Annotated in this window: 53 protein-coding genes (1 of these 53 running past the window's edge); 12 read left to right on the forward strand and 41 right to left on the reverse strand. The window is 56.9% G+C overall.

Going from position 1 to position 57,671, the window contains the following annotated elements; translation table 11 throughout:
• Positions 1-328: 328 nt before the first annotated feature.
• The 6 genes from J122_RS10900 to J122_RS10925 form a co-directional block, all read right to left on the reverse strand.
• Complete coding sequence (locus J122_RS10900; RefSeq protein WP_061332340.1) at positions 329-952, reverse strand: sulfite oxidase heme-binding subunit YedZ; 624 nt, start codon at positions 950-952, stop codon at positions 329-331.
• Positions 952-1,923 (reverse strand): protein-methionine-sulfoxide reductase catalytic subunit MsrP, encoded by a 972-nt coding sequence (gene msrP / locus J122_RS10905; RefSeq protein ID WP_061332341.1) that lies wholly within the window; start codon positions 1,921-1,923, stop codon positions 952-954. Before msrP ends, J122_RS10900 begins: the two co-directional genes overlap by 1 nt.
• 92 nt (positions 1,924-2,015) lie before the next feature.
• Complete coding sequence (pssA, locus tag J122_RS10910; protein WP_061332342.1) at positions 2,016-2,828, reverse strand: CDP-diacylglycerol--serine O-phosphatidyltransferase; 813 nt, start codon at positions 2,826-2,828, stop codon at positions 2,016-2,018.
• A gap of 90 nt (positions 2,829-2,918) precedes the next feature.
• Positions 2,919-3,935, reverse strand: coding sequence for a ketol-acid reductoisomerase (gene ilvC / locus J122_RS10915; protein ID WP_061332343.1), 1,017 nt, complete (start codon positions 3,933-3,935; stop codon positions 2,919-2,921).
• 63 nt (positions 3,936-3,998) lie between these two features.
• Complete coding sequence (gene ilvN, locus J122_RS10920; protein WP_061332344.1) at positions 3,999-4,490, reverse strand: acetolactate synthase small subunit; 492 nt, start codon at positions 4,488-4,490, stop codon at positions 3,999-4,001.
• A gap of 2 nt (positions 4,491-4,492) precedes the next feature.
• Positions 4,493-6,211: an acetolactate synthase 3 large subunit gene (locus J122_RS10925; protein WP_061332345.1), complete on the reverse strand. Its 1,719-nt coding sequence runs from the start codon at positions 6,209-6,211 to the stop codon at positions 4,493-4,495.
• A gap of 473 nt (positions 6,212-6,684) precedes the next feature.
• Here J122_RS10925 and J122_RS10930 point away from each other — a divergent pair, with 473 nt between their 5' ends.
• Positions 6,685-7,164, forward strand: a complete 480-nt coding sequence (locus tag J122_RS10930) for a DUF4124 domain-containing protein (RefSeq protein ID WP_061332346.1) — start codon at positions 6,685-6,687, stop codon at positions 7,162-7,164.
• 76 nt (positions 7,165-7,240) lie between these two features.
• Here J122_RS10930 and clpB read toward each other — a convergent pair whose 3' ends face one another.
• The 3 genes from clpB to rluD all read right to left on the reverse strand — a co-directional run bounded on the left by clpB (position 7,241) and on the right by rluD (position 11,884).
• Complete coding sequence (gene clpB, locus J122_RS10935) at positions 7,241-9,817, reverse strand: ATP-dependent chaperone ClpB (RefSeq protein ID WP_061332347.1); 2,577 nt, start codon at positions 9,815-9,817, stop codon at positions 7,241-7,243.
• Positions 9,818-10,158: 341 nt separating this feature from the next.
• Positions 10,159-10,917, reverse strand: coding sequence for a peptidoglycan editing factor PgeF (gene pgeF, locus J122_RS10940; RefSeq protein ID WP_061332348.1), 759 nt, complete (start codon positions 10,915-10,917; stop codon positions 10,159-10,161).
• Positions 10,907-11,884, reverse strand: a complete 978-nt coding sequence (rluD, locus tag J122_RS10945; protein ID WP_061332349.1) for a 23S rRNA pseudouridine(1911/1915/1917) synthase RluD — start codon at positions 11,882-11,884, stop codon at positions 10,907-10,909. The genes pgeF and rluD overlap by 11 nt, the downstream gene beginning before the upstream one ends.
• A 63-nt stretch (positions 11,885-11,947) precedes the next feature.
• On the opposite strand from rluD, the gene J122_RS10950 reads away from it, so the two are divergent.
• Positions 11,948-12,781 carry an outer membrane protein assembly factor BamD gene (locus J122_RS10950; RefSeq protein ID WP_061332350.1) on the forward strand — a complete coding sequence of 278 codons (834 nt, stop codon included), beginning with the start codon at positions 11,948-11,950 and terminating at the stop codon, positions 12,779-12,781.
• 66 nt (positions 12,782-12,847) lie between these two features.
• Here the strand turns inward: J122_RS10950 and J122_RS10955 are convergent, their stop codons facing one another.
• Positions 12,848-14,512 carry an NAD+ synthase gene (locus J122_RS10955; protein ID WP_061332351.1) on the reverse strand — a complete coding sequence of 555 codons (1,665 nt, stop codon included), beginning with the start codon at positions 14,510-14,512 and terminating at the stop codon, positions 12,848-12,850.
• Positions 14,513-14,605: 93 nt separating this feature from the next.
• Between J122_RS10955 and J122_RS10960 the strand changes: the two genes are divergently transcribed.
• The 3 genes from J122_RS10960 to J122_RS21155 all read left to right on the forward strand — a co-directional run bounded on the left by J122_RS10960 (position 14,606) and on the right by J122_RS21155 (position 18,363).
• Positions 14,606-16,252, forward strand: a complete 1,647-nt coding sequence (locus tag J122_RS10960; protein ID WP_061332352.1) for a sensor histidine kinase — start codon at positions 14,606-14,608, stop codon at positions 16,250-16,252.
• A gap of 54 nt (positions 16,253-16,306) precedes the next feature.
• Positions 16,307-17,692: a sigma-54-dependent transcriptional regulator gene (locus J122_RS10965; protein WP_061332353.1), complete on the forward strand. Its 1,386-nt coding sequence runs from the start codon at positions 16,307-16,309 to the stop codon at positions 17,690-17,692.
• Positions 17,693-17,790: 98 nt separating this feature from the next.
• Positions 17,791-18,363, forward strand: a complete 573-nt coding sequence (locus tag J122_RS21155) for a GspH/FimT family protein (protein ID WP_197463843.1) — start codon at positions 17,791-17,793, stop codon at positions 18,361-18,363.
• Positions 18,364-18,388: 25 nt separating this feature from the next.
• On the opposite strand, the gene J122_RS10970 is transcribed toward J122_RS21155, so the two are convergent.
• From J122_RS10970 to murJ, 13 genes are all read right to left on the reverse strand, one after another.
• Positions 18,389-18,817, reverse strand: coding sequence for a type IV pilin protein (locus J122_RS10970; RefSeq protein ID WP_061332429.1), 429 nt, complete (start codon positions 18,815-18,817; stop codon positions 18,389-18,391).
• 12 nt (positions 18,818-18,829) lie between these two features.
• A complete protein-coding gene (locus J122_RS10975) occupies positions 18,830-22,132 on the reverse strand; it encodes a pilus assembly protein (protein ID WP_061332354.1) in 3,303 nt (1,100 codons plus the stop codon).
• On the reverse strand, positions 22,122-22,406 hold the full coding sequence (locus J122_RS10980) for a hypothetical protein (protein WP_156471750.1): 285 nt from the start codon (positions 22,404-22,406) through the stop codon (positions 22,122-22,124). Before J122_RS10980 ends, J122_RS10975 begins: the two co-directional genes overlap by 11 nt.
• Positions 22,407-22,572: 166 nt before the next feature.
• Entirely contained in the window at positions 22,573-23,058 is a 486-nt protein-coding gene (locus J122_RS10985; RefSeq protein ID WP_061332356.1) for a PilX N-terminal domain-containing pilus assembly protein, read from the reverse strand.
• An 11-nt stretch (positions 23,059-23,069) separates the two neighbouring features.
• The gene (locus J122_RS10990; protein ID WP_061332357.1) at positions 23,070-24,155 is read right to left on the reverse strand and encodes a PilW family protein; all 1,086 of its coding nucleotides are present in this window, start codon (positions 24,153-24,155) and stop codon (positions 23,070-23,072) included.
• A 9-nt stretch (positions 24,156-24,164) separates the two neighbouring features.
• A complete protein-coding gene (pilV, locus tag J122_RS10995; protein ID WP_061332358.1) occupies positions 24,165-24,728 on the reverse strand; it encodes a type IV pilus modification protein PilV in 564 nt (187 codons plus the stop codon).
• Positions 24,712-25,305, reverse strand: coding sequence for a GspH/FimT family pseudopilin (locus J122_RS21160; protein ID WP_082780566.1), 594 nt, complete (start codon positions 25,303-25,305; stop codon positions 24,712-24,714). The genes pilV and J122_RS21160 overlap by 17 nt, the downstream gene beginning before the upstream one ends.
• Before the next feature lie 211 nt (positions 25,306-25,516).
• Complete coding sequence (ispH, locus tag J122_RS11000) at positions 25,517-26,470, reverse strand: 4-hydroxy-3-methylbut-2-enyl diphosphate reductase (RefSeq protein WP_061332359.1); 954 nt, start codon at positions 26,468-26,470, stop codon at positions 25,517-25,519.
• A gap of 190 nt (positions 26,471-26,660) precedes the next feature.
• Positions 26,661-27,113: an FKBP-type peptidyl-prolyl cis-trans isomerase gene (gene fkpB / locus J122_RS11005; protein ID WP_061332360.1), complete on the reverse strand. Its 453-nt coding sequence runs from the start codon at positions 27,111-27,113 to the stop codon at positions 26,661-26,663.
• A gap of 5 nt (positions 27,114-27,118) precedes the next feature.
• Complete coding sequence (gene lspA / locus J122_RS11010; protein WP_061332361.1) at positions 27,119-27,643, reverse strand: signal peptidase II; 525 nt, start codon at positions 27,641-27,643, stop codon at positions 27,119-27,121.
• The gene (gene ileS, locus J122_RS11015) at positions 27,643-30,462 is read right to left on the reverse strand and encodes an isoleucine--tRNA ligase (RefSeq protein WP_061332362.1); all 2,820 of its coding nucleotides are present in this window, start codon (positions 30,460-30,462) and stop codon (positions 27,643-27,645) included. The genes lspA and ileS overlap by 1 nt, the downstream gene beginning before the upstream one ends.
• A gap of 34 nt (positions 30,463-30,496) precedes the next feature.
• Positions 30,497-31,465, reverse strand: a complete 969-nt coding sequence (gene ribF / locus J122_RS11020; RefSeq protein WP_061332363.1) for a bifunctional riboflavin kinase/FAD synthetase — start codon at positions 31,463-31,465, stop codon at positions 30,497-30,499.
• A gap of 122 nt (positions 31,466-31,587) precedes the next feature.
• The gene (gene murJ, locus J122_RS11025) at positions 31,588-33,177 is read right to left on the reverse strand and encodes a murein biosynthesis integral membrane protein MurJ (RefSeq protein ID WP_082780567.1); all 1,590 of its coding nucleotides are present in this window, start codon (positions 33,175-33,177) and stop codon (positions 31,588-31,590) included.
• 270 nt (positions 33,178-33,447) lie between these two features.
• Here murJ and rpsT point away from each other — a divergent pair, with 270 nt between their 5' ends.
• On the forward strand, positions 33,448-33,717 hold the full coding sequence (gene rpsT, locus J122_RS11030) for a 30S ribosomal protein S20 (RefSeq protein ID WP_058091292.1): 270 nt from the start codon (positions 33,448-33,450) through the stop codon (positions 33,715-33,717).
• Between the two features lie 72 nt (positions 33,718-33,789).
• Here the strand turns inward: rpsT and proB are convergent, their stop codons facing one another.
• The 4 genes from proB to rplU form a co-directional block, all read right to left on the reverse strand.
• Positions 33,790-34,914, reverse strand: a complete 1,125-nt coding sequence (proB, locus tag J122_RS11035) for a glutamate 5-kinase (protein ID WP_061332364.1) — start codon at positions 34,912-34,914, stop codon at positions 33,790-33,792.
• Positions 34,915-34,944: 30 nt separating this feature from the next.
• A complete protein-coding gene (gene cgtA, locus J122_RS11040) occupies positions 34,945-36,138 on the reverse strand; it encodes an Obg family GTPase CgtA (protein WP_061332365.1) in 1,194 nt (397 codons plus the stop codon).
• A gap of 136 nt (positions 36,139-36,274) precedes the next feature.
• The gene (gene rpmA / locus J122_RS11045) at positions 36,275-36,535 is read right to left on the reverse strand and encodes a 50S ribosomal protein L27 (protein WP_022987754.1); all 261 of its coding nucleotides are present in this window, start codon (positions 36,533-36,535) and stop codon (positions 36,275-36,277) included.
• 35 nt (positions 36,536-36,570) lie between these two features.
• Positions 36,571-36,882, reverse strand: coding sequence for a 50S ribosomal protein L21 (gene rplU, locus J122_RS11050; protein ID WP_061332366.1), 312 nt, complete (start codon positions 36,880-36,882; stop codon positions 36,571-36,573).
• A 241-nt stretch (positions 36,883-37,123) separates the two neighbouring features.
• Between rplU and J122_RS11055 the strand changes: the two genes are divergently transcribed.
• Positions 37,124-38,092, forward strand: coding sequence for a polyprenyl synthetase family protein (locus J122_RS11055; protein ID WP_061332367.1), 969 nt, complete (start codon positions 37,124-37,126; stop codon positions 38,090-38,092).
• A gap of 47 nt (positions 38,093-38,139) precedes the next feature.
• Here the strand turns inward: J122_RS11055 and J122_RS11060 are convergent, their stop codons facing one another.
• The gene (locus J122_RS11060) at positions 38,140-39,126 is read right to left on the reverse strand and encodes a glutathione S-transferase family protein (RefSeq protein ID WP_061332368.1); all 987 of its coding nucleotides are present in this window, start codon (positions 39,124-39,126) and stop codon (positions 38,140-38,142) included.
• Between the two features lie 189 nt (positions 39,127-39,315).
• On the opposite strand from J122_RS11060, the gene J122_RS11065 reads away from it, so the two are divergent.
• Together J122_RS11065 and J122_RS11070 are read left to right on the forward strand one after the other, a co-directional pair.
• The gene (locus J122_RS11065; protein WP_061332369.1) at positions 39,316-40,230 is read left to right on the forward strand and encodes a LysR substrate-binding domain-containing protein; all 915 of its coding nucleotides are present in this window, start codon (positions 39,316-39,318) and stop codon (positions 40,228-40,230) included.
• A gap of 93 nt (positions 40,231-40,323) precedes the next feature.
• Positions 40,324-41,850: a WS/DGAT/MGAT family O-acyltransferase gene (locus J122_RS11070; protein WP_061332370.1), complete on the forward strand. Its 1,527-nt coding sequence runs from the start codon at positions 40,324-40,326 to the stop codon at positions 41,848-41,850.
• Between the two features lie 38 nt (positions 41,851-41,888).
• On the opposite strand, the gene J122_RS11075 is transcribed toward J122_RS11070, so the two are convergent.
• Complete coding sequence (locus J122_RS11075) at positions 41,889-42,539, reverse strand: DUF2057 family protein (RefSeq protein ID WP_061332371.1); 651 nt, start codon at positions 42,537-42,539, stop codon at positions 41,889-41,891.
• A gap of 262 nt (positions 42,540-42,801) precedes the next feature.
• On the opposite strand from J122_RS11075, the gene J122_RS11080 reads away from it, so the two are divergent.
• Positions 42,802-43,005: a DUF6316 family protein gene (locus tag J122_RS11080; RefSeq protein ID WP_058091282.1), complete on the forward strand. Its 204-nt coding sequence runs from the start codon at positions 42,802-42,804 to the stop codon at positions 43,003-43,005.
• A gap of 49 nt (positions 43,006-43,054) precedes the next feature.
• Here the strand turns inward: J122_RS11080 and J122_RS11085 are convergent, their stop codons facing one another.
• From J122_RS11085 to glyA, 8 genes are all read right to left on the reverse strand, one after another.
• Positions 43,055-43,564 (reverse strand): phosphatidylglycerophosphatase A, encoded by a 510-nt coding sequence (locus J122_RS11085; RefSeq protein ID WP_061332431.1) that lies wholly within the window; start codon positions 43,562-43,564, stop codon positions 43,055-43,057.
• A gap of 14 nt (positions 43,565-43,578) precedes the next feature.
• Positions 43,579-44,529: a thiamine-phosphate kinase gene (thiL, locus tag J122_RS11090; RefSeq protein ID WP_061332372.1), complete on the reverse strand. Its 951-nt coding sequence runs from the start codon at positions 44,527-44,529 to the stop codon at positions 43,579-43,581.
• A 3-nt stretch (positions 44,530-44,532) separates the two neighbouring features.
• Positions 44,533-45,009, reverse strand: a complete 477-nt coding sequence (gene nusB, locus J122_RS11095) for a transcription antitermination factor NusB (protein ID WP_061332373.1) — start codon at positions 45,007-45,009, stop codon at positions 44,533-44,535.
• On the reverse strand, positions 45,009-45,485 hold the full coding sequence (gene ribE / locus J122_RS11100) for a 6,7-dimethyl-8-ribityllumazine synthase (protein ID WP_061332374.1): 477 nt from the start codon (positions 45,483-45,485) through the stop codon (positions 45,009-45,011). The genes nusB and ribE overlap by 1 nt, the downstream gene beginning before the upstream one ends.
• Before the next feature lie 48 nt (positions 45,486-45,533).
• Positions 45,534-46,649 carry a bifunctional 3,4-dihydroxy-2-butanone-4-phosphate synthase/GTP cyclohydrolase II gene (gene ribBA, locus J122_RS11105; protein ID WP_061332432.1) on the reverse strand — a complete coding sequence of 372 codons (1,116 nt, stop codon included), beginning with the start codon at positions 46,647-46,649 and terminating at the stop codon, positions 45,534-45,536.
• Positions 46,650-46,712: 63 nt separating this feature from the next.
• Complete coding sequence (ribD, locus tag J122_RS11110) at positions 46,713-47,828, reverse strand: bifunctional diaminohydroxyphosphoribosylaminopyrimidine deaminase/5-amino-6-(5-phosphoribosylamino)uracil reductase RibD (RefSeq protein ID WP_061332375.1); 1,116 nt, start codon at positions 47,826-47,828, stop codon at positions 46,713-46,715.
• Positions 47,825-48,343: a transcriptional regulator NrdR gene (nrdR, locus tag J122_RS11115; RefSeq protein ID WP_058091276.1), complete on the reverse strand. Its 519-nt coding sequence runs from the start codon at positions 48,341-48,343 to the stop codon at positions 47,825-47,827. Before nrdR ends, ribD begins: the two co-directional genes overlap by 4 nt.
• Before the next feature lie 73 nt (positions 48,344-48,416).
• Complete coding sequence (gene glyA, locus J122_RS11120) at positions 48,417-49,670, reverse strand: serine hydroxymethyltransferase (RefSeq protein ID WP_061332376.1); 1,254 nt, start codon at positions 49,668-49,670, stop codon at positions 48,417-48,419.
• A gap of 396 nt (positions 49,671-50,066) precedes the next feature.
• On the opposite strand from glyA, the gene ettA reads away from it, so the two are divergent.
• Both ettA and radA read left to right on the forward strand, forming a co-directional pair.
• Positions 50,067-51,728: an energy-dependent translational throttle protein EttA gene (ettA, locus tag J122_RS11125; protein ID WP_061332377.1), complete on the forward strand. Its 1,662-nt coding sequence runs from the start codon at positions 50,067-50,069 to the stop codon at positions 51,726-51,728.
• A complete protein-coding gene (radA, locus tag J122_RS11130) occupies positions 51,728-53,104 on the forward strand; it encodes a DNA repair protein RadA (RefSeq protein WP_061332378.1) in 1,377 nt (458 codons plus the stop codon). The genes ettA and radA overlap by 1 nt, the downstream gene beginning before the upstream one ends.
• A 197-nt stretch (positions 53,105-53,301) precedes the next feature.
• On the opposite strand, the gene J122_RS11135 is transcribed toward radA, so the two are convergent.
• The 4 genes from J122_RS11135 to gltB all read right to left on the reverse strand — a co-directional run.
• Positions 53,302-53,670, reverse strand: coding sequence for a PilZ domain-containing protein (locus tag J122_RS11135; protein ID WP_058091272.1), 369 nt, complete (start codon positions 53,668-53,670; stop codon positions 53,302-53,304).
• A 286-nt stretch (positions 53,671-53,956) separates the two neighbouring features.
• Positions 53,957-55,021, reverse strand: a complete 1,065-nt coding sequence (hemE, locus tag J122_RS11140) for a uroporphyrinogen decarboxylase (RefSeq protein ID WP_061332379.1) — start codon at positions 55,019-55,021, stop codon at positions 53,957-53,959.
• A gap of 125 nt (positions 55,022-55,146) precedes the next feature.
• Complete coding sequence (locus J122_RS11145) at positions 55,147-56,565, reverse strand: FAD-dependent oxidoreductase (protein WP_061332380.1); 1,419 nt, start codon at positions 56,563-56,565, stop codon at positions 55,147-55,149.
• A 78-nt stretch (positions 56,566-56,643) separates the two neighbouring features.
• Positions 56,644-57,671 carry the 3' end of a glutamate synthase large subunit gene (gene gltB / locus J122_RS11150; protein ID WP_061332381.1) on the reverse strand. The gene runs 3,421 nt beyond the window's last position, so 1,028 of the gene's 4,449 nt are visible here — the last part of the coding sequence; its start codon lies off the right edge, out of view — the gene reads right to left on this strand; its stop codon occupies positions 56,644-56,646.

The following is a 57,671-nucleotide window of genomic DNA, read 5'->3' on the forward strand; positions in this document are numbered from 1 at the left end:
CGAAATACCTCGGCCAGCGCCCACACGAATTACTTGGTTAACTTTTTAAAGAGCGTTTGAGCTGTTGCTCAATCAAGGCCGCGTATTCTACATCGTTCCGCCGCCCTGTCAACCGTTTATTTCGAAGAATCTTCAGATCAAATTTTCGAATACTTTCAAACAGTTGCTTTCGTCTGGGAGGTTGCCGTCAGCGGCTTGTCCCTCAGAAGTGGTGCGCATTCTACAGGCGCCACGAAAACTGTCAACGCCCTTTTTCGAAAAACTTTCCCCTCATTCGGTTTCCACCTATGCCACTGGTCAATACGCCACCAAAATGCTTACTTTCCAATCAAGCTCTGGACTTTCGCAAGGGAACCAACGAAGAAACACCAAACCAGTATGCCCTGATAAACAGCAAAGCCAGAAGCAACAGCCCGTATACCACCATTTCGGTCACATCGCTCCTTGCCTGCCACAAAAAATGCAGCCAGGCGAAAATTGCCGACAGGTAGATCAAGCGGTGGACCGGTTTCCATCGACGCCCCATCCGCTTCATCATCGCTTTTGTTGACGTTAATGCGAGAGGAATCATCAGGAGGAAGGCGACTGCACCCAGGGCGATGTAGGGCCGGCGTGTGAAGGTCGCCCATAAATCGCCCCAACCGAGAATCAGCTGCAAGAACGCAAGTACATGCAACACTGCGTAAAAGAAGGCAAACAAACCCAGCATGCGCCGGTGGCGCAACCAACCGGGCCAGCCGGTCATTTTCTTCAAAGGCGTTATCAGAAGCGTCACAAGCAATAACTGAAAGGCCGCAATACCCAGCCGCTCTGTTATCTCCTGGCCAGGATCCGGCCCTATTCGGCCAAGCACAACATCGGTCACCAGCCATATCAGCGGCATCAAGGCGACGCAAAAGACGATAACTTTTGCCACAACGCTCGACACCATTCGTTCGGCTGCAGGCAACATCAGTAGAACTTGGCCAGGTCCATCCCTTTGTAGAGATGCGCAACCTGCTCTTTGTAACCATTAAACATTCGGGTTTCCATCCAATTCGGACGGAGCACACCTGAGGGTAAACGCCGCTCTCTCTTCTGACTCCAGCGCGGATGATCCACCTCAGGGTTTACGTTGGCATAGAATCCGTACTCACTTGGCGCAAGCAATTCCCAGGTCGTTTTAGGCTGCTCTTCCAGAAACCGAATCCGAACTATCGATTTAATACTCTTGAATCCGTACTTCCAGGGAACCACGAGGCGGATCGGAGCGCCATTCTGATTAGGCAGGGTTTCGCCATAAAGACCAATCGCCAGGAAAGAAAGCTCGTTCATTGCCTCATCCATACGTAGCCCCTCCCTGTACGGCCAATCTATGGTACTGAACAGGGAGCGCTGCCCTCGCATCTGTTTTGGGTCATGCAGGGTTTCGAAGTACACGTACTTCGCTCGCGAATTCGGCTCCAGGCGGCTTAATACTGTCGCTAACGGTACGCCAACCCAGGGAATCACCATAGACCAAGCCTCAACACAGCGGAGCCGGTAGATTCGCTCTTCATAGTCGTGGGGCTTCAGCAGATCTTCCAGGGCGTAACGACCTGGCCGGGCACACTCGCCATCAACCTCCACAGACCAGGGGTCCACAGACATCTCGTGGGCATACTTGGCAGGGTCGCCCTTGCCGGTGCCAAACTCATAGAAATTATTGTACTTGGCTACTGCATCAAAGGGCGTTTTCTTCTCGTCGGTCAAGTACTCCGGCGCTTCACGGAAGGTCAACGGTGTGGTTGTCGGGCTGTCACCTGCCCGCAAAAGGCCGGGCGCAGCGAGGGCTGCAGCAGAGGCAATAGCTCCGGTCATGAATTTACGTCGGTTCAGATAGACAGACCGGGGAGTGACTTCGGATTCGGGCAAAGACCAGGAAGGGCGCCGTTTGATGAGCATGGGCTGACTCCAGAGGAAGCGGTTTGAATAAGTGACCGTAGATTCCCGGAGAAATTCCCGCCCGGACTTCCCCGGGCGGGTGCACTATAGCGTCAGGCGCGTTTTGCCTTTTGTCTGAACAAGGCACGCACCGGACCAGACAGTGCGTAGATCAGGAATGCCGTAAACAATACGGTGGCTGGATCAAGAGCGATCACCACCAGAATCAGCACCACCAGCAGAATGGCCGCGAATGGCACCCGCCCCCGCATATCGAGATCCTTGAAACTGCGGTAAAGCACATTGCTGACCATCAACACACCGGCACCGCCAACCACAATGATGGACAGCAGAGTCAGCCAGGTAGCAGGCTCATACTGATGGAAACACCAAACCAGCCCGGCCACACACGCCGCCGCAGCGGGGCTGGGAAGCCCGACAAAATACTTTTTATCGACTGAGCCGATCTGGGTATTGAAGCGAGCAAGGCGCAGGGCCGCTCCAGCTACGTATATGAACGTGATAGCCCAGCCAACCTTGTCGAGGCCATTCAATGCCCAGAAGAAGGCGACCATTCCGGGAGCAACCCCGAAGGCAACCATGTCTGCCAGGCTGTCGTATTCCTCGCCGAACTTGCTTTGCGTATTGGTCATCCGAGCGACCCGGCCATCCAGACCATCGAGAATCATCGAGACAAAGATCGCAATAGCAGCGCTGTCAAAGACGCCATTGGCTGCCGAAACTATGGCATAGAACCCGGAGAACAAAGACGCCGTAGTCAGGGCGTTGGGCAACAGATAGATGCCTTTACGGCGTACTTTGGCACCTTCAATCACTTCTTCCTCAACAACCTCACCAGCCGCAATCTCCGGCTCAGGCGTGCTCTGAGGTTCAGGCTTGTCGACAGATTTCTTATCTTCAGTCATTCCATAAACTCCGGAAAGCATTTGGGCGGAGTATATACGAAAAACGCGGCCACTAGGGCCGCGCTTTCAAGCCGTACCGGAAATTCCGGATCAGTTCTTTTCTTTGTCCACGATCTTGTTCGCAGAGATCCACGGCATCATTGAGCGCAGCTTCTCGCCCACCGTCTCGATCTCGTGAGCCGCATTCTGGCGACGACGCGCGGTCATGGAGGGATAGTTCAGGGCACCTTCAGAGATGAACATCTTGGCATACTCGCCGCTCTGGATGCGCTTCAGTGCGTTACGCATGGCTTCACGGGACTGCTCGTTGATCACCTCAGGGCCGGTTACGTACTCACCGTACTCGGCATTGTTGGAGATGGAGTAGTTCATGTTGGCGATGCCACCTTCGTACATCAGGTCAACAATCAGCTTCAGCTCGTGCAGACACTCGAAGTAGGCCATTTCCGGAGCGTAGCCCGCTTCGGTCAGAGTTTCGAAGCCAGCTTTAACCAGCTCAACCGCGCCACCACACAGAACCGCCTGCTCACCGAACAGGTCGGTTTCGGTTTCGTCTTTGAAGGTGGTTTCGATGATACCGGTGCGGCCGCCGCCTACGCCGCTGGCGTAGGACAGAGCAACGTTCTTGGCGTTGCCGGAAGCGTCCTGGAAGATGGCGATCAGATCAGGAATACCACCGCCCTTGGTGAACTCGGTGCGCACCGTGTGGCCCGGTGCCTTCGGGGCAACCATGATCACGTCCAGATCTTTACGGGGAACGATCTGGTTGTAGTGGATCGCGAAGCCGTGAGCGAAGGCCAGGGTAGCGCCCTGCTTCAGGTTCGGCTCGATTTCCTCGCGGTACAGCTGGGCCTGGAACTCGTCCGGAGTCAGCACCATGACAACGTCGGCGGAAGCAACGGCAGAAGCCACGTCGCTGGTCTTCAGGCCGTAAGCTTCAGCCTTGGCGATGGAGGAAGAGCCGGCGCGCAGGCCAACCACTACGTCAACGCCAGAGTCTTTCAGGTTGCACGCGTGGGCGTGGCCCTGAGAACCGAAACCCAGAATGGCAACTTTCTTGCCCTGGATGATGGAAAGATCACAATCCTTATCGTAATAAACCTGCATGAGAAACCTCTGTTATATGTAATGACCCCGACGGGCCATGATGTTCAAATTTGCAAAACAGCCTCAGAGGCTGAGCACCTTTTCGCCACGGGCAATACCCGACACACCGGTACGCACCACTTCCAGAATTCCGGAGGTACCCACCGCCTGGATAAAGCCATCCAGCTTGTCGCTGTCACCCGCCAACTGCACGGTGTACACCGAACTGGTCACGTCCACGATCTGGCCGCGGAAGATATCCACCGTGCGCTTGATTTCCGCACGCTGGGAACCGGTCGCCTTGAGCTTGACCAGCATCAGCTCTCGCTCAATGTGGGAACCTTCAGTGAGGTCGACCAGCTTGACCACTTCAATCAGCTTGTTCAGCTGTTTGGTGATCTGTTCGATGACCTTATCAGAGCCGGTGGTGGTGACGGTCAGGCGGGACAAGGTTTCGTCTTCTGTCGGCGCAACGGTCAGGGTCTCGATGTTGTAGTTACGCTGCGAGAACAGGCCAACCACCCGAGACAGAGCGCCAGGTTCGTTTTCAAGCAAAACAGAAATGATTCGACGCATGATCACACCCTCTCCGTTTTGCTGAGCCACATGTCTTTCATGGAACCACGAGCAACCTGCATCGGGTACACATGCTCGAAGCGGTCAACGTAGATGTCCACAAACACCAGCTTGTCTTTCATCGCCAGAACTTCCTTGAGCTTGGGCTCAAGATCTTCCTTGCGCTCAATGCGAACACCCACATGACCATAGGCTTCCGCCAGCTTGATGAAATCGGGCAGTGACTCCATGTAGGATTCAGCGTGTCGGGACTCATAATTCATGTCCTGCCACTGCTTGACCATACCCAGTGCCTGGTTGTTCAGGTTGATGATCTTCACCGGCAGATTGTATTGCTTGCAGGTAGACAGTTCCTGAATGTTCATCTGGATACTACCCTCACCGGTGAAGCACAGCACTTCGTCATCCGGGTGAGTCAGCTTGATGCCCATGGCTGCCGGCAAGCCGAAGCCCATGGTGCCAAGGCCACCGGAGTTGATCCAGCGGTTGGGCTTGTCAAACTTGTAGTACTGGGCCGCGAACATCTGGTGCTGGCCAACATCACTGGTCACAAAGGCGTCGCCGTTGGTGAGCTTCCAGAGCATCTCAACCACTTCCTGCGGCTTGATGACGTCCGGGCTGGTCTCGTAACGCATCCCGTGGAATGCTCGCCACTCTTCAATCTGCTTCCACCAGGCCGCCAGCGCATCCGCATCCGGCTTGTCTTTGGACTCTTTGACCAGTGAGAGCATTTCTTTCAGAACCGCATCCACCGGGCCCACAATCGGCACATCGGCATCAATCGTTTTGGAAATAGACGCGGGGTCAATGTCGATATGGATGATGCGAGCGCCAGGGCAGAATTTCTCGGTGGCATTGGTTACCCGGTCATCAAAACGCGCACCGACGCAGAGAATCAGGTCTGAGTGGTGCATCGCCATGTTGGCTTCGTAGGTGCCGTGCATGCCCAGCCAGCCAAGGTGCTGTTTGTCAGTCGCGGGATAACAACCAATGCCCATCAGGGTATTGGTGATCGGGAATCCCAGTGTCTTGGTCAGCTCAGTCAACTGGCTGGAGGCCTTACCCAGAATCACCCCACCACCGGCGTAAATCATCGGGCGCTTGGCTGCCATCAGCATATCCACGGCTTTCTTGATCTGGCCTGCGTGGCCACGAACCGCCGGGTTATAGGAGCGCAGTTTCACTTTCTTGGGATAGGAATACTCATAGCGCTCGTTCGGGGTGGTCATATCCTTGGGGATATCCACCACCACCGGGCCTGGGCGGCCGGTCGCGGCAATGTAGTAAGCCTTGCGAATGACTTCGGGAATCTCTTCCGGATGGCGCACACTGAGGTTGTGCTTAACCACCGGGCGGGAAACACCCATCATATCGGTTTCCTGGAAAGCATCTTCACCAATCAGGGTGGATGCAACCTGGCCGCACAGAACCACCATGGGGATGGAATCCATAAAGGCGGTGGCAATGCCGGTAATAGTGTTGGTGGCTCCAGGACCCGAGGTCACCAGTACGGTACCTGGTTTTCCGGTTGCACGGGCGTAGCCGTCGGCCATGTGGACCGCCGCCTGCTCGTGTCGCACCAGAATATGCTTGACTTTGTCCTGCCTGAACAGCGCATCATAAATATGAAGGGCTGCACCACCCGGATAGCCGTATATGTATTCGATCCCTTCATCTTGCAGGGAGCGGATCAGCATATCGGCGCCAGACAATAACTCCACGATTTTCTACCCTCTTCTACGAGTGAATGAGCCGGGTTTCGCCCCGGTTGCCTGGATTTTCGGTTTCCCTGCTTCTTTTGAAAGCGGAACCGGCGTACTCCTCCACACCATTCAATAAGAGGTTGTCTCCTGGCCAGCCGCCCTCCTGAGGGTTGCGGAGAACGACCAATCAACGGGTTGCACGTAAGCAACAACCAGCGCCCGCCAGCGCGTGGCGAACTCAGTGTGGTGATTAACGGGGGATACTCGCTCGGGATTGCCTGCCGTATTGACCCCAGTCTTCAGGCAATCGGTAATTCTGACAGCGGGAAACTCACTGTCAATAGGCGCTGTGGCTTAATTGCGACCATTTTCCTCTACACTCTGCCATACTGACCGGATATAACGTGCAAGAGATTTGAACCAGGCAAGGGAAAATCCATCGTTTCGGTGGCATGATATCCCCAGGCAGTAGACAAGAAACGGGCAGAGACATGAATCGAAAAATCCTGATGCTGACACTTCTGATGGCGATGACACCGGGCCTTGTGGCCGGCGCTTCAGTGTATAAATGGACCGATGAGAACGGCGTAACCCACTTTGGCGACCGCCAGCCAACGGGCGCGAACTCGGAGCAGGTGAATGTCCGCTCCGGCACGACCAGCAGAAGCCAGTCAGGCCAGCGCCAGAGTGCCCAGGAACAGCTGGGAGAACTGCAGGAGCAGCAGCGCTCCCAGGAACAGCGCCGCCAGGAAACGGCGGTTGAGGAAGCGCGCCGCAAGCAGCGGGAAGCCAATTGCGCCACCGCCCGGTCTAATCTGGACGTGCTGAACAGCAACGCGCGAATCCGGGTTGAGGAGAACGGCGAGATGCGCTATCTGGCGCCGGACGAAATCGAAGAGCAACGTCGCCGGTTCCGGGAGATTATGGAAGAAAACTGCGGGCCGGAAGGCTCTGCACCGGCCCAACGCTAGCTTTCTCACCACAAAAAAGGTCGGGCAACCCACGTTTGGCTGCCCGACCTTTTTTATTGGCTGGCGCCCGGCTTTGTCAGGCCTTCGAGAACACCAACTGGTCGTTCTCTACAGCGGCACGAATAGTGTCGCCGGGCACAAAGCCGCCCTGCAGTAGCTTCTGCGCCAGCGGGTTTTCAATCATCCGCTGAATCGCCCGCTTTAGAGGACGTGCACCGTAGACCGGGTCGTAGCCCACTTCCGCCAGCAGTTGCATAACCGCATCGTCCAGTTCAAGCTTCATATCCTGATCTTTCAATCGCCGCGCCAGATTCTCGATCTGGATACGGGCAATACCTTGAATCTGGCTTTCCGCCAGCGGATGGAACACCACCACTTCGTCTACCCGGTTGATGAACTCAGGGCGGAAGTGCGTTCCAACCTCCTCCATGACTGCCGCCTTCATGGCGTCGTAGTTTTCCTCACCCGCCTTTTCCTGAATGATGTGAGAGCCCAGGTTGGAGGTCATCACGATCACGGTATTCCGGAAGTCGACCGTACGGCCCTGGCCGTCGGTCAGGCGACCATCATCCAGCACCTGCAGCAGGATATTGAAGACATCAGGATGGGCCTTTTCCACCTCATCCAGCAGCAGCACCGAGTACGGCCGGCGGCGCACCGCCTCGGTCAAGTATCCACCCTCTTCATAGCCCACGTAACCGGGAGGCGCACCGATCAGACGAGCGACGGAGTGCTTCTCCATGAACTCGGACATATCGATCCGCACCATGGCCTCTTCGGTATCAAACAGGAACGATGCCAGGGCCTTACACAGCTCGGTCTTGCCCACACCGGTCGGCCCGAGGAACAGGAACGAGCCATTCGGCCGGTTGGGATCAGACAACCCGGCCCGGGACCTACGCACCGCATTGGAGACCGCCTCGACCGCTTCATGCTGGCCGATCACCCGGTCATGGAGGGCGTCTTCCATCCGCATCAGTTTATCCCGCTCGCCCTCAAGCATCTTCGATACCGGAATGCCGGTCCACTTGGAGACAATTTCGGCGATTTCCTCGTCGGTTACCCGGTTACGCAGCAGCTTCATTTCCATCATTTCAGCCTGGCTGGCCATATCCAGCTGGCGCTCCAGTTCCGGAATGGTGCCGTACTGAAGCTCAGACATTTTGCCCAGATCGCCAGCGCGGCGGGCGTTTTCCAGGTCAATCCGGGCCTGCTCCAGCTGGCTCTTTATCTTCTGGGAGCCATGCAGCGCCGCTTTCTCGGTGTTCCAGACTTCTTCCAGATCGGCGTATTCGCGTTCGACATTGCCGATCACCGAGGACAACTCTTCCAACCGCTTTTTGGAAGCAGCATCGGTTTCTTTCTTCAGGGCCTCGCGTTCAATCTTGAGCTGAATCAGGCGCCGCTCCAGGCGATCCAACGCCTCGGGCTTGGAATCCATTTCCATACGAATCTGGCTTGCCGCTTCGTCTACCAGATCGATGGCCTTATCTGGCAGTTGGCGATCGGTGATATAACGATGGGACAGTTTCGCGGCGGCGATGATCGCGCCATCAGTCACTTCCACACCGTGGTGAACTTCGTAGCGCTCTTTGAGGCCACGAAGAATCGCAATGGTGTCTTCCTCACTGGGCTCAGTCACCAGTACTTTCTGGAAACGGCGCTCGAGCGCTGCGTCTTTCTCGATGTTTTCCCGGTACTCGTTCAGGGTGGTGGCGCCTACGCAGTGCAACTCTCCCCGTGCCAGCGCAGGCTTGAGCATATTACCGGCGTCCATGGAGCCTTCGGCTTTACCAGCGCCGACCATGGTATGGATCTCATCGATGAACAGGATGATCTGACCTTCCTGTTTGGCCAGTTCGTTGAGCACGGCTTTCAGGCGCTCTTCGAACTCACCGCGGAACTTGGCGCCGGCGATGAGGGCACCCATGTCCAGAGACAGCACCTTTTTATCTTTGAGGCCGTCCGGCACTTCGCCATTCACGATGCGCTGGGCCAGGCCTTCAACGATGGCCGTTTTACCCACACCCGGCTCACCGATCAGCACAGGGTTGTTCTTGCGGCGGCGCTGGAGTACCTGGATGGTGCGGCGGATTTCGTCATCGCGGCCGATGACCGGGTCCAGTTTGCCGGCTTCGGCGCGCTCGGTGAGGTCGATGGTGTATTTGGACAACGCCTGACGATTTTCTTCGGCACTGGCGTCGTTGACGGTTTCGCCGCCGCGCACCGCATCAATGGCTTTTTCCAGGGCAGCCTTGTCCACGCCCTGTTCTCTCAGCACACGGCCGAGGGAGCCGCGGTCTTCGACGGCTGCCAGCAGAATCAGCTCACTGGAAATGAACTGGTCGCCGCGCTTCTGGGCCAGTTTGTCGGCCATGTTGAACAGCCGGCCCATGTCGTTTGACATGGACACGTCGCCGGCGTTGCCCTGCACTTCCGGCAGGTTTTCAATTTCTTTGGCGATGGCCTGGCGCACGCGGCCGGGCTCTACGCCCACTTGTTTGAGCAGGGATTTGATGGAGCCACCTTGCTGGTCGAGCAGGGCCTGCATGAGGTGGACCGGCTCGATGAAGTTGTGGTCTTTACCGACTGCAATGGACTGGGCATCGGCCAGGGCGCTTTGCAGTTTGCTGGTGAGTTTGTCGATTCTCATGTGTTCGTTTCCCCGAATTTTGTGCGAATACCGGTTGGTGGTTGATGAAGGGTATTCGTGTTGCTTTGACAGTTAATGTAGGGGCAACCTGGGGGACTTCAAGTTGGCTTGGGGCTATTTCGTCAGAAATTTGACGGCGGTCAGTCTTGGCGTGGAGTTTGGTTCCTTACGGGCATGCTATTACGTCGTCGGGGCTGGAACAGGGAGCGCTTTCCAGAACACGCCGTAAATACTTCCCTGTAGGCTTGACTGCAGCATCCCTGCTGCAGACAGTTCTGGAAAGCGCTCCCTGTTCCAGCCCGATGCTTTAGAGTTTTTCGCCTGGAAGGCCTAAAGCTCGGTTATGTCCTCATCCAGATCAACGTCGCCATTCTTCCGGTTTCACCGTCTCTTCGATACGAGAAGAACCAGTCGCTGTCATTAACAGTGCACAAACTGCCACCTGAGATGGACGTAACGCCGGCTGCTTTCAAGCGCTGACTTGCGAGTTGGTAGATGTTGGCCAGGTAGTGACCGGGGCGTTGTTTTGAGGGGGTGAATGCCTGATCGGCTTCGGGGTTGTGGTCGAGGAAGGCCTGTCGGACTTCTGGGCCGACTTCGAAACTGTCAGGGCCTATAGCCGGGCCGAGCCAGGCCTGGAGGTTGGACGGGGGTACGGCCATGGCGGTGATCAGGTTTTCGAGTACGCCACCGCACAGGCTCCGCCAGCCGGCGTGGGCGGCGCCTATGATGGTGCCGTCGGTGTCTGTCAGGATGACAGGCAGGCAGTCAGCGGTGAGGATGGCGCAGGCGATGCCGGGGTGACGGGTGTAGCTGGCATCGGCTTCGGGCATTACACCTACATTGTCTGGCATGAGTTCCACCACGCCGGTGCCGTGTACCTGGTTGAGCCAGCCGATGTTGGTGGCATCCAGGCCGGTGAAGGCCGCCAGGCGACTGCGATTTTCAGCGACGTGGTCCGGGTTGTCGTTGACGTGCCCGCCCAGGTTCAGGGCGTCCCAGGGTGGCTGGCTTACACCGCCTTTTCGGGTGGTGCACAGGGCGCGCACCTGAGCTGGCGCATGCCAGCTCGGAGTCAGGGTATTGTTGTCAGAAATCACTGTTTTCCAGCTCCCGGGCGTGTTTGCGCAGGGCTTCGATGAGCTGGACCATATCTTCCGGCAGCGGTACTTCCCAGCTCAGGGTTTCGCCGGTTGCCGGGTGTTCCAGGGTCAACCTTCTGGCATGGAGGGCCTGGCGACTGAACGCGGCCAAGGCCTGGCGAAGCTCTTCCGTGGTGCCCTTGGGCAGGCGCAGGCGGCCGCCGTAGACTGGGTCGCCCACCAAGGGGTGGCGCACGTGGGTCATGTGTACGCGAATCTGGTGGGTGCGGCCGCTTTCGAGCTTGCACTGGATATGTGTGTGGGCAGCAAAACGCTCAAGCAATCGGTAGTGGGTGACCGCCGGTTTGCCAGAGGAAACCACCGCCATACGCTTGCGGTCCTGGGGGTGCCGGCCAATCGGTGCGTCTACAGTGGCGCCACCGGTCAGAGAACCGACAACCACAGCTTCGTACTCCCGCCCCATGGTTCGCGTTTGCAGCTGGTCTACCAGCGAGGTGTGAGCAATCAGGCTGCGGGCCACCACCATGATACCGGAGGTGTCTTTATCCAGGCGGTGAACAATGCCAGCTCGGGGCAGGTTTTCCACTTCCGGCGCGTGATTGAGCAGTGCGTTAACCAGGGTACCATCAGCATGACCCGCAGCCGGGTGAACCACCAAGCCCGCCGGCTTGTTGATCACCAGCAGGTGCTCGTCTTCGTAGACGATGTCCAGGCTGATGGGCTCGGCTTCCCAGGTCACCTGTACTTCGGGTTCAGCGTCCAGGTCGAGAACGTCATCCAGCATCACCTTGTCTCTGGGCTTTCGAACGTCGCCGTTAACGGTCAAGGCGCCGCTTTTGATCCAGGACTGCAGGCGCGAGCGGGAATGCTCGGGCATCAACTCGGCGGCGGCCTGGTCCAGTCGCTTGTCGCTGAGCTGCGGGGGTACTATGTAATGTCCGGTAATCCGGTTATTGGAAGACATTCAGCCTCTTTTTGCTACAATGCGAAATTCATTCAAGTTGTGACCATTATACGGGATTCCGGCATGAGATCAGTTGTCCGATTACTGCTACTTTCCACAATGATAGCGCTAGCAACCGGCTGCGCCTCCAAAAAAGATGTGGAAGTGCTGCCGGAGAAGACGTATTACGACAATGCCCGCAAGGCAATGAACTCCGGCAATTTCAACGAAGCCGAGCAGAATCTGGACGCCCTCGAGACCTACTACCCGTTCGGCCGTTATGCCGAGCAGGCCCAGCTGGACCTGATCTATGCCCGCTACCAGAATCTTGACCTTGAGGGATCCCGGGCGGCAGCCGATCGGTTCATGCGGTTGAATCCGCAGAGCGAGCACCTGGACTACGCCCTCTACATGCGTGGCCTTGCTTCCTATAATCTCGATATCGGTCTGGCGGCGCGATACTTCGCCATTGATGTTGCCGCCCGAAACCCTGGCGAGCAACTGCAGGCCTTCCGGGATTTTTCTCAGCTTCTTAACCGCTACCCGGACAGCGAATACGCCCCGGATGCCCGCCAACGCATGATCGCTGTGCGCAACCGGATGGCGGAACTGGAGTTACATGCAGCCCGCTATTACATCAAACGTGAGGCATACATCGCGGCAAACAACCGGGCCCGTTTTGTTGTGGAGAACTACCCGTCTTCACCGGCGGTGGAAGAGGCCCTGATTCTGCTGGCCGATACCTTCCGATTAATGGACCTGAAAAAAGGCGCCAGTGATGCCATTGCCACCCTGCGCACCAACTTCCCCAACAGCGAGGCGTTTGATGAGAACGGCGAATTCCAGTCTGACCGCCTGCGCCGCCAGAATCGTTCGCTCACCAATGTGGTCACCTTTGGCCTGATTGGCGACGAATAACCATCCAGATGTCAAAAGGGCCGGGAGCATTCGCCACAGGCCCTTATTTCTTTCAAGGGGAAGCAATCAGAAACCCAGCTTCCAGCCATTGGTGATCGGATAGCGACGATCCTTACCGAAGCCCCGCTCGGTAATGCGCACGCCAATTGGCGCCTGGCGCCGTTTATACTCATTGATATCCACCAGGCGCAGCACCCGCTCTACATCCGCACGGTCAAACCCCTCCGCGACAATCGCTTCAGCACTGTAATCCCGCTCTACATAAAAATGCAGAATCTGGTCAAGGATGTCATAGCCGGGCAGGCTGTCTTCGTCTTTCTGGTCGGGCGCCAGCTCTGCCGACGGCGGGCGGGTAATGACCCGCTCGGGAATAACCGGTGCCAAGCTGTTGCGGTACCAGGCCAGGCGGAACACCAGCGTTTTCGGCACGTCTTTCAGCACATCGAAGCCGCCGGCCATATCGCCATAGAGCGTGGAGTAGCCCACCGCCATCTCGCTCTTGTTACCGGTGGTCAGTACCAGAGAGCCAAACTTGTTGGACAGGGACATCAACAACACGCCGCGCAGGCGAGCCTGGAGGTTTTCTTCCGTGGTGTCCGGGCGCGTGCCCTCAAAGGGTTTCGCCAGGGTTGCCATAAAGGTGTCGTACATGGGCTCAATGGAGAACACATCGTACTGAACGCCCATAGCCCTCGCCTGGGCTTCCGCGTCTTCCAGGCTGGCGCTTGACGTATAACGGAATGGCATCATCACCGCCCGCACCCGCTCCTTGCCCAGGGCATCCGCCGCCACTGCCAGAGTCACCGCGGAATCAATGCCGCCGGACAAGCCAAGTACCACAGACTTGAAACCGTTTTTATTAACGTAGTCCCGAACACCGGTGACTAGCGCGTTATAAACATTCGCTTCCAGTGACGGCTCCGGAGGCAGTGGCTGAGACACCGGCTGGCAGTGGTGTTCACACAGAAAATCCACCGGAAACAGGCCGTTGGTGAACTGGGGAATCTCTACTTTTAAGGTGCCGGAGTGGTCATAAACCATCGAACCTCCATCAAACACCAGTTCGTCCTGCCCACCCACCAGGTTAACGTAGACGATACTGACGCGATTTTCCGTGGCTTTTCGCTCCAGCAACGCCTTGCGGCGGGCCTGCTTGTCGATGTCGTAGGGAGACGCGTTCAGGTTCAGGACCAACTGGGCGCCAGCGGCCGCCGCATCTTCCAGGGGGCCATCTTTCCAGAGGTCTTCACACACCGTGATACCCACCGGAACTCCTTTGATGTCGACCACCAGGGTCTGCGAACCTTCGGCAAAGTAGCGTTTTTCATCGAATACCTGGTAGTTGGGCGGGCAGCGTTTGAAATACCTGCCCCGGATTTCCCCCGCTTCGATGACCACTGCTGCGTTGTAGAGCAGGCCCGCCGCGCGGAGAGGCGCGCCAATGATCATGGCGGGTGCCAGATTCGCCTGCTGCAAACGCTCAAGCGCTTCTTGCACTCGCAAATCCAGGCTCGGCCGAAGCAACAGGTCTTCCGGCGGGTACCCTGTCAGGCAAAGTTCCGGGAACAACACGATATCAGCCTGATGCCGCTCCGCTGCCTCACGGGTGGCCTGAATGATCAAGTCGGTATTGCCAGGAATATCCCCCACCAGAAAATCCAGCTGGGCCATTACCACCCGCAATTTACGGGGCGCAGCAGTGTCTTCGGTGATTGTACCGGTTACCGTCATGATCAGGGCTCCTGTAACTTATTGCCGTTAAAAGGCTATTATAACCCTCCATAGACAAGGATTTCTCCTGACCAAAGGCAGATAACCATACCCATGGTAACCGAAGCACCCTCAGCCACAGCCGCGCGCTCTCCTTTCGGGCCACGAGCACACCATCAGCAGGTGAGGCTGTTCCGCATCTACAATCATTACCGGCTGGTGATCAGCCTGATGCTGGTCGGCCTGCTGTTTGTGGACCCATTCACCACCGATTCCAAATTTCGCTGGCTGGATTATTACCAGGCAGGCGCGGTGTCTTATCTCGCCATCAACGCCTTTGTTGGTCTAATGCTGCTGGCCGGGCTGCAGCCACGGCAGCGGCACATTACCCTGTCTATTCTGATCGATATCCTGATAATGCATGGGCTGTTGCTGGCCAGCACCGGCATCACCAACGGCCTTGCCAATCTGGTCATTGTCTCCGTTGCCGCTGGGAACATCCTCAATCCCAGCCGCATGGGCACTTTCTACGCTGCGCTCGCAGCCATCTGTTCCCTGGGCATCTCCGGCTGGGCGGTGCTGGTGATCAACGAATCCGCGGACGATATTGTTCGCGCCGGCTCACTGGGCATCCTCTATTTTGCCGCTGCCTTCGTTTTGCAAGGCATCTCGAAGCGCATGATGCGCAGCGAGGCTCTGGCCACCAGCAGGGCCCGAAGCATTGCGGAGTTGGAGCAGATCAACCAGCAGATCATCCAGCGCATGCGAACGGGCATTCTGGTACTGGACCGTTTTGGCCAGGTCCGACTGGCTAACGCAGCGGCGGAAGAGCTGCTTTTCGGGTCGGTCACCAGCCAAAGTAGCGCAGAGCACCACAACCGATTACTGCCCAAACCGTTGCGCAAAGGTTTGGAGGCCTGGCTGAAAAACCCCAACATGCGCATCGAACCGTTTCAGGCGTCGCCCACCTCCCCCCTGCTACAGGCCAACTTTACCCAACTGGATCAGGAGCGGGGTGACCAGATTCTGGTGTTCATCGAGGATATGAGCAAAGTCACCCAGCAAGCCCAGCAAATGAAGCTGGCGTCGCTAGGGCGCCTGACCGCCGGCATCGCCCATGAGATCCGCAACCCCCTCGGGGCCATCAGTCACGCAGCACAACTGATGGAGGAGTCGCCCAACCTGGACAAAGGCGACAAACAGATGCTGGATATCATTCGCCGGCACTCGAAGCGGGTGAATGGCATCATTGAAAACGTGCTCGACCTGTCCCGGCGCAGGGCCGCCAACTCAGAGCAAGTGGACGTGAGGGACTGGCTTAGCGAATTCACCCGGGACTTCCAGCAAACCCGGGATGACGGCTCCAAAGCCGTTATTGAGCTATTGGCAGACGACTCCGTGCCGCCCGCTCGCTTTGACAAGAGCCAGATTGAGCAGGTCATGGTGAATCTGTGTGACAATGGTTTGCGCTACAGCAAACAGCAGACCGGCCAAAACAGGATACAATTAGTGGTTGGCGCCACCGCCGATGGCGAGCGGGCTTACGTGGATGTCCGGGATTTCGGCCCCGGCATTGCACGGGAACACCGACACTCGGTATTTGAGCCCTTCTTCACCACCGACAAGAGCGGCACCGGCCTTGGCCTTTACCTGGCCCGGGAACTTTGCGAGGCCAACCAGGCGCATTTGTCGCTGGTGGAAGATGAGCAGCCGGGCTGTCGCTTTCGCATTACCTTCGCCCATCCCGGGCGGATGATCTAAACGGGGTGTAGGGCATCGGGCGTTTGAAATTCAACAGGGAACCGAACACAAATAATGACACACCAAACAGCGCTGATTGTTGACGACGAACCGGATATCCGGGACTTGCTGGAAATCACCCTCACCCGCATGGGGATTACCACCTACACCGCACCGGACCTGACCACAGCCCGGGCCTTGCTTGAACAGCATAAACCCCAGCTGTGCCTGACCGACATGAACCTGCCGGACGGCAACGGTATAGACCTCGTGCATTGGATTCAGCAGCACACGCCCTGCACGCCGGTAGCCGTCATCACTGCCTACGGCAACATGGACACCGCCATCGAATCACTCAAGGCCGGCGCCTTCGATTTTGTCTCCAAGCCCGTGGAACTGCCCCGCCTGCGGGAACTGGTGAACAGCGCCCTGAAGCTGAGCGAACCCAAGAACGAGGATAGCGCCGAAGCTGACGAGCCCGGACTTCTGCTCGGTGAATCCCCACAAATCCGCAAGCTGCGGAACCAGACCCGTAAGCTGGCCCGCAGCCAGGCGCCGGTGTTTATCAGCGGCGAATCCGGCAGTGGAAAAGAGCTGGTCGCCCGCATGATCCACATGCAGGGCCCGCGGGCCGATGGCCCCTTTATCGCCGTTAACTGCGGCGCCATCCCTTCGGAACTGATGGAAAGCGAGTTCTTTGGCCACAAGAAAGGCAGTTTTACCGGTGCGGTCGAAAACAAGGAGGGCCTGTTCCGAAGCGCCAACGGCGGCACCCTGTTCCTGGACGAAGTCGCCGACCTGCCCCTGGCCATGCAGGTAAAGCTGCTGCGCGCCATTCAGGAAAAAGCCGTGCGACCTGTGGGCGACACCAAGGAAGTGCCAGTAGATATCCGCGTACTCAGCGCCACCCACAAAAACCTGCCGGAACTGGTGCAAGAAGGCAGCTTCCGTCAGGACCTGTTCTACCGCATTAACGTGATTGAACTGGCGGTACCGCCTCTGCGCGAGCGGGCGGAAGACATTTCCCTGCTGGCCGACCATATTCTGCAGCGCATCGCCCGAGAGTACGAATGCGACCCCGCCAAACTAACGCCAGGAGCTATCGAACGCCTGCAGGGATACGATTTCCCAGGCAACGTGCGGGAGCTCGAGAACATTCTGGAGCGGGCGTTTACGCTGTGTGATGAAGATTTTATTGATGCGGCTGATTTGCATCTGGGCGGTGGTGCTATCCCCGGAACCCCGGTATCGGAGCGCAGCTCTGACACTGGCACATCAGAGGCTCCTGCTCCTGTGCCCGAGGGGGAAATAGACCTGGAAGGCTTCCTGGAGAACATCGAGCGGCAGGCGATTGAGAAGGCGCTAGAGGCAACCCGGTGGAACAAGACGGCGGCGGCCAAGAGGCTGGGGATCAGTTTTCGGGCGTTGAGGTATCGGTTGAAGAAGTTGGGGATGGAGTGACAGAAATGTGGCCCGATTATCAGAATCCCGACTGATAACCCGTAAACTTGCTCACGCTGCGGCCAGGACGGCCGCATATCAACATGAAAGGAATCACTATGACTGCCCGACTGAATCAGTCAGGGGTGACTCTGCTTGAGCTCCTCATCGCGATATCAATTATCTCGATATTGACAACCATAACCCTATCATCGTGGTCCAACTTTGTAGAACAAAGCCGGCATCAGTCGCTCATTACTGCGTACCAATCCGGTTTCGCTTACGCCCGCTGGGTGGCCGCAAGCGAACGAGCTATCGTTACTGTTTGCCCGCTTTCGTCCTCAGGCAAGTGTACAGATAACTGGAACCAGCGCGTATCCATATTTATCGATAATAACAATGACAAAAAACCAGATGACGGGGCTATCTTGACTACCATTCAAAAGCCGTCAGAAAGATATGTGGTAACTTCAAGAACCGGTGGACGCGGATACATTCAATTTAACCATCTTGGAATGATTCACGGTGCGGCTGGTGGAATAGTTGTTTGTCCGGCGACAGATCGACCTGAAAGTAAAATAAGCTATATAGCCCTCAATAAGGGCGGTCGATTCCGCAGCGTACACGAGCTATCAAGTGTGGGCAGGATCAAGCTCAAATGGGGGGCAACAATTACTTGCCCACCCATATGATCCAGACCTCATAAGCAACTCTGCGTCAATCCCATGGGTCCGTCGCGGACCCGTCATTGTCCTTGTCCCACGTTCGAACGCCAGTCGAAGTAAGCTCTAGAATACCATTGCCAGCCTGCCCGTTCTTGGGAGTAGCTCTCAAGGTATAAGTTGACGCTGTCGCCGCTGATATCGTCAAGTCATAGAACTTGGTATTCCCATCCATGGGAACTTCGTCTGGGTAGATGCTCGGGGAACCAGTGTTGGGAGACCCCGCCCCCAAATAACTGTTATTGGCCGTGAAATGCCTCTCCATGGCACTTGCCAAACCCAACAAAGCACCCTGAGCGTCCGAGCGCCGCGCCTTTTCAACCGAGTTCTGGTAACTGGGATAGGCAATTGCAGCCAAGATCCCGATGATCGCAACAACGATCATCAACTCAATGAGCGTGAAACCTTTTATTCTATGATTCATGGCGTTCAAGCCTTACTCCTCATACCAATATGTTTCGAGGACACCTGTTACTGTATCTATCGGTCGACACTCGGCTCCAACACAGATTATGTCGAGACCATCAACCCGCATACGCTGTGGATCGGGTGGCAGGCCAACCGTCATCAACTCAACCTCTCGGTCTTCCTTGGTTAATTCATCAGGATCAGCAGAAACAATCAGATCGTAATTGACCACTGGCGTACCATCCGCAACATAGACATGATAAAGCCGGGCCTTTCCTGCGGCAGGCAAGCAGGCATTAGTACTCGCCGTCGGCTCGTAGGTGGTAATGAACAGCTGTCCACTCACGGTTTGGCTGCTGGAAAGAACTTTCTCACCAGACCTGGTCAACCGGATATACCAACCACTTGCAGCTGCCAAATCTGATTGGGCCTGGGTACGTTGAGCCTCATTACCCTCTTCGATGAGATTATCTGTTGTGTCAAACAGGTCCGACTCAGACACCTTGATCAAGCTATAGTCCACATTGCCGTCTGCATCATAAGGAGGTTCGGTGACGTCAGCCATCCGAAGCATATAAATGCGATCCTCTATTGCTGTATCAAGGGGATGAGCTTGCCAGCCTGAACCTATCACCAATCCCAAATAGCGAGACGCACCCATCTTGAAACCAAACAGATCCGGGCTATGGTAAAATCGACGATTGTCCGCAGCGGCACCACCTCCAAAATCTGCAACGACACCACCGGTGACAAGGTTTTCCGTCCTGAGCCCATTAAAGATATCAAATCTCCAGACTTGCCCCCCCATGTCGCCAACATAGACTTGGTTAGTCCAACCATCACCCGTTACATCAATCGCCTTAGGCGCGGCGGGCATACTGTACTTCATATCAGCTAATTCGAGATCAGCACCACTTCCTACCGGTCCTGCCCACCACAGACGCGCACCCGTCTCGGCGTCCACAATATATAGGGCTCGGCCCACAGTATCTTCGGTCCTGGTTAAAACAGTGTCTTGTTGAGAGTCGTAGCCACCCGCAAAGATAAGTACATCTTTAATTGAATTGTGAATCTTGACCTTGGTTTTCACTGGCTTTGACCAAGTCTCCCCCAACTCAGTATAACTGCCAGTTCCACCTTGTATGGACCAGAGCATCCGTGGTTGATTCCGAGTGGTGGCATCAAGTGCATAGTAATTTCTGCCACCCCTGCGCATTCCAGAATAGATATAGAGATGATCACCGTCTGTTGCGTTTATAGTACCGTCGTTGTTGCTGTCGTTCTGCCAACTGACAATGGAGCCATCCATTCCATATACGCGTTGAGTTATCGTCTTGTCGTTCTCCATCAGAACACTCTGATTGCCAAGCAATTCCGACGGAATAAACGAAAAGTAGCTCTCACCTGTTTCTCCATCCACCGCGTGGATGTAGCCCTGATTATCTCCGAAGAAAACAGTGGTATCCGGAGAAGTGGCATCGCCTCCATAAATCACCAGGTGCGGCACCGAGTGCAACGGATCAGCAATGAATTTTCGAGCGTCTGTCGTCAGTCCATTTCGATTCTCATCATTTACATCTAACCCACGAGTCCAATTAATCAGCTTTTCATGCTCACTATCCGCCATTGTCGCATCACCAAACATTGCTTTAGTGAGGTTTGCTTTATTTGCAACAGATACCGCATTAACAGACGCAGTCAGGTCTTTAGTCGAGGACCCACTGTAGTATGTGTAAACCTTCCTTGATGCATTATTGTCTGGCTGCTTGGAGGCGGCTCCACCAAGCGCGACATTCGGACCATCCGCCACAGGACTCCACCAACTTTGAGCACTGTTTCGGAAAAAACCGGTCGAACTGTCTGTTGCCTCGTTATCGTTGACATCATAGATTTTGCCATCCGAACCGAGGCGGTATCGTTTGAGGTTACCGTTCCAACGTGGCGCGACATCCGGCTGAAACACAGAGAAATAAAGCGAGTCCAGATGATTAAGCCGATTGAAGGTATTAACCGCCACGCCGGGAGCGACAAATGTGGTGTTCACAGCCAAGACGGAGCGAACAAAACTCTCAAACGCATTCTCAAGAGATTCTGTGTCGTCTGCCAGGTAGTATTCACCACCGCCCTTCGCGGCCGTATCTGAAAGCAGTTGCTGATTAGTCGTGAACCCAACGGTATACGTGTTCACATTGATTTCTTCGCTAAGCCCTGAATAAACGTCATTGCTAAACATATACTCGGCGATTTCATCAAGGCAATTACCTGTGCAGCTACCAACAACGCCTTCCATTGCATCACGGGAGTTCTTGTCTTCGGTTGAGTGATAATTACCTGAGGTTGGATCACCGTCATAAGTTGGTTCACCGTCCGTCAAAAGAATTATATTATTCGACTGACACTCATACTCAACTGGGCTTATATAGTTCCCGTCCTGAACAGTCCCGCTGACAGGCGAAGTATCAAGAAATGGCGCTTGCCCTCCAAAATATCGCATTGCACCAAAAAGGGTTTCTGAAAGAGGAGTCCAGGTATCGGCTCCCAAGTCCTCAACAGCATCCTTGAACGCATCACGGTTAGTTTCAATGTTCTCTACAGGGACCAGCAAGCGACCGCCCTGCCTCGCATTGCCGTCAGGATTAAATGCCATCAGGCCAATATTAACTCCCGACAAACTGTCGGCGAGGTTCTTTGCAACTTCCTGAACGATTTCTAGCCGTGTACGGGTAGTGGTTTCCCGATGGTTGAAGTACCAGTTGACATAGTTTGCCGACCAGAATGTATTGTGTTCAATCTGCGACCAATCTATCTCCTGCCCTTCATTGCCCCACTTATTTGTGTGGTTTCTGGCATACTTAGCGTTCGAAGAGTCGGTTTCACCATGAACGCCCCGGTCATTTTGACACTCAAGAAAGTTTCCAGATGCCATGTAGGATGTCGACGGATTTCTCCATGCCTCCGAGCCCCGCCAACCGCTCCTCCGCCAGCTAGCCATTCGATAACCCAACACCCTTCCGGTTGTGGCAAAGCGCTGAGTAATGTCTGCGCATTTATTTGCCTCGGCTGGGTACGCATATAAAGTGTTGCCTGACAACAACCATATCGACCCGTCCGGAGCATTTCCCGAGTAGGTTTCTGAGGGGTCATACGTCGACGTCGTTGTGACATTCGCAGCCATACTTCCCGAGTTATCAAGAATAAACAGAATATTTGGACGAATTTCCGAAGCCGTAGTGTTGAAGAAGATCTCTGTGTCATCAGCCGATGCGACACCTGTTCCCAGCGACAGCCCAAAGGACAAACCGAATGTCAGTAGCCTTGTATTAATTTTCATGGCTTTCTCCTGCCTTAGCCGCAAAGAATCTCACCTGCTCCGCCATACCGGTTGCCTTGTTGATCAATATCGTAGCTGACGAGCCAGATAAACCACCTATTGCTTCCGGCAAAACATCGGTGCCATCGCGGACTAGACGCAGGCCACGAGATGGCAAGTACCGTTTTTTATCGCAACGCTCACAGGCTGAACCAACTACCTGCACTACCTCTCCGGAACTATTCAGAACCAGGTCTACAATCTCTGCCTCAAACGACACATGCTCGTTGATCAAAGGGGGGGTATCCACAAGATCTAAGGACATTGTGTCCGCGGCAAAAGCGCTAGGCCTCGCCAACATTAAAACCATTAAAACGAAAACAAGCCTGTTTATAGAACGCATACGCCAGCTCTCCCAATCATTTTATGACGACCGAATAACAAGCCGCACTAATCCGGAATCAATAATATTCGATACCCTTGAAAACTGTCCGGGCAGCACCGCTACCACTTATTTCCGATGAGCCCCGAAGCTCATAACGATAACCTTTCAATAAGGTTGTACTTTCACTGGCATCCATCGAACTTCCGCTATTAATAATGATCTCGCCAAGATACCGAGCCTCATATTCCGCGGAGACCTCACTCCCACCGATAGAATAGGAAGACACTCCACTTCGCGAATCTGAAGCGGACATCGCTTGTTGAAGCAGGCTCAAATCACCGCCCATCAGTTGGTCAACCAATGCACCAGCAGCACTCTCTGCAGCCTGAAACGCCTTATTGGAATTCTGGGCATTGGCAGCCATCCGCTCCTGCATCATGGCAGAGTTCATGCCTGCTACTCCTAAAAGCGTAAGCACTAGGAGCACAACCAAGCTGACCACCAATACAGCGCCCGTCTGCTTCTGACCAGCCAAACAATCGTTATTACGGAAAATAGTCATAATAGGCCGCCTTAAATCCTGTTCCGGATATTAATTGTCGACTCGAATGTTCGCCGAATCCGGTTATCAGCAGGGTGCGTAACAGAAGCTCCTGCGGTTCCTGCTGGCTGTATTAACTGCCCTGGTAACTGATAGCTCTGCTGATCCGGAGCCGTTTGAACTCGCTCAGCATCGCTGATGAGCAAACCAATTTTGACCGCTACTACATTGCGCATGTCTAGCCCTGAGGTGCCGGCAGGAACGTATCGAATATTATCGCTGCTAAGCCGTTCACCGTATAAAATCTGCATACTTTCCACGCCCTCGACGAGCTCGTCTATCACAAACACGCCGCCTGCGTTCGTCTCCCGCTGCCGATACAGAGCAAATATCGGATTTCCTGCAAGGTCTTCTCGGCCCGTATCCGCCACGAAATACGCCGTTGAGCTGAAACGCATGATTCGCGCGGTTTCGTTATAGGCCTGACTCAGACGATTCGAGGTATTGACGTTGCTTGCATGCGCCCAGGTTCCGCTGGTGGGGGTACTTGATATCCGAAAGAGGTCAGCGTTCTCGCAATCAGAAATCAGAACCACATCATTTTGCTGGAAAAGTGAAAGCTGACCTGACACCTGAATATTGGCGTTTGTGTCAGTCATGTTCCCAGTTACCTGGATTGGAACCATATCACCTCTCTGGATCGCGATAACATCGCTACCAACTCTTGCCGCCGTCTCGATAGCTTCACCACTGAAACTTGTCCCATTTGCCCAGCTGGTTCCGCCGACTTCCCAGCCAAGCAAAGTGCTCTCAAAAAAGTCTGCCGTGGGCGGATCGTTTGCAATGATATTCATAGCAACACTGTTTGGATCGGCGCAGCCCTGAAAGCCCGCCATCCTTACGTCTCGGGCAATAATTTCAGTTGCAATCCGGCCAGACTCCTGAATCTTTGCCAGCGAAGCGCTTAACCGAGAGGTCTGATTCGAATCCAGATAAACTGTAATTACACCGACAATCAGAGTTGCGCTCAATGCCAGGGCTATCAGGAGTTCGATCAATGATAAGCCAGAAGAAAGGTTCAGCTTATGCTTACTGGCTCCGTACTTTGGAATATTCATACACCCTCTTTATAAGCTGAAGTCCACAGCAAACTGCTGGGCACCAACGGCGCGTTCACCCGCTGTTTCGTCCCACTGAGTTTCTTGCCAACTAACGGATATTGTGAAGACGTTACCAGCCCCTCGGGTAATCGATCCGACGCCACCAGGCAAAAGAACCATATTGCCACCGCCTTGAACCTCCAGAGTCCACTCCGCCTTATCCAGAATAACCTGATCTGATGAAGAACAGCCGGAGGTTGATGAGGCACAAGAGGGGAGTGTAGTCACGGCATCGGTGCCGTTGGTGGAGTATCCATCATATGCGCCCGCCACAGCTCGAGTGCGATTTATACGCATACGATCAGCCATGTCATAGGCGAGAATGCTTGCCTGGGTCCTAAGGTAAGCACTCTGATTATTTCTCAACCCATCCAGCATAAGCCCAGCCAGACCGAGCAAACCCACTGCCAGAATTACGAGAGTCACCAATATCTCGATTAAGGAGATGCCTTCCTGCCTGCGCTTAGAGAACACCGCACGTTTCATGAGTGCAAGTTTCGAATCTGACAAGTGTTTATGGACACGAGACATTAGCCCCTCCGCCATGCCGGTTAATCACCCCATCGCCGTTTTCATCACGCGCCAGCCTAGTCTGACCAGAAACCATAACGACAACACCTCTCGCACTCGTCACCCCTCTTCTATCACAGATGACCAGAGTCCCATCGGTTGCTCCCAGTGCACCAGCAGGCGCTGGCTGCCCATTAGATGAAAACTGAATAAATTGATTCCCTCCAAAACCAAACAACCGGAGACTATTACCTCCGGACAGTTGAGGAACGACTCTTAGAACCGCGTCCCCATCCGCACTATCAAGATTGCGATCTCCATCAGCATCACTCATTACAATCCAACCATTTTCCCAACTGTTACTTGCTGAACAGCTCGCATTGTCACTAGTTGGGCATAGTGTCACGAAGATACCAGGGCGTTTGACCGCTTCACTTCTAGCGAAACTAATCAAACTGCTCAACTCGTTAGTTTGGGATGAGATTCTGTTCTCAAGAATCATGCGTTCAAAAGAGGGAATGGCAAGCAACGAGACAATAGCGAGGATCACTACTGTCAACATCAGCTCAACAATCGTAAAACCACGAGCACGCATCATAAGGACGGACTAACCTTTTCCAGCTTTTATGGATAAAGATTAATCGCAGCTGATAAGGACCGCATCTACTGACGGATAAGCGGTCTCCATCTGCAAATGAACGGTCGTTTGCGTTTTTTACAGGAGACTTAGTTCACACTGAGACGATTGGGGTGTTGTTTTATTACGAATCGAAGGTTCTTGGCGGCCGATTCAAAGCCCTCATACGGTTTCATTCAACCTCAACCACATCAATCCGCAACTCCTTGGGCATCGAGAACACAATATTCTCCTCTCGCCCGGAGATTTCCTGGGGCTCGTCCCCGCCCAGCTCCTTCAGCCGACTGATCACATCCGCCACCAGTACTTCCGGTGCCGAAGCACCCGCCGTCACACCGACGGCCTGCTTACCTTCCAGCCATTGGGGTTCAATCTGGGCCGCTTCGTCGATCAAATAAGCAGGGGTGCCCATACGCTCGGCCAGCTCCCGCAGGCGGTTGGAGTTGGAGCTGTTGGGGGAACCGACAACCAGCATCAGATCGCAGTCTCCGGCCAACTGCTTGACGGCATCCTGGCGGTTCTGGGTGGCGTAGCAGATGTCGTCTTTGCGGGGGCCTTCGATTTCCGGGAATTTGGCGCGCAGGGCGTCGATCACCCGGGCGGTGTCGTCCATGGAGAGGGTGGTCTGGGTGACGTATGCGAGGCGGCTGGGGTCCTTGACTTCCAGCTTTTGTACGTCGGCCTCGTCTTCCACCAGATAGATATCGCCGCCGTTGCTGTGGTCGTACTGGCCCATGGTGCCTTCTACTTCCGGGTGGCCGTGGTGACCGATGAGGATGCACTCGCGGCCGTCGCGGCTGTAGCGCATGACTTCCATGTGGACTTTGGTGACCAGTGGGCAGGTGGCGTCGAAGACTTTCAGGCCGCGGCGGGCGGCTTCGTTCTGTACGGCCTGGGATACGCCGTGGGCGCTGAAGATCACCAGTTTGTCGTCTGGCACTTCATGCAGTTCGTCGACAAAGATGGCCCCGCGGTTGCGGAGGTTGTCGACGACGAATTTGTTGTGGACGACTTCGTGGCGTACGTAGATGGGGGCGCCGAATACGTCGAGGGCGCGGTTTACGATTTCTATGGCGCGGTCTACGCCGGCACAGAAGCCACGAGGGTTAGCGAGTCGGATTTGCATCATCTTGCCTTTGGAGTTTCCGCCTGGTGGAGTTGGTCGCCCGCGTGCTGCGGGGAGGTGCTTTCAGGGACACGCTGTGAATACGTCCGTGTACGCTTGACTGCAGCATCCCTGCTGCAGAAAGTCCCTGAAAGCACCTCCCCGCACCCCGCTATATTCGGATCAGGTGTTCAAGGCTGAATTCGAGCCTTCAATGAGTCTGGCCAGCCGGCTCCACATCAATGATCCTCACTTCAAAACTCAGTGTATGCCCTGCCAGCGGATGATTAAAGTCCACATCCACCTGATCGCCTTCTACCCGCTTGATCACACCGGGCAGTTCCTGCTGGCGCGCGTCGGCGAAGGACACTACCACACCGGGTTCCAGCACCATGTCGGCGCTGAATTCGTGGCGTTTGAAGGTTTGTACGTTGCTGGGGTTGTGCTGACCGAAGGCTTTTTCCGGCGGCACCTGGAAGGTTTGGTGATCGCCGGCTTTCAGGCCCATCAAATAGGCTTCGAAGTTCTCCGGCAGGTTTTCGTCGCCGATTTCCAGGGTGGCCGGTTCTTTATCAAAGGTGGAGTCCACGGTTTCGCCGTCTTCGAATTTGAGGGCGAAGTGGAGTTTTACGCGGGTCCCCTTGTCGATGGGCAGTTCTCTCATGGGAATCAGTTGCTCCGGTTGGCATCCCCGCTGTCGTCAGCGGGTTTGCGGAATGCGTCGAGTATCATCATGGCGGCACCGATGGTGATGGCGGTGTCGGCCAGATTGAAGGCCGGGAAGTGCCAGTCCTGCCAGTAGAAATGCAGGAAGTCCACAACGTAGCCATGCACCACCCGGTCGTAGACGTTACCAAGGGCGCCACCAAGGATGAGTACGATGGCGATGGCCATCCAGGTTTCGTGGCTCTGGAGTTTTCTGAGCCAGCCCACCAACACCACGCTGACCACGATGGCCAGGGTTACGAAGAACCAGCGCTGCCAGCCGGCGGCATCCGCCAGAAAGCTGAAAGCAGCGCCCGTGTTGTGCAGCAGGGTCAGATTGAAGCTGGGCATCACCGGTACCGGGTTACCGTAGGTGAGCATGGCGGTGGCGAGAGCCTTGGTACCCAGGTCCAGGGCAATCACCAGCACCGCCAGCCACAACCATTTCAATTTACTACCCACACGGGTTTCAGTCATCACAGCGTCCATCAAGCGTAGGCGCGGGTTTCGCCCGGGCCTTCCACGTTGGTGACGCAGCGGCCGCACAGGTCGCTGTGCTGCGCATTGGCACCCACATCTTCGCGGTGGTGCCAGCAGCGTTCGCATTTGGCGTGGGCGGCCGGAGTGACTTTCACCAACAAGCCTTCGAGGTTGGTTTGCTCTGCACCCGCTGCGTCGCTCACCGGTTTCACGGTAGCTTCAGAGGTTATCAGCACAAAGCGCAGCTCTTCACCCAGGTGGTTCAGGCGCTCAGCCAGGCTACCTTCACAGTACAAAGTAACTTCCGCACTCAGGGAGCCTTTGATTTCGCCACGGGCACGGGCTTCTTCCAGGCACTTGTTGACGGCTTCTTTTACCGCGTAGATCTCGCGCCAGTAGTCCCGGCCCAGATCAAAGTCTTCCGGCAGAGCGGTCAGGCCTTCGTACCATGTTTCATAAAACACGGTGTCACCGCGCTTGCCTGGCAGGTGCTGCCAGATCTCATCGGCGGTGAAGCTCAGGATCGGGGCAATCCAGCGCACCAGGGCTTCGGCTACATGATAGAGCGCCGTCTGGCAGGAACGCCGCGCCAGACTGTCAGCCTGGGTGGTGTACTGGCGATCTTTGATGATGTCCAGGTAGAAACCGCCCAGGGTGGATTCACAGAAGTTGTATACCTTCTGGTAAATCCGCAGGAAGGCGTAGTTGCCGTAGTCTTCGTGCAGCTCCTTCTGCAGCTGCAGGGCACGGTCCACCATCCAGCGGTCCAGGGCGATCATGTCTTCCGGCGCCACCGTGTGCTGCTCCGGATCAAACCCGGTCAGGTTGCTCAGCAGGAAGCGGGCGGTGTTACGGATACGGCGGTAGCCGTCTGCCGTCTGGCGCAGGATGTCCTTGGAGACGCTCATCTCGCCGCTGTAGTCGGTGGCGGAAACCCACAAGCGCAGAATGTCCGCACCCAGCTCATTCATCACTTCCTGTGGTGCGATGACGTTACCCATGGACTTGGACATCTTGTAGCCCTTGGCGTCCACGGTGAAGCCGTGGGTCAGCACCTGCTTGTACGGGGCCACGCCATTCATGGCGATGGAGGTTTTCAGGGACGACTGGAACCAGCCTCGGTGCTGGTCGGAGCCTTCCAGGTACAGATCGGCCGGGAACTGGCCCAGTTCCTCCCGCACTCTCAGAACAGAGTCGTGGGTGACACCGGAATCAAACCAGACATCCAGGGTATCCATTACTTTTTCGTACTGGTCGGCGTCTGCGCCCAGCAGTTCCTTCTGGTCAATGTCGTACCAGGCATCGATGCCGCCGGCTTCCACCGCTTGGGCTACCTTCTCGATCAGTTCCTGGGTGTTCGGATGCAGTTCCTGGGTCTCCTTGTGGATAAACAAGGTGATCGGTACACCCCAGGTGCGCTGACGGGAGATACACCAGTCCGGGCTCTGCTCGAACATGGCCTCGATACGATTCTGGCCCCACGATGGCACCCAGCGGATGCCCTTGATGGCTTCCAGAGCATCGGCGCGCAGGTTGAGCTTGTCCATGCTGATGAACCATTGGGGCGTGGCCCGATAGATCAGCGGGGTTTTGGTCCGCCAGCAGTGCGGGTAGCTGTGGCGGAATTTCTCCGAGCGCACCAGCTTACCTTCACGCTCAAGGGCGCTGCATACCGGCTCGTCGGCCTTGTATACGTGCACGCCGGCAAACTCGCCAGCCGCTTCGGTGTAGGTACCGTCAGCTTTCACCAGGTTGATGGTGCCAATGCCGTAGGCCCTGCCTACTTCAAAGTCTTCCATACCGTGGTCTGGTGCGGTGTGGACTGCGCCGGTACCGGCATCCAGGGAGACATGGTCGCCCAGCAGCACCGGAACCTGTTTGTCATACACCGGATGGTGCAATAGCTGGTTTTCCAGCGCTGAACCGACCACATTGGCCAGCACCTGATAATCTTCCACCCCCCAGCGAGCCATGATGCCCTGCACCATATCGGTGGCCAGAATCAGGCGCTCCGGGCCGTTGCCGGCATCCAGTTGCACCAAGGCGTATTCCAGATCGGCGCCGATGGACACCGCCTGGTTGGCCGGGATGGTCCAGGGGGTGGTGGTCCAGATCACAACCGACACATCGCCCTGGCCGCCGTCGGTGCCGAAGGCGCTTAGGACAGCCTCTTGATCCACGGCAGTGAAACGCACGTCGATCTGGGTAGAGGTTTTGTCCTGGTATTCAACTTCCGCTTCTGCCAGTGCGGACTGACCAACCACACTCCAGTAAACCGGCTTGAATCCACGTACCAGGTGGCCCTTGGCCACGATCTTGCCCAGCGCCCGCACAATGCCCGCTTCAACTTTCGGGTCCATGGTCAGGTAGGGTTTGTCCCACTCGCCCATCACACCCAGGCGAATAAAATCGGCTTTCTGGCCTTCAACCTGCTTGATAGCGTAATCGCGACAGGCCTGGCGGAAGGTTTTGTAATCCACCTTAACGCCGGCTTTGCCGATTTCCTGCTCCACCTTGTGTTCAATGGGCAGGCCGTGGCAATCCCAGCCGGGCACGTAGGGTGCGTCATAGCCCATGAAACTGCGGGATTTCACGATCATGTCTTTCAGAATCTTGTTGACCGCATGCCCGATGTGAATGCTGCCGTTGGCGTAAGGAGGGCCATCGTGCAGGATGAACTTTTCCCGGCCTTCACGCTGCTTGCGCAGGTTGCCGTAGACGTTCAGGTCCTGCCACCGCTTGAGCATCTCCGGCTCGCGATTGGCCAGGTTACCGCGCATGGGAAACGCGGTTTCCGGCAGATTCAGGGTATGCTTGTAGTCGCTCATGTTTGTGTGCGTACTCTTTAGTTGGTCAGTTGAATCAGGTTTCCGGCATGGCGGGGTTATTCGCCAGCCAGGCCCGGGCATGCTCAAAATCCCGGGCGATCTGTTGCCTCAGTTCGTCAACAGAGTCGAATTTCACTTCGTCCCGCAGGCCATGGCGGAACACCACTTCCAAATGCTGGCCATAAAGTGTGCCAGCAAAGTCGAACAGGTGCACTTCCAGTGATGGCCGCTTGCCGTCTACCGTGGGCCGCAGGCCGATATTGGCCACGCCATCGCGCCATTCACCGGTTTCAAGCCGGGCCCGCACCACGTACACACCACGCAGCGCCGGCATCTTATGCAGCAGGATGTTAGCTGTGGGGGCACCGATCTGCCGGCCCAACTGGCGCCCGTACACAATCCGGCCATGGATGCGGTAAGGGTGCCCGAGCAGCCGTTCCGCTTCCTCAAGGCCGTTCACATTCAGGGCATTGCGCACGCGGGTACTGCTTACCCGCTCGCCGTCTACCGTCACAGTGCGGGTATTTTCGACGGTAAAATCATGCTCCTGGCCCACCTGCTCCAGCAATCTGAAGTCCCCGGCCCGGTCGCAGCCAAAACGGAAGTCATCACCCACCACAAGATGGCGCACCGCCATGCCCTGGATCAGCACATCTTCCACAAAGCCCATCGCAGAATAGCTGCGGAATCGCTCGTCGAAACGGATGCACAGCACCACATCCACGCCCTCGGCCAACAACGCCTCAAATTTCTGGCGGAACGGCATGAGTCGTGGTGGCGCGTCAGCACCCTGGAAAAACTCCCGGGGCTGAGGCTCAAAAATCATCACCACCGAGGGCACATCCAGCTCAGCGGCTTTCTGCTTCACCTGATCAATAATGGTTTTGTGGCCCAGGTGCACGCCGTCGAAATTACCGATGGTCACCACACAGCCATCGGCGAGCGGCGAATCCGCTTGCCCGGACAGGCGCTTAAGATTGGTCAGGCCTCGAATCAGACGCATGTACTGCGAACCTTAACTTGCCAGCTGGCTTTGTGGCGCACCTGCCCGAGAAGCGAGATGCGCTGGTGAGAAAACGCGCGATTATACCTCATGCTGGGGTGCGGTAGAAATCTTGAGGCTGCTTACTTCTGGCGGAACTGGCGAACCCGCACACCTACCAGGGCCAGAGCCACAAAATAGGCCGCCACCCCGGCAACCACCAGAATCCCCATATCGATGGCCCGCTGCAGACCACTGGCGGCAAGCCAGTCTGCCACCGGGGCATTCAGCCAGAACACCACCGCCGCCAGGGCGGCATTGGCCACCAACAACTGAATCAGGAACCTGGGCCAGCCCGGCTGGCTTTTCCAGACGCCCTCTTTGCGCAATCCGCGCCAGAGTAGGTAGCCGTTCAGCCAGGCCGAAATGGAAGTCGCCAGCGCCAGGCCAGCATGAGCCAGCGGCACAATCAACGCCAGGTTGAAGGCCATATTGGCAACCATGGCAATTACGCCGATCTTGACCGGCGTTTTGGTGTCTTCCCGGGAGAAAAAGCCCGGCGCCAGCACCTTAATCAGCATGAACGCCAGCAGGCCGGCGGAATAAGCCCGGAGACTCTGGGCCGACATGGTCACATCACGATCGGTCACCTCACCGTAATGGAACAGGGTGGCAATCAGCGGTTCCGCCAACAGTGCCAGTGCCAGCGCTGCCGGCACACCAATCAACAGCACCGCGCGCACGGCCCAGTCCAGGGTAGCGGCAAACTGATCTTTGGACGCCGCCGCATGCTTGCGCGACAGGCTGGGCAGAATCACCGTGGCAATTGCGATACCGAACACCCCAAGCGGCAATTCAGACAAACGATCAGAGTAGTACAACCAGGACACGCTGCCCGTTTGCAGGAAAGAGGCCAGCACGGTATCCAGCAGCAGGTTGATCTGACTTACCGACACGCCGAACAGCGCCGGCGCCATCAATTTCAGTATTCGGCTGACGCCCTCATGCTTGTAATCCACCCTCGGCCTTGGCAGCAGCCCCAGGCGCATCAGGAAGGGCAACTGGAAAAACAACTGCAGGGCTCCGGCAATAAACACCCCCCAGGCCAGCGCCATCACAGGTTCATCCATCACAGGCGCCAGGAAGATGGCTGCGCCGATCATGGCCAGATTCAGCAACACCGGTGTAAACGCAGGAATCGCGAACCGGTCATAACTATTCAGAATGCCACCGGCGAACGCCGTGAGAGAGATCAGCAGCAGGTATGGAAACGTGATGCGCAGCATATCGCTGGCCAAAGCGAACTTGACGTCATCGCCCAGAAAGCCTGGCGCGAAAATAGTAGTTAGCACCGGAGCCCCGAGCATGGCGACCAGCGTAACCGCCAGCAGCACCAGACCAAGAGAGCCAGCCACTGCATCCACCAGGCGCTTGACCTCGGAGATGTCGCGTTTTTCCCGGTAAGACGACAATACCGGCACAAAGGCTTGGGAAAAGGCCCCTTCCGCAAACAGGCGGCGCAGGAAGTTGGGAATCTTGAACGCCACAAAGAAGGCATCCGCCGCGGTACCGGCCCCGAAATAGCGGGCAATCACCATATCCCGCACCAACCCCAGCACCCGCGATAGCATAGTCATCACGCCAACCACCCCGGATGAACGCAGCAAGCCGGGCGCTTTCGGCGGCTCCTGAACTGGGGGCTGAGAATCTATTGGTCGAGGTTCCGATGACATGGTTATGGGCGTCCAGAAATCCAAAGTTCAAGCCGGAACGGCATTTCGGTAATCCGCAAGGTGCCAGCCACAGCCGGTTCAGGCCCCATGGAGGCGATGCGGGAGTGTATCACAGGCCTTTTCAACGCGGGGATTACTGCGCCGCCGGCCTTGACATTTGGGGCTTTCGGCGGCATAGTTCCGCGTCATTTATTCCGACGCGCTGGTTTTGGCGCGCCTGCGATGTAAACATATTCAGTAGTTACAGCAACGAATTTCAGGAGTTTTACGGTGGCAAATTCCCCGCAAGCCAAGAAGCGCGCTCGTCAGAACGAGAAAAACCGCAAGCACAACGCCAGCCTGCGTTCCATGGCACGTACTTACATGAAGAAAGTAGACGCCCAGATCAAAGCCGGCAGCTACGAAGGCGCTCAAGAAGCCCTGAAGACCGCTCAGCCGATTCTGGACAGCATGGTCAACAAAGGCATCTTCGCCAAGAACAAGGTTGCTCGTCATAAGAGCCGCCTGAACGCCAAGATCAAGGCGCTGAAAGCTGCCTAAATCTTGCGCTCATAAAAAACCGGCTTCATGCCGGTTTTTTTGTGCCTGAAATTTACCTGTTATACGAACAACTCAGACCACAACCAGATTATCCCGATGAATCATCTCTTCGTCAGAGACATAACCCAACACATCGGCAATGCGATCACTTGAGCGGCCGGCAATGGCCCTTGCTTCGTCAGCATCGTAGTTTACCAGCCCGCGGGCAATTTCCCGACCATTCAGGTCAACACATGACACCATCTCGCCCCGCCGGAACTGGCCGGCAATTGCCTTCACGCCTACCGGCAACAAACTGCGACCGCCCTGACGCAACACCTTTACCGCACCATCATCCAGCGTCAACTTACCCCGGGTTTGCAGATGGCTGGCAATCCACTGTTTGCGAGCCGCCATTCTGCCCTGCTCTGGAAGCAACAACGTGCCAATCACATCTCCCTGGCGCAGGCGAGAAATCGCATGCTCAATACGCCCACCGACAATCACTGTGAAAGCTCCGGAACGGGCGGCCAACCGGGCGGCCCGAAGTTTGGTCAGCATACCGCCACGGCCGAGCGCCCCGGCGCCACCGCCGGCCATCGCATCCAAATCACGATCCTCGGCTCTACGCTCGGTAACCAGCTCGGCGTCCTGGTGCTTACGGGGGTCCTTGTTAAACAACCCCAGCTGGTCGGTCAGGATGATCAGACCATCAGCTTCGATCAGGTTGGCAACCAGCGCCCCAAGCGTATCGTTGTCGCCAAAACGAATCTCATCGGTCACCACCGTATCGTTTTCATTGACGATGGGCACCACACCGTAATCCAGAAGTGTGCGCAACGTGCTACGACCGTTCAGGTAACGCTTGCGATCCGAGAGGTCATCGTGGGTGAGCAGGATCTGGGCGGTGTGAATATCATGGCGCTTGAACTGCGCCTCCCAGGTTTGCACCAGGCCCATTTGACCAACTGCCGCAGCGGCCTGCAACTCGTGCAAATGCTGGGGCCGCGAGCTCCAGCCCAGTCGACTCATGCCTTCAGCCACCGAACCCGAGGACACCACCACCACTTCCACGCCTTCGGCAATCAGCTCCGCAATCTGGTCTACCCACAACCCGAGGGCCGCGACATCCAACCCCTTGCCATCATCGGTAAGCAAGGCACTACCAATTTTGATAACCAGACGTCGAGCCTTTCGGAGCTGGAGGCGTTCACTCATGATTGTGATTCTGTCCCTTGGGGTTGCGGTTTACTCAGGGGCGTAGACGACTTCGACGTCGTAATCGTCATCATCAAAGTCATCATCGTCATCGGCTTCTCGCGCAGCCCGGCGAGCCTGTCGATCAGCTTCAATTCTGGCGCGCGCCTCTTCGTCCATCCGGCGGCGACGAGCGGCCTCCTGCTCGGCAACTTCCGGGTTCTCGGCTTCCTGCTCCGCCTGCTCTTCAATCCAGCGCATCACCGCCTGAACCAACGGCTTGGTACCTTCACCACTCAATGCCGAGATGCGGAATACCGGACCTTCCCAACCCAGCTCATCCACGATGGCCCGGCAATGGGCTTCACGATCTTCTTCTGGCACCATATCGACCTTGTTCAGCACCAGCCAACGGGGGCGGCTGGCCAGGGTTTCGCTAAACTTCTCCAACTCGTGAGCAATGGCCTTTACCGCCTCAACGGGGGATGAACCATCGTAAGGCGCCACATCCACCAAGTGCAGCAACAAGCGGGTACGCACCAGATGTTTAAGGAAGCGGATACCCAGCCCTGCGCCCTCGGCAGCGCCTTCGATCAACCCCGGAATGTCGGCAATGACAAAGCTCTGGTGAGCCTGAACACTAACCACACCAAGATTGGGTACCAGCGTGGTAAACGGGTAGTCAGCCACCTTCGGCTTTGCCGCAGATACCGACCGAATGAAAGTAGATTTGCCGGCATTGGGCATGCCCAGCAAACCGACATCCGCAAGAACCTTCAGCTCCAGGCGCAAATTACGGGTCTCACCTTCCGAGCCTTTACTGGTCTGTCGCGGGGCACGATTGACCGATGACTTGAAACGGGTATTCCCCAGGCCATGAAAACCACCTTGGGCCACCTTCAGGCGCTGGCCTTCCTTGGTGAGGTCGCCCAGCACTTCATGGGTATCCATATCCACAACGGTGGTGCCTACCGGTACCGGCAGCACCAGATCTTCACCCTTGTTACCCGTGCAGTTACGCCCAGCACCCGGCTCGCCATTCTGGGCCTTGTGTTTGCGCTGGAAGCGGTAATCGATCAGCGTGTTCAGAGCGCTGTCTGCTTCCAGGTAGACAGAGCCGCCATCCCCGCCGTCACCGCCGTCGGGACCACCCTTGGGTACATACTTTTCCCGCCGGAAACTCAGGCAGCCGTGGCCGCCTTTACCGGCTTCAACAATGATGGTGGCTTCGTCTACAAATTTCATACGCCTGATGCCTTTGCATAAACTAAAAAGCCCCGCAGCCTCATGGAAGCTTTGCGGGGCTCCGGATTCACCTGAGGGCTGATCAGATCAGCATATCAGGCTCACCCAAGGTTCGACAGAACCGGATCGCCGCTGCTTACGCAGCCGGAACGATGCTCACGAACTTGCGGTTCTGCGGGCCTTTGGTCTCGAACTTCACCTGACCTTCCGCTTTCGCGAACAGGGTGTGGTCCTTGCCAATGCCTACGTTGCTGCCGGCGTGGAAACGGGTGCCACGCTGACGAATGATGATGCTGCCTGCAGTGACAGTCTCACCGCCGTAGCGCTTGACACCAAGTCGTTTCGACTCGGAATCGCGACCGTTACGGGTACTACCTGCTGCCTTTTTATGAGCCATTACCAGCCTCCTTAATTAAGGGGTTATTCGAGGGCTTAGCCCTGGATACCCGTGATCTTGACTTCAGTAAACCACTGACGGTGGCCCTGACGCTTCATGTGGTGCTTACGACGACGGAACTTGATGATGTTGATCTTGTCGTGACGACCGTGGCTAACCACTTCAGCGGTCACCTTTGCACCATCAACTACCGGGGCACCGACTTTTACGTCGTCGCCGTTGGCAACCAGAAGAACACGATCGAACTCAACAGAGCCGCCGGTTTCAACTTCCAGCTTCTCCAGCTTCAGAGTTTCGCCTTCTTTTACACGGTGCTGCTTACCACCGCTAACAATAACTGCGTACATTCATAGTCTCCGCGATTGACCCATCCCTGCTCTTATCCACCTGGTTCTAAGGGAGGCGCTCTGGCGACCCTATTGCAGGGAGCGCAGGTTGGGATGAGTTGGGCGCGTGATTGTACGAAAAGCCGCCGGGCAATACAAGTGAGATTCCCGGGCAAGTTGACACTGTAGGCAGCAATACCTAGCATTGCCGCGTCCTGCCCGAAAACTCAACGAAAACACCAGCAAGGGACGTACCAGCCCGATGACAGCCCAGCGCATCCATGACACCGTGGCGGAAGACTTCAGCCGCGTCAATGACCTGATAATCCAGCGGCTTGCCTCTGACGTCCCAATGGTTGAGAAGATCGCTCAATACATCATTGAAAGCGGCGGCAAACGCCTGAGGCCGCTGCTGGTACTGCTATCCAGTCGGGCTGCCGGCTACAGCGAAAGCGAACACCTGAAACTGGCTGTCGTCATTGAGTTCCTGCACACCGCCACCCTGCTCCACGACGATGTTGTCGATACCTCTGACATGCGTCGGGGCCGCAGCACCGCCAACGCAAAATGGGGCAATGCTCCCAGTGTGTTGGTAGGTGATTTCCTCTACGCCCGGGCCTTCGAGATGATGGTGGAACTGGAAAGCCTGCCGATCATGAACGTTCTGTCCCACGCCACGGCGGTGATTGCCGAAGGCGAAGTAATGCAGCTGATGAACGTGAAAAACCCGGATCTTACCGAAGAGCAGTACATGGTGGTCATCCACAACAAGACTGCCATGCTGTTCGAGGCCTCCTCCCACACCGGCGCGCTGCTGGCGGGCGCCGATGACAAGCAGGAAACTGCACTGAAAGACTATGGCAAGCATCTAGGCCTGGCGTTCCAGCTGGTGGACGACGTTCTCGATTATCTGGGCGATGCCGAAGCCATGGGCAAAAACGTGGGCGACGACCTGGCCGAGGGGAAAACCACCCTGCCCCTGATTTATGCCATGGCCAACGGCAGCGATGAAGAGCGGCAGCTGATTCGTCAGGCCATCCGCAAAGGCGGGCTGGACGACCTGCCGAAGGTATTGGAGATCGTCAAATCCTCCGGCGCCATTGAATACACCATGGCCAAGGCAAAAGAGCAGGCACAGATTGCCTGCGACCTGCTCACCTGCCTGCCGAAGTCTGAGCACCGGAAGGCCTTGGAGTTGCTGACTGAAGTGGCGGTAGCCCGAGTCAGCTGAGCATCAAGCCGGGCGGCAACCCATCAGGCGCCGCCCGTTCTACTGCCTTAGCCAACCTGCTCGCGGCCATGGGGAGCATCGAAGTCCAGATCTGGCCCAACCGGCACCACCTGTGTCGGGTTGATGGTGCGCTGGCTGACATAGTAATGCTGCTTGATCTGCCGGATATCCACCGTCTCGGCCACTCCGGGCACCTGGTACAGCTCCCGCACATAACCCGACAGGTTCGGATAATCCCGGATCTGCCGGCGATTACATTTGAAATGGCTGTAATACACGGCATCAAACCGAATCAACGTGGTGAACAGGCGCCAGTCCGCCTCGGTAAGCTGGCTGCCGGTCAGATAGCGCTTCCCCGCCAGGATCTGCTCAAGCCAGTCCAGAGAATCAAACAGCGCGCTGTAGGCTTCTTCGTATTTGTCCTGTGCAGTCGCGAAGCCGGCCTTGTAAACACCATTGTTAACGGTGTCATAAACCCGCTCGTTCACCGAATCTACCTGCTCGCGCAGCTGCTCCGGGTATAGATCCAGACCGGACTTCACGCCTTCCAGGCCGTTAAACGCGGAATTGAACATCCGGATGATATCGGCAGACTCATTGCTGACAATGGTTTCCTGCCGCTTATCCCATAACACCGGTACGGTGACCCGACCGGAATAATCTGGCGCGGCCCGAGTGTAGATCTGATGCATAAACTGGGATTGATACAGATGATCCTGGTGAGCCGGATCATCCTCCCGAAACTCCCAGCCATTCTCCACCATGTCCGGATGCACAACCGACACCGAAATGTGACGCTCCAAACCCTTCAGCTTCCGGAATATCAATGTCCGGTGCGCCCAGGGGCAGGCCATAGACACATACAGGTGGTAGCGCCCGCTCTCGGCCGCAAAGCCGCCCTCCCCCGCCGGACCGGGCGAGCCATCAACCGTTACCCAGTTGCGAAACCGAGCCGCTTCACGCTCAAACTTGCCTCCGGTCTTGTCCGTGTCATACCACTCGTCGTGCCACTGACCATCAACCAACAAACCCATAAAACCTCCCCTGGGGTCAGACCCCTGTGCATAACTGTAGACTTATCAACAGGGGTCTGACCCCAATTTATTTGTCCACACAAATTCACAGGGGTCTGACCCCGTTTACAAATATTGGAGACAGGTTACCGGGTGGGCTGGTAGGCTGATAGCAAGCATTTCTGGCAAACACTTTCAGATTATTCGAACATGCATACAGCCATTACGATTGACGCACTCAAAGTGCTGGACGCCATTGACCGCAAGGGCAGTTTTGCCGGGGCTGCCTCGGAGCTGTTCCGGGTGCCATCCGCCATCAGTTACACGGTTCAGAAGCTCGAAGAGGATCTGAACGTCAGTATCTTTGACCGCAGCGGTCATAAGGCTGTGTTGACCTCGGCCGGGCGGTATCTGCTTGAGGAGGGGCGTTCACTGCTGGAAGCCGCTGAGAACCTTGCCCATACCACGCGGCAGGTGGCCCAGGGCTGGGAAACCCGGCTGCGTATTGGCTTTAACTCGCTGCTGCCGGCTGAATGCCTGTTTCCGGCCATTCAGGATTTCCATCAGCTTGGGGTTCCGGTTGATGTGCAGATTATCGAAGAAGTCTTCGCCGGTGCCTGGGATGCCCTGCAAAGCCGTCGCGTTGATATGGTTGTCGGGGCTGACCTGCTGAGCAAACCTGCCGGAGCTTTCGCCACCAAATCACTGGGGGAGGTACCGTTTGTGTTTGCCGTAGGCGCAGAACACCCTCTCGCCAGTGAGACCGGCCCGCTGGCCGAAGCGGATATTGCACAGTATCCTGCAGCGGTAGCGGCGGATACGTCGCGCTCGCTGCCACCCGGCCATGCGGGAATATTCCGGCTCCAGAGAACCCTCACCGTCAGCAACATTGACCAAAAAATTCTGGCCCAGGAGGCAGGCCTGGGCGTTGGCTGGCTCCCCTACCCGCGAATCCGGGAACAGCTTGCCCGGGGCTCGCTTATTGCCAAAGAGACGAGTGAACCCCGCGCCGCCATCAGCGTACATCTGGCCCGCCACAGCGAAGACAAAGGCAAGGCACTGATGTGGTTCTGGGACAGACTCAGCAACGATGAGACCATCCACAAATGGCTTCAACCGGAATAAAATCGGGGCACAGGGGCCAATAGGCCCGATCATGCCATGGGCTATACTCCAAGGCCCGCAACCTTAACCGTGACACACAAGGGAGTGCGCTGGATGCGTCAGCTGTCGGAACTGGATGCCTCGTTTCTCTACCTGGAGTCAGAAACCACCCCCATGCACATTGGCGGTGTGTACCTGTTCGACGCCAGCGGCCTGAGCGATCCCCTGGCCTTCACCACGTTTGTGTCATACCTGCGCAGCCGCCTGCACGTGGTGCCCCTGTTTCGGCAAAAGCTCAAGGAAATCCCCCTGCGCCTGGGTCGCCCCTACTGGATCGATGACCCCGGCTTCAGTATTGAGCGGCACCTGGCCTACGTTAACCTGGGCGAGCACGGTAAACAGGCAAGTCTGATGTCTTTGGCGTCAAAAATCATGGAAGAGCCGCTCAAACGTGACCGGCCCCTTTGGCACATCACATTTGTCGACGGCTTTCGCATTGACGACCCGGAAGGCGATAAACAAGGATTTGCGCTGATCGTCAAACTGCACCATGCCGCCATTGATGCCTTCAGTGGCGAGGAGATCATGGGCAAGTTACTGGAATACACGCCGGAGCCCCGACCCATCGCACCGCCACGACCCTGGCTGGCGCGACCGGAGCCTTCCGAGGAGCGTGTATTTCTTCAGGCCAGCGCCAACATGCTCAAGACCCCCATGCAGGTTGCCTCACTCGCCTACAACGCGGCAGAAGCCACCGCCCGGGGCCTGGTCAAGAAACAGCTGCAGAAACTGCCGGTACCCTTGCCCCTGTTCACCGCTCCCCACAGCCCGTTTAACCGGCAGATCACCGCCAACCGACGCATTGTCTCCGCCAGTGTCAGCCTGTCCCGGCTCAAGGCAATCAAGGCCAGCCTCGGGGATGTCACCCTGAACGACGTGGTGCTCGGATTATGCGCTGAAACGCTACACCGTTACCTCGACCAACAGGGTGGCGACACCGACAAGTCTCTGGTAGCAATGACGCCGATTTCCGTGCGCTCCAGCAGCCTGCGCAAAGCCACCGGCAACCAGATGTCTGCGATGCTGCTGGATCTTGCCACTAACGAACCCAATCCCGCGGCCCGGATCCGGCGAATCCATCAGAACGCGGTGGAGTCTGAACCCTACCGAGAAGCCATTGCCGCCGACCGGCTGACAGAACTGCTGCCATCCACCCTGCTGGCGCTGTCTGCCCGGCTATATTCCGAACTGCAGGTGGCGCAGCGTTATCACCCGCTCTTCAACTTGCCGATCACCAATGTACCCGGACCACAGGTTCCGCTGTTTCTGCAAGGCGCGCGACTGATCCGGCAATACAACACGGCCCCGCTGTTCGATAGCCTTGGTCTGGTCATTGTGGCGGTGAGCTATCAGGGGCAACTGACTTTGAACTTTACCCTGTGCCCGGACGTGGTTCCCGATGGAGACAGCCTGAAAGACCTGATTGAGGATAGCCTGACCGGGATCGAGGAATGCCTGCATGACCTCGGCCCCGATCAGGGCCTGGAGACTCCGCACGGCAGCGGCCAAAACCTGACCGATGAGGTACTAGGGGCGCTTGAAAACATGATCAAGGGCGGGCTTCAGCGCTTTCGCCGATAGCTCGGGCCGGGCACCAAACGCCCGGCCCGCCGACAATATTACTCAAACGCCCAGCGCAGGAAGGTTCGCTTCTCTTCCTCGGTAGCGTCTTCCCACAGAGCTTTCAGGCGCTCCAGCGTGGTCGAGCCAGGTTCGCTGCCGGCGCTACCGCCAGATGCCGCCAAAGGCGTGCGAGAAGCGCTGCCCTGAGACGCCCCATCCCACTTGCTGGATTCAGCCACCAGCGCCCCATTACTGTCGATAATGGCTGCGGAAAAGCTCGTCATCATGGCTTCAGCCTGCTGCCGCGACGACGGCTTGTCAAAACGGAAGCGATACTCTGCGCCCGGCTGGGCGTCGAAGCGCACCACTTGTTGCTCGCTTTCAACGGTATGCACTTTGGATTCGCCATCACGCACCACCCCGGTTCGGGCCCATATGGTCTTGTAGGTAAAGACGACCTCGGTTTCGCCGGGCAACAAGCCGTAGTCCAGAGCCAGATCGTCCAACATGAAGCGGGTCATGCTTCTGCCGTTGATGGCAGCTACCTGGATTTCACCCGGGGCTTTCAACACCGCCGGGTTCGCCGCCCCCTCGGGGTCGCCCTGCCAGGCATCCACTCGCGTCAGTGATGATGCACAACCTACCAAGGTAACGCTCAGCATCAGGGCAACCAACTTGAAAACCCTGGAAACGTGACACATACTCATTTCATCTCCTTTTCCTTGAGAGGCCTGGGCGGCCATGACGGAATCACACGCTCTCGCATTCTGACCATCCAGGCCATGGGGAGCAAGCAAAGCTTTGATATGCGGCTGCCAAGTACCGGAGATTTTTACCGGGCTCATGCAACGCCGATCACAAGAATGTAAAAAATTGTTGAATTAAGCGGCAATTGGATTAATTTTAATCAGGTCGGCAAACAAAACGCGTTGCCCGAGAAGAAAAGAATAAGCGGGCTCAGGAGCAACCATGGACACTCAGCGCAGGACCGGGGAACAAGGCCCGGCACCCTTTCGCAGCAGTCGTTTTTTCTGTGTAGGCAGCAAATGGTATTTCACCACCCGGGAAGGCTTTGACAGCGGTCCCTTTGCGTCCCGGGAACGTGCAGAGATCGGCCTCAAGCGATTTCTGCACGTGGTCAGGATGCTACCGGAAGAACAGCAACTCCATTAAACCTGGCCGAACGGAAGCTCCGGCTGGCCCATCCGCCGGGTAATGTTCTTCAGATGATGAAGGGCATTACCCAAACATCGATACCCCACAAGCAGACCAGGGCCATGAATCCGGCCACCACATCATCCACCATGATCCCCAGCCCTCCTGGCATCCGGGCATCCAGCCAACTGATGGGCCAGGGCTTGACCACATCGAACAGCCGGAACAGCAGAAACGCCATCAGTACGCCGTAGATCTGGTCTGGGAACAGGCCAAGGGCTATCCACATGCCTACAAACTCGTCCCAGACGATACCTCCATGGTCATGCACCTTGAGCGCGTCTGCGGTTTTCCCACACAACCAGATACCCACCAGGAAAGCCGCCAGAACCACCAGCCAATAGGCAACCGGGGGCAACCAGGCGAAGGTGTACCATACCGGTATCGCCGCCAGGCTCCCCCAGGTGCCGGGCGCCTTTGGCATGGCGCCACTGCCGAAGCCAAAGGCCAGAAAATGCACTGGGTGTCGCAAAAAGCCCGGTGGCAGTATAGCCGTTGGACTGTCTGGTTCATGCATCAGATCTTCGTCCTTCAAACCGATCTCCCAAAATGATCAAATCCGGCGGGTGATTCCGTCATGTCCGCTCCCGTAACGCGCAGCCCCGACGCCTGCTGAATACGCCCTATAATAATCAACCCACCCTGCACCTCCGGTGCCAGGGCAGCGTATTGATCAGGCGCGATGGCCACGCACAATTCATAGTCGTCGCCTGCGGTCAACGCCAGACTGAGCGCCGCAACCCCTTTAAGTCGGCGCAACTCCGGCAACATTGGAATGCTATTGGCGTCCAGCTCAGCACCCACACCGGACTGCTCGAGAATGTGCTCAAGATCCGCCAGCAAGCCATCGGAGATATCGATCGCCGCTGAAGCCCTGCCAATCAGCTGTTGGCCAAGCGCCAGCCTGGGCTCAGGAAAATGGTAGCGAGCCAGCACGGCTTTCTCGTCGGAAGCTGGGGCGGTTGCCTCCAGAAATTCGAGTGCGGCGCCGGCGGCACCCAATGGTCCGGACACGCAGATAAGATCACCCGGGCGGGCGCCAGAGCGCCGGATAGCAGAGCCTTGTGTCACCGTACCGTGTACCTGGATGGAGACCGCCAACGGCCCCCGGGTAGTATCGCCACCGGCCAGAGCAATTCCGAAATTATCACTGGCCTTAGCAAGCCCTTGGGCAAAATCCGCCAACCATTCAGGCTGCGCCTCAGGCAATGTCAGTGCAAGGGTAAAGCAAACAGGTGTAGCGCCCATGGCAGCCAAATCACTGGTGGCTACCGCCAGCGCTCGCCATCCCAGACAGAAAGGGGAATAGTTAGCAGGAAAATGAACGCCTTCAACCAGCGTATCGACTGAGAAGACCAGATCCCGACCCTCGGGAACACGCTGGATAGCGCAATCATCCCCGGGGCCGAGCACAAGCTGATCTGTCATGGCCTTGTTGGCCAGGGGCACAAAGAAGCGACGGATCAGCTCGAATTCACCCATGAATCAACGCGGGCGAGTCTCTGCCAGGCGCAGGCGCTGGCTCAGTTTATCCAGAATACTGTTCACAAACTTGTGGCCTTCGGTACCGCCAAAACGCTTGGCCATCTCGATGCCTTCGTTAATCACCACCTTGTAGGGCACATCAATCCGATGCTTCAGCTCATAGGTGCCCAGGCGGACAATCGCCAGCTCAACCGGATCCACCTCTTTCAGGGGCCGATCAAGGAAAGGCTCAATCAGTTTATCCAGTTCGGCCTGTTCCCGATGGATGCCCCGCAACAAATCCCGGAAATACATGATGTCTACTTTGCTCATGTCGTTATCGACCATGAACTCCGCTTCAATGTCAGAGATCGGCGTTTTGCTGAAGTGCCGCTGGTACAGGCCCTGCATGGCAAGAGCCCGTGCCCGGCGACGGTCGCCAGCTTTTGGCTTGCTGGTATTCCCCGGCTGAGGGGAGGTATCACCCGCTTCGTTCATTACTCACCCAACTTTTTGAACAAACTGACCATCTCGAGGGCAGTAATCGCGGCTTCCGCGCCTTTGTTACCAGCCTTGGTGCCGGAACGCTCGATAGCCTGCTCAATGGAATCCACAGTCAAAACGCCAAAAGTCACCGGTACGTCGGTTTCCAGGCTGACAGCACCCAGGCCGCTGGAAGCTTCGCCAGCCACATACTCAAAGTGCGGCGTACCACCACGAATAACCGCGCCCAGGGCGATGATGGCATCGTAGTCGGAGGTTTCGGCTACGCGCTTGACGGCCAGCGGCATTTCATAGGCACCCGGTACCCGGATGATGGCGATGTCGTCTTTGGAAATACCGTGGCGCAACAGGGTGTCTACAGCGCCATCTACCAGGCTTTCAACCACAAAACCGTTAAACCGGCCAACCACCAGCGCGTAACGGCCGCTGCACTGGGTAAAATTACCTTCAATTACTTTGATATCTGCCATCTTGGGCTCCTTCGCGAGCTGCGGCACTCAGAGCCGCAGCCGGGTTTATCATTCGGGGGTGTAGGGTACGTATTCCACAACTTCCAGATCGAAACCGGAAATGGCAGAGAATTTTACCGGCGGGCTCAACAAGCGCATTTTGCCTACGCCGATATCCCGCAGAATCTGGGAACCGGTTCCGACGGTGAAGTACACGCCAGAACTGCCCTTCCCGGCAGATGCTGTGCCCTCGTCGTAGAATTCCTGGATTCGATCTTCCAGGTTATAGCTGTCTTCAGCGCTGTTCAGCAGAACCACAACGCCACGCCCTTCCTCAGCCACTTTCTCAAGGGCATGGTGCAATGGCCAACTGCGCGAGTCCTTTCGGCGTGCACCCAGCAGATCCCGAAGGGTATCGGTGATGTGTACGCGCACAAACACAGGCTCTTCAGGGGCAATATCTCCCATCACCATGGCCAGGTGGGCAGCCCCCTGAATGTTGTCTCGGTAGGTACGTAACTTGAAAAGACCATACTCGGTATCCAGGTCGTGCTCTTCCACGCACTCCACGGTTTTTTCATTCATGGTGCGGTAGTGGATCAGATCTGCGATGGTGCCGATTTTCAGGTCATGCTCTTCTGCGAATCTTTCCAGGTCTTCACGGCGCGCCATGGAACCGTCGTCATTCATGATTTCACAGATCACGCCGGCAGGCTCGCAACCGGCAAGAGCCGCCAGGTCACAGGAGGCTTCGGTGTGCCCGGCCCGGCTCAACACCCCACCAGGATCCGACATCAAGGGGAAAATATGGCCCGGCTGAACCAGGTCTGACGCCTTGGCATTGCGGGCAACCGCCGCTTGTACCGTGCGGGCGCGATCAGCCGCAGAGATACCGGTGGTCACGCCTTCACGCGCCTCGATAGACAGCGTGAACTTGGTGCCGAAGCCGGAAGCATTCTGCTGCACCATCAATGGCAAGCCCAGCTGCTCGCAGCGGTCCCGGGTCATCGGCATACAGATCAGGCCCCGGCCGAAGCGAGCCATGAAATTGATCGCTTCCGGCGTGCAATGTTCTGCAGCCATTACCAGATCGCCTTCGTTCTCGCGATCCTCATCGTCCATCAGGATCACCATTTTGCCCTGGCGGATGTCTTCGATGATGTCTTCAATGCTGTTCAGTGCCATACGGTTCTGCACCCTGTCACCCTGGCCGCATCTTGCTGCGACCGAAGGGAATGAATTGAATGATTAGCTGCGGGCCAGGATCAGCCTCTGATCCTCACCCACCTGACGCCGATCCAGCACTTTCCATTGCACTTTATCAGCCATTGTTTCAAGCGGCAGATGAGCGGTTGGTCGCCCGGTGCTGCCCAGAAATACCGGCGCCTGATACAACCAGAGTTCATCCACAAGGTTTTCCCGAATGAACGTTCCGGCCAGTGTTGGCCCCGCCTCTACCAATAATTCGTTGATGCCAAGTTCGCCCAGGGCATCCAGCAGCTCAGCAAGGTCAACACCATTATCTTTCCAGGCCACACCGGTCAGGCTAACGCCCAGCGCGGCCAGATCCTGCGCCGGCGCCGATGCCAGTGCCGAACTGGCGCAGAACACCTGAACATTGCCCCCCTGGAGAATACGCGCCGTCGCCGGTGTGCGGGCGTCCCGGTCTGCAATAACCCGCAGAGGCTGGCGTGAGGGGTCCGTGGCATCACCAATCTCCCCCATTTCATCCCGACGCACCGTCAACGATGGATCATCCGCCAGAACGGTACCTACTCCCGTCAGGATAGCATCGCTGATGGCGCGCAGCCGCTGCACGTCCCTCCGGGCTTCGGTCCCGGTGATCCACTGGCTTTCGCCAGAGGCCATGGCAGTACGGCCATCCAGGCTGGCGGCCATTTTCAGGCGAACCCAGGGCCGGCCAGTATTCATGCGCTTCATAAAACCGGGGTTCAAGCGAACCGCTTCATCGGCCATCAACCCCTCGGTCACCTTGATGCCGGCATCCCGGAGCATGTCCAGCCCCCGGCCAGACACTGACGGATTAGGATCTTTGGTTGCGGCAAATACCTGCGCCACGCCAGCATCGATCAGCGCTCTGGCACAGGGCGGCGTTCGGCCATAATGGCTGCAGGGCTCCAGGGTGACATACGCGGTCGCCCCACGGGCATCCTGGCCTGCCTGACTCAGAGCGCGAACTTCTGCGTGAGCCTCTCCGGCACGTTCGTGCCAGCCTTCCCCGACGATGCGGTTGCCCTTGGCAATCACGCAGCCAACCCGGGGGTTGGGGTGGGTAGAATAGCGACCACGCCAGGCCAACTGAATGGCCCGGGCCATCATCGCCCGGTCACGGTCTGCAATCATGCCTTGCCTTTTCCGGACTGCTTGTCGGCCAACGCCCTTGCCACATCAGCCGCGGTTTCACCATTGCCCTGAGACAATCGTTCAATCTCTTCCTTGAACTCGTTGATGTCCTGAAAGCTGCGATAAACAGAGGCAAAGCGAACGTAGGCCACCTTGTCGAGCTGGCGCAGCTCTGTCATCACTTCCTCACCGAGCTGCATCGACTTTACTTCACGCTCGCCAGTGGAACGCAGGCGGTACTTGATGCGGTTCAGGGCAGCGTCGATTTCCTCGATGCTGACCGGCCGCTTTTCCAGCGCCTTCATCAGGCCTGCCCGAAGCTTTTCTTCATCGAATGGCTGCCGGGTGCCATCCTGCTTGACCACGCGCGGCATCACCAGCTCGGCGTTTTCGAACGTAGTGAACCGCTCGCGGCAGGACAAACACTCCCTGCGGCGGCGAACCTGATCACCTTCAGCCACCAGGCGCGAATCAATCACCTTGGTATCGGCTTCACCACAGAAAGGACAATGCATAATTCAGATGCTCCGGAAAGGAAGAGCCCGGGGCTCCGTTAGGAACACCCGGGCAGTCTTGTTACGCTATCACTTAGCCATAGACCGGGAAGCGGGCACACACCGCTTCTACCTGCTCACGCACGCGGCTGATGGTTGCTTCGTCTTCGAGGTTGTCGAGGATGTCACACATCCAGCCGGCCAGATCACGACACTCCCCTTCCTTGAAACCACGGGTGGTGACTGCGGGGGTACCAATGCGCAGACCAGAGGTCACAAACGGCGAGCGCGGGTCATTCGGGACGGCGTTCTTGTTCACGGTGATGTGCGCTTTGCCAAGCGCGGCGTCGGCGTCTTTACCAGTAATGTCCTGCTTGATCAGGCTGACCAGGAACAGATGGTTCTTGGTGCCACCGGAAACCACGTCAAAACCACGCTCAACAAACACTTCAGCCATGGCTGCAGCATTCTTGACCACTTGCTTCTGGTAAGCCTTGAACTCATCGCTCATGGCTTCCTTGAAGCACACAGCCTTGGCAGCGATCACGTGCATCAGCGGGCCGCCCTGGCCACCCGGGAATACGGCAGAGTTCAGTTTCTTCTGCAGATCTTCATCATCACAGGCCAGGATCAGGCCACCACGGGGGCCGCGCAGGGTCTTGTGAGTGGTAGTTGCAACCACGTGGGCGTGTGGCACCGGGTCCGGATACACGCCCGCAGCAACCAGGCCAGCCACATGAGCCATGTCCACAAACAGGTAGGCGCCAACCTTGTCGGCGATGGCACGGAAGCGGGCAAAGTCCAATTCCTGGGAATATGCTGAGAAGCCGGCAATGATCATCTTCGGCTTGTGCTCAACGGCCAGTGCCTCGATTTCGTCGTAGTCCAGCAAGCCGGTGTCGGTGTTGATACCGTACTGAACGGCGTTATAGATCTTGCCGGAGAAGTTAACGCTGGCACCGTGGGTCAGGTGGCCACCGTGAGCCAGGCTCATGCCCAGAACGGTATCGCCGGGTTTGAGCAGGGCCATGAACACGGCAGAGTTGGCCTGGGAGCCAGAATGGGGCTGCACATTGGCGTAGGCAGCACCAAACAGTTCCTTGGCACGGGCAATGGCCAGGTCTTCGGCAATATCGACAAACTCACAGCCGCCGTAATAACGCTTGCCGGGATAACCTTCAGCGTATTTGTTGGTCAGCACACTGCCCTGGGCTTCCATCACCCGCGGGCTGGTGTAGTTTTCAGACGCGATCAGTTCGATGTGCGCTTCCTGACGCTTCTCTTCCGCCTGCATGGCGTTCCACAGTTCGTCATCGAAACCGGCGATTTTCATATCACGATTAAACATGGATGTGCTGCCCCTGTCTGTATGGCTGGCCCGGCGCTGCCTCTGTGCATGCCGTAACCCCTGAAAAATTGGGCCGCTATTCTATCCCGAAAGCGGGTTAAAAATCATCCTTTATGCCGTCCGCAGATACCGGCACACCGAGGATCCCGATTTTCACTCAATTGCTATCCCGGATAGGTTTAGATACCTTAGCCGATCAACATTCAATGGTGTCGACTTTGGCAGTGACGGCCTTCGGGGTGGGCGATTCGGGATACGCTGTGAATACGTCCCTGTATGCTCCGCAAAAACATCCCTGTTTTTGAGGATCCCGAATCGCCCACCCCGAAGGCCTTAGCCAGACACCTGTCGTGTTTTCTGTTATCTACGCGAATTTCGGATAAGGATTCTGCCAATATGGCCCAGTACGTATACACCATGAACCGCGTGGGCAAGGTGGTACCACCCAAGCGGGAGATTCTGAAAGACATTTCCCTGAGCTTCTTCCCGGGCGCCAAAATCGGCGTTCTCGGCCTTAACGGCTCCGGTAAATCCACCCTGCTCCGTATTATGGCGGGTGTCGACCAGGATTACATCGGCGAAGCCCGGCCACAGCCCGGGATCAATGTAGGCTACCTGCCACAGGAGCCGGAGCTGGACGAAGAGAAAACCGTCAAGGAAATCGTCGACGAGTCCGTCGCCCACGTACACAACGCCCTGGCCGAACTGGACCAGGTATACGCCGCATACGCCGAGCCGGATGCCGATTTCGACGCCCTGGCCAAAAAGCAGGGCGAACTGGAAGCCATCATCCAGGCCACCGACGGCCACGATATCGAACGCAAAATGGAAGTGGCCGCCGACGCTCTTCGCCTGCCGGCCTGGGATCAGAAAGTCAAAGTACTGTCCGGCGGTGAACGCCGCCGTGTCGCCCTATGCCGCCTGCTGCTGTCCGGCCCGGACATGCTGCTGCTGGACGAGCCCACCAACCACCTGGATGCGGAATCCGTGGCCTGGCTGGAGCGCTTCCTGCACGACTACGATGGCACTGTGGTCGCCATTACCCACGACCGCTACTTCCTCGACAATGTGGCCGGCTGGATCCTGGAACTGGACCGTGGCCACGGCATTCCGTTCGAAGGCAACTACAGCCAGTGGCTGGAGAACAAAGAGAAGCGCCTGGAAATGGAATCCAAACAGGAAGCCTCGCACCAGAAAGCCATCAAGCAGGAGCTTGAGTGGGTGCGTTCCAACGCCAAGGGCCGCCAGTCCAAGAGCAAGGCCCGCCTGGCCCGCTTCGAAGAGATGAGTTCACAGGAATTCCAGAAGCGCAACGAAACCAACGAACTGTATATCCCGCCCGGACCGCGCCTGGGCGGCAAAGTGATCGAAGTGGAAGGCATCAGCAAGGCCTTCGATGATCGCCTGCTTTATGAAAACGTGTCTTTCAGCGTACCGCCGGGCGCCATTGTTGGCATTATCGGTGGTAACGGCGCGGGTAAATCCACGCTGTTCAAAATGATTGCCGGCATGGACCAACCAAACTCCGGCACCATTACCGTGGGCGAAACCGTGGAACTGGCCTACGTAGACCAGATGCGCGACCTGGACGGCAGCAAGACCGTGTGGGAAGAACTGTCCGACGGCAACGACATCATCAAGGTAGGTAACTACGAAACACCTTCCCGCGCTTATGTGGGCCGCTTTAACTTCAAGGGCACCGACCAGCAAAAACGGGTAGGCGACCTGTCCGGCGGTGAGCGTAACCGCCTGCATCTGGCCAAGCTGTTAAAGCAAGGTGGCAACGTGTTGCTGCTGGACGAACCTACCAACGATCTGGACGTGGAGACCCTGCGCGCCCTGGAAGAAGCCATCCTGAACTTCCCCGGCTCCGCACTGATCATCTCGCACGACCGCTGGTTCCTGGACCGCGTCGCCAGCCACATCCTGGCGTTCGAAGATGACGGCGAGGTGGTGTATTTTGAAGGCAACTTCACCGACTACGACGCCGACTTCAAGAAGCGCAAGGGCGAATCAGCGATGCAGCCCAAGCGCATGAAGTACAAGAAGCTGGCCTGATGGCAAAAGCAAAAACTGCCTATGTCTGCACCGAATGCGGTGCAGACTATTCCAAGTGGCAAGGCCAGTGCACAGCTTGCCAGGCCTGGAATACCATCAGCGAGGTACGCGGCGTTTCCGGCCCCGGCAAGGGCGCCCGCAGCGCCCGTTTTGAGGGCTACGCGGGCAGCCTCTCCGAGGTCAAAAGCCTGGACGAAGTCAGCCTGGCCGAACAGGCCCGCATCAGTACCGGCATGCAGGAGTTCGACCGGGTACTGGGCGGCGGGTTAGTGGAAGGCTCGGCAGTCTTGATGGGCGGCCACCCCGGCGCGGGCAAAAGCACCCTGCTACTTCAGGCGGTCTGCCAGTTGGCCGAGCAACACTCAGCCCTGTATGTCACTGGCGAGGAATCCCTGCAACAGGTCGCCATGCGCGCCAAACGCCTTGGTTTGCCCACCAAAGACCTGAAAATGCTCTCGGAAACCTCCGTGGAGCGGTTGATGCAGGTGGCGGAAATGGAGAAGCCGCGCATTCTGGTGATCGACAGTATCCAGGTGATGCACGTGGCCGATATCGAATCCGCCCCGGGTTCAGTCTCCCAGGTGCGGGAGAGCGCTGCCTTCCTCACCCGCTTTGCCAAGCAAACCGGCACCATCCTGCTATTGGTTGGCCACGTTACCAAAGACGGCAGCCTGGCCGGACCGAAGGTGCTGGAGCACATGATCGATTGCTCCATCCTGCTGGAAGGCTCCAGCGACAGCCGCTACCGCACCCTGCGGGGCATCAAGAACCGTTTCGGCGCGGTAAACGAGCTGGGCGTGTTTGCGATGCTGGAACAAGGCCTGAAGGAAGTGAAAAACCCCAGCGCCATTTTCCTGAACCGGGGCGAAGAGGCGGCTCCCGGCAGTGTGGTGATGGTGGTCTGGGAAGGCACCCGGCCCATGCTGGTGGAAATCCAGGCACTGGTGGACATGGCTCAGGGCAGCTATCCGAGGCGGGTAGCCGTGGGTACCGACCAGAACCGGTTGGCGATGCTTCTGGCGGTGTTACATCGTCATGGCGGTATGCATGTGGCCGATCAGGATGTGTTCGTGAACGTGGTAGCGGGTGTGAAGGTCAACGAAACCAGCGCGGACCTTGCTCTGTTGTCAGCGGTGGTGTCATCGTTCCGGAATCGGGCGTTGCCCCAGGATCTGGTGATTTTCGGAGAAGTAGGCCTGTCTGGCGAGATTCGGCCGGTGCCGAATGGCCAGGAGCGGATTTACGAGGCAGCCAAGCACGGCTTCACTCGGGCTTTGGTTCCCAAGGCTAACGTTCCGCGCAAGCCTGTGGAAGGCATGAAGGTCATTCCGGTGACCAAGCTTTCCGATGCCCTTTCGGCTTTGGAGGAGCTTTAGTTTACGGCCCCGAGCCTTCTGGCTCCAGAGTTAGGGCAGTGTTGGAGCGCCTTTCAAAAAAACGCTACGAGCACATCCATGTGCGCTTCGCTCCGGCCATCCATGGCCTCCGAGATTTTTTGAAAGGCGCTCCAACACTGCCCTATCTATCCTCAGTGCAATCCGCACTTCAAACGAAAAGCCTCAGCGCGCCATCGTCAGTCAATCAGATGCGCAAACTCCCGCTCCAACAGCGCCTGATCCCCAAGATTTAACTCAACCAGCCGCTTCAAATGCGTGGCACTTTCAAGATCAATATACTGACACCGAAATCCCAACCGATGATCCTCCACGTGCTTCAACTCCACCGCCATCACAATCGCGGCTTCATGTTCATTCAGGTGAATCACCACCTCACAAGGCTTGTTCAGCGGAACCTTCCAACCTTCCGGCCGCTGGACCAAAACGCCCTTCAGGGAAATATCCAACACCTCGGTTGACCACACCTGGTCCTGACAATGCAGCTCACAGGGCGCATCGAAACTGATTCGATGGAAACGGCGTTTTTCGGAAGTTTTGGTAGACAAGGGGCAGCTCCGGCTCGACGGTCATTACTCTCTATGACTATAGACCGGACATAAAAGGGAGTACAGCGTGGAGTGGTTAACGAGAGCTTCGCTCCCGAGGGCTTAAGATATTCCCGAAACGTTGGACTGCAGGGTGGCGATAGGGCCTCCAAAAAATCTCGGAGGCCATGGATGGCCGGAGCGAAGCGCTCAGGGATGAGCTCGTAGCGTTTTTTTGGAGGCCCTATCGCCACCCTGCCTACTCCACAGCCCGCAGGCTAGGAGTAAACAAAGCACAAACTCGAACCTATTGGTGATACTGCCCGCTAAGCTCAACAACCGCCTCAATGAAGGCCCCGGCATGCTCCGGATCCACATCCGGCGTAATCCCATGCCCCAGGTTGAAGATATGCCCGGAACCCGAGCCATAACGCTTCAGGATATCCGCCACTTCCTGGCGAATCCGCGCCTTCGGCGCATACAACATGGCCGGGTCCATATTGCCCTGCAACGCCACCTTATCGCCAACGCGAGCGCGGGCATTGCCGATGTCCGTCGTCCAGTCCAGGCCCACGGCGTCGGCGCCACAGTCGGCAATGGACTCCAGCCACTGACCACCGTTCTTGGTGAACACAATCACCGGCACCCGACGCCCCTCGCTCTCGCGAATCAGACCATCCACAATCTTCTTCATGTAACGCAGGGAGAACTCGTCATAGGCCCAGCTGCTCAGCACACCGCCCCAGGTATCAAAAATCTGTACCGCCTGGGCACCGGCCTTGATCTGACCGTTCAGGTAATCAATCACCGAGTCCGCCAAGTGGTCCAGCAAGCGGTGCATCACCTCCGGCTGGCCGTACATCAGTTTCTTGGCTTCAGAGAAGGTCTTGGAGGAACCCCCTTCAATCATGTACGTGGCCAGGGTCCAGGGGCTGCCGGAGAAACCGATCAGCGGTACCCGGCCGTTGAGTTCGCGGCGGATGGTAGAGACGGCGTTCATCACGTAGTCCAGATCCGACTCAGCATTCATTTTCGGCAACGCGTCTACATCCGCTTCTGAGCGAATCACCTTGCGGAACTTCGGGCCTTCGCCGGTTTCGAAATACAGGCCCAGGCCCAGGGCATCAGGAATGGTCAGAATATCGGAGAACAGGATGGCAGCATCCAGCGGATAGCGCTCGAGCGGCTGCAGGGTAACTTCGCAGGCCAGCGGCGTGTTCTTGCACAGGCTGAGAAAATCACCGGCTTTTGCCCGGGTTGCGCGGTACTCCGGCAGGTAGCGGCCCGCCTGGCGCATCATCCACACCGGGGTGCGGTCTACAGGCTGCCGCATCAGGGCGCGCAGGAAGCGGTCATTCTTCAGCTCGGTCATATGGTATCCCGTTCTCGTCGGTAAATGGTCAGAGATAATGGGGAGCAATGATACCCCGTTTATACGAATAAAAAAGGGCGGCTTACCCGTAGCAAGCCGCCCTTCTGACTCTGATCAACTCAGAGTTATACGTCGAGGTAGTCCAGAATGCCTTCCGCAGCCTGGCGACCTTCCCAGATGGCAGTGACCACCAGATCAGAGCCGCGCACCATATCGCCACCGGCAAAGATCTTGGGGTTGCTGGTCTGGAACGGGAACTCGGCTTCCTCCAGCGCTGCAACGCGACCGGAATCATCGGTGTTCACCTCGTGTTCACCGAACCAGTCAGCGGGGCTCGGCCGGAAACCAAACGCCACCAGTACCGCATCGGCAGGAATGACTTCCTCACTACCCGGCACGACTTCAGGGCGGCGACGGCCGTTTTCGTCCGGTTCTCCCAGCTGGGTAGACACCACCTTGACGCCCTCAACACGGTCTTCACCGATGATGGCGATAGGCTGCCGGTTAAACAGGAACTTCACACCTTCTTCCTTGGCGTTTGCGACTTCCCGGCGCGAACCGGGCATGTTGGCTTCATCCCGACGGTAGGCACAGGTGACGCTCTCCGCCTGCTGACGAATGGAGGTGCGGTTGCAGTCCATGGCGGTATCACCACCACCCAGCACCACCACGCGCTTGCCCTTCATATCGATGAAGTCTGTCGCTTTTTTCTCGAACCCAAGACGGCGATTCACATTGGAAATCAGGAACGGCAGAGCATCATAGACGCCCGGCAATTCTTCTCCCGGGAAGCCGCCTTTCATGTAGGTGTAGGTGCCCATACCCATGAACACCGCGTCGAACTCTTCCATGATGCTCTTCACCTGGACGTCTTTACCCACCTCGGTGTTCAGACGGAATTCCACGCCCATCTCCTCGAACACCTTACGGCGCCGGGACATCACGGACTTTTCCAGCTTGAACTCGGGAATACCGAAGGTCAGCAGACCGCCAATTTCAGGGTAACGATCGAAAACCACCGCCTTGACGCCATTACGCACCAGGATATCGGCACAGCCGAGGCCAGCGGGCCCGGCGCCGATAACGGCCACTTTTTTGTCTGTCCATTTCACATTGGACATATCAGGCTTCCAACCCAACGCGAAGGCCGTGTCGGTAATGTATTTTTCCACTGAACCGATGGTTACCGCGCCGTAGCCATCGTTCAGGGTACAGGCACCTTCACACAGGCGATCCTGTGGGCACACCCGGCCGCACACTTCCGGCAGGGAGTTAGTCTGGTGGCACAACTCCACGGCCTTCATGATGTTGCCTTCAGACACCAGCTTCAGCCAGTTCGGAATATAGTTGTGTACCGGGCATTTCCACTCGCAATAGGGGTTACCGCAAGCCAGGCAGCGGTGAGACTGAGATGCCGCATGGGTTTCGGTAAACGGGTGATAGATCTCACCGAATTCTTTCTTCCGCTTTTTGGCAGGCACCTTCTTCGGGTCTACCCGCCCAACTTCCACAAACTGAAAGTCATTGTTGAGACGTTCTTTCATGTTGCTACTCTCATCAGCTCAATTTCGACGGGGGCTGCGCCCGCTGGCGCAGCCCATCAACCTTTGCGTTGCCCAGCCTTATTCCGGGCGGGCACGGGTGCTGGCCAGCAGGCTGCGCAGGTTCGCAGCCTTTGGCTTCACCAGCCAGAAGCGGCCGATGTAATCGTCGAAATCTTCAAGTAGGTGCTCCGCCCAGGCGCTTCCGGTTTCGGAAATATGCTCCCGGATCACACCACGCAGGTGATTCCGGTAGGCTTCCATGTCTTCCCGCGAAATGCGCTGGATCTCAACCAGTTCGTGGTTGTACTTGTCCACGAAGGTGTTGTCCAGGTCCAGCACATAGGCGAAGCCGCCGGTCATGCCGGCACCGAAGTTATAGCCGGTGGAACCGAGAACGGTCACCAGGCCGCCGGTCATGTATTCACAACAGTGGTCCCCGGCCCCTTCTACCACCGCATGGGCACCAGAGTTACGAACCGCAAAGCGTTCACCGGCTGTGCCAGCGGCAAACAGCTTGCCCCCTGTCGCGCCGTACAGGCAGGTATTACCCACGATGGATGTTTCCTGGGTTTTGAAGTCGCTGCCGCGGGGCGGTTTAACAACCAGCTTGCCGCCAGTCATGCCCTTGCCCACGTAGTCGTTGGCATCGCCTTCAAGAATCAGGTTCAGACCACCCACGTTCCACACACCAAAGCTCTGGCCTGCGGTCCCGGTAAGATCCAGGGTGATCGGTGCATCCACCATTCCCTGGTTACCGTACTGCGCTGCAATTTCGCCAGACAGCCGCGCACCAATGGAGCGATCGCAGTTGGTAACCTTGTAGCTCCAGGCGCCGCCGGACTTCTCTGCGATAGCTGCAGCGGTATCTTTCACCATCTGCTCCGCCAGGCGGCCTTCGTCGAACGGATGGTTGCGCTCAACCTGACATGTCTGGGGCTTGTCCGCCGGGATGTGATCATTCTGCAGCAGACGGGTCAGATCCAGCTTTTTCTGGCGCTCGGTATTGCCCGGCAGGCGCTCAAGCAGATCGACACGGCCAACCAATTCCTCGAGACTGCGAACACCCAGCTTGGCCATCCACTCGCGAGTTTCTTCCGCGACAAAAC

The sequence above is a fragment of the Marinobacter excellens LAMA 842 genome, from assembly GCF_001574445.1.
GTDB lineage: Bacteria > Pseudomonadota > Gammaproteobacteria > Pseudomonadales > Oleiphilaceae > Marinobacter > Marinobacter shengliensis.

Excerpts from the sequence above, each read along its gene's own strand:
- J122_RS11070 (WP_061332370.1), top strand. The coding sequence starts at position 40,324 with ATGCGTCAGCTGTCGGAACTGGATGCCTCGTTTCTCTACCTGGAGTCA.
- thiL (WP_061332372.1), bottom strand. The coding sequence starts at position 44,529 with ATGGGTGAATTCGAGCTGATCCGTCGCTTCTTTGTGCCCCTGGCCAAC.
- rpmA (WP_022987754.1), bottom strand. The coding sequence starts at position 36,535 with ATGGCTCATAAAAAGGCAGCAGGTAGTACCCGTAACGGTCGCGATTCC.
- J122_RS21155 (WP_197463843.1), top strand. The coding sequence starts at position 17,791 with ATGACTGCCCGACTGAATCAGTCAGGGGTGACTCTGCTTGAGCTCCTC.
- J122_RS10965 (WP_061332353.1), top strand. The coding sequence starts at position 16,307 with ATGACACACCAAACAGCGCTGATTGTTGACGACGAACCGGATATCCGG.
- fkpB (WP_061332360.1), bottom strand. The coding sequence starts at position 27,113 with ATGAGAGAACTGCCCATCGACAAGGGGACCCGCGTAAAACTCCACTTC.
- rplU (WP_061332366.1), bottom strand. The coding sequence starts at position 36,882 with ATGTACGCAGTTATTGTTAGCGGTGGTAAGCAGCACCGTGTAAAAGAA.
- pilV (WP_061332358.1), bottom strand. The coding sequence starts at position 24,728 with ATGTCTCGTGTCCATAAACACTTGTCAGATTCGAAACTTGCACTCATG.
- J122_RS11055 (WP_061332367.1), top strand. The coding sequence starts at position 37,124 with ATGACAGCCCAGCGCATCCATGACACCGTGGCGGAAGACTTCAGCCGC.
- nrdR (WP_058091276.1), bottom strand. The coding sequence starts at position 48,343 with ATGCATTGTCCTTTCTGTGGTGAAGCCGATACCAAGGTGATTGATTCG.
- J122_RS10900 (WP_061332340.1), bottom strand. The coding sequence starts at position 952 with ATGTTGCCTGCAGCCGAACGAATGGTGTCGAGCGTTGTGGCAAAAGTT.
- rluD (WP_061332349.1), bottom strand. The coding sequence starts at position 11,884 with ATGTCTTCCAATAACCGGATTACCGGACATTACATAGTACCCCCGCAG.
- ribBA (WP_061332432.1), bottom strand. The coding sequence starts at position 46,649 with ATGGCACTGAACAGCATTGAAGACATCATCGAAGACATCCGCCAGGGC.
- nusB (WP_061332373.1), bottom strand. The coding sequence starts at position 45,009 with ATGAACGAAGCGGGTGATACCTCCCCTCAGCCGGGGAATACCAGCAAG.
- ileS (WP_061332362.1), bottom strand. The coding sequence starts at position 30,462 with ATGAGCGACTACAAGCATACCCTGAATCTGCCGGAAACCGCGTTTCCC.
- J122_RS10970 (WP_061332429.1), bottom strand. The coding sequence starts at position 18,817 with ATGAATCATAGAATAAAAGGTTTCACGCTCATTGAGTTGATGATCGTT.
- ribF (WP_061332363.1), bottom strand. The coding sequence starts at position 31,465 with ATGCGTCTGATTCGAGGCCTGACCAATCTTAAGCGCCTGTCCGGGCAA.
- proB (WP_061332364.1), bottom strand. The coding sequence starts at position 34,914 with ATGAGTGAACGCCTCCAGCTCCGAAAGGCTCGACGTCTGGTTATCAAA.
- J122_RS10930 (WP_061332346.1), top strand. The coding sequence starts at position 6,685 with ATGAATCGAAAAATCCTGATGCTGACACTTCTGATGGCGATGACACCG.
- J122_RS21160 (WP_082780566.1), bottom strand. The coding sequence starts at position 25,305 with ATGATGCGTGCTCGTGGTTTTACGATTGTTGAGCTGATGTTGACAGTA.
- glyA (WP_061332376.1), bottom strand. The coding sequence starts at position 49,670 with ATGTTTAATCGTGATATGAAAATCGCCGGTTTCGATGACGAACTGTGG.
- pssA (WP_061332342.1), bottom strand. The coding sequence starts at position 2,828 with ATGACTGAAGATAAGAAATCTGTCGACAAGCCTGAACCTCAGAGCACG.
- J122_RS10990 (WP_061332357.1), bottom strand. The coding sequence starts at position 24,155 with ATGAATATTCCAAAGTACGGAGCCAGTAAGCATAAGCTGAACCTTTCT.
- lspA (WP_061332361.1), bottom strand. The coding sequence starts at position 27,643 with ATGGACGCTGTGATGACTGAAACCCGTGTGGGTAGTAAATTGAAATGG.
- J122_RS10960 (WP_061332352.1), top strand. The coding sequence starts at position 14,606 with ATGGTAACCGAAGCACCCTCAGCCACAGCCGCGCGCTCTCCTTTCGGG.
- ispH (WP_061332359.1), bottom strand. The coding sequence starts at position 26,470 with ATGCAAATCCGACTCGCTAACCCTCGTGGCTTCTGTGCCGGCGTAGAC.
- ilvN (WP_061332344.1), bottom strand. The coding sequence starts at position 4,490 with ATGCGTCGAATCATTTCTGTTTTGCTTGAAAACGAACCTGGCGCTCTG.
- J122_RS11145 (WP_061332380.1), bottom strand. The coding sequence starts at position 56,565 with ATGAAAGAACGTCTCAACAATGACTTTCAGTTTGTGGAAGTTGGGCGG.
- J122_RS11075 (WP_061332371.1), bottom strand. The coding sequence starts at position 42,539 with ATGAGTATGTGTCACGTTTCCAGGGTTTTCAAGTTGGTTGCCCTGATG.
- ettA (WP_061332377.1), top strand. The coding sequence starts at position 50,067 with ATGGCCCAGTACGTATACACCATGAACCGCGTGGGCAAGGTGGTACCA.
- J122_RS10955 (WP_061332351.1), bottom strand. The coding sequence starts at position 14,512 with ATGACGGTAACCGGTACAATCACCGAAGACACTGCTGCGCCCCGTAAA.
- J122_RS11085 (WP_061332431.1), bottom strand. The coding sequence starts at position 43,564 with ATGCATGAACCAGACAGTCCAACGGCTATACTGCCACCGGGCTTTTTG.
- ilvC (WP_061332343.1), bottom strand. The coding sequence starts at position 3,935 with ATGCAGGTTTATTACGATAAGGATTGTGATCTTTCCATCATCCAGGGC.
- clpB (WP_061332347.1), bottom strand. The coding sequence starts at position 9,817 with ATGAGAATCGACAAACTCACCAGCAAACTGCAAAGCGCCCTGGCCGAT.
- radA (WP_061332378.1), top strand. The coding sequence starts at position 51,728 with ATGGCAAAAGCAAAAACTGCCTATGTCTGCACCGAATGCGGTGCAGAC.
- murJ (WP_082780567.1), bottom strand. The coding sequence starts at position 33,177 with ATGTCATCGGAACCTCGACCAATAGATTCTCAGCCCCCAGTTCAGGAG.
- J122_RS10975 (WP_061332354.1), bottom strand. The coding sequence starts at position 22,132 with ATGAAAATTAATACAAGGCTACTGACATTCGGTTTGTCCTTTGGGCTG.
- J122_RS11080 (WP_058091282.1), top strand. The coding sequence starts at position 42,802 with ATGGACACTCAGCGCAGGACCGGGGAACAAGGCCCGGCACCCTTTCGC.
- msrP (WP_061332341.1), bottom strand. The coding sequence starts at position 1,923 with ATGCTCATCAAACGGCGCCCTTCCTGGTCTTTGCCCGAATCCGAAGTC.
- ribE (WP_061332374.1), bottom strand. The coding sequence starts at position 45,485 with ATGGCAGATATCAAAGTAATTGAAGGTAATTTTACCCAGTGCAGCGGC.
- J122_RS10985 (WP_061332356.1), bottom strand. The coding sequence starts at position 23,058 with ATGACTATTTTCCGTAATAACGATTGTTTGGCTGGTCAGAAGCAGACG.
- cgtA (WP_061332365.1), bottom strand. The coding sequence starts at position 36,138 with ATGAAATTTGTAGACGAAGCCACCATCATTGTTGAAGCCGGTAAAGGC.
- ribD (WP_061332375.1), bottom strand. The coding sequence starts at position 47,828 with ATGATTGCAGACCGTGACCGGGCGATGATGGCCCGGGCCATTCAGTTG.
- J122_RS11060 (WP_061332368.1), bottom strand. The coding sequence starts at position 39,126 with ATGGGTTTGTTGGTTGATGGTCAGTGGCACGACGAGTGGTATGACACG.
- J122_RS10950 (WP_061332350.1), top strand. The coding sequence starts at position 11,948 with ATGAGATCAGTTGTCCGATTACTGCTACTTTCCACAATGATAGCGCTA.
- J122_RS11065 (WP_061332369.1), top strand. The coding sequence starts at position 39,316 with ATGCATACAGCCATTACGATTGACGCACTCAAAGTGCTGGACGCCATT.
- hemE (WP_061332379.1), bottom strand. The coding sequence starts at position 55,021 with ATGACCGAGCTGAAGAATGACCGCTTCCTGCGCGCCCTGATGCGGCAG.